This is a genomic window from Spirulina subsalsa FACHB-351, assembly GCF_026130165.1.
In the GTDB taxonomy this organism is placed as follows: domain Bacteria; phylum Cyanobacteriota; class Cyanobacteriia; order Cyanobacteriales; family Spirulinaceae; genus Spirulina_A; species Spirulina_A subsalsa_A.
The window spans coordinates 1-40,558 of the sequence record NZ_JAIHOM010000041.1; the positions used below are offsets into that span (position 1 = coordinate 1).

41 protein-coding genes and 1 pseudogene are annotated in these 40,558 nt (G+C 47.2%); 25 read left to right on the forward strand and 17 right to left on the reverse strand.

The features are described from left to right. Positions 1-157 (reverse strand): annotated as a pseudogene (locus K4A83_RS23145) (RNA-guided endonuclease TnpB family protein); the annotation flags it as partial. A 204-nt stretch (positions 158-361) separates the two neighbouring features. Between K4A83_RS23145 and pyrR the strand changes: the two are divergent. The 5 genes from pyrR to K4A83_RS10035 all read left to right on the forward strand — a co-directional run bounded on the left by pyrR (position 362) and on the right by K4A83_RS10035 (position 2,662). Continuing rightward, positions 362-922: a bifunctional pyr operon transcriptional regulator/uracil phosphoribosyltransferase PyrR gene (pyrR, locus tag K4A83_RS10015; RefSeq protein ID WP_265264367.1), complete on the forward strand. Its 561-nt coding sequence runs from the start codon at positions 362-364 to the stop codon at positions 920-922. A 110-nt stretch (positions 923-1,032) separates the two neighbouring features. Next, positions 1,033-1,566, forward strand: coding sequence for an RDD family protein (locus tag K4A83_RS10020; protein WP_407809989.1), 534 nt, complete (start codon positions 1,033-1,035; stop codon positions 1,564-1,566). Positions 1,567-1,607: 41 nt separating this feature from the next. Further along, positions 1,608-1,802, forward strand: a complete 195-nt coding sequence (gene rpmG, locus K4A83_RS10025) for a 50S ribosomal protein L33 (RefSeq protein ID WP_071525322.1) — start codon at positions 1,608-1,610, stop codon at positions 1,800-1,802. Positions 1,803-1,825: 23 nt separating this feature from the next. Beyond that, complete coding sequence (gene rpsR, locus K4A83_RS10030) at positions 1,826-2,041, forward strand: 30S ribosomal protein S18 (protein WP_017306917.1); 216 nt, start codon at positions 1,826-1,828, stop codon at positions 2,039-2,041. A 102-nt stretch (positions 2,042-2,143) separates the two neighbouring features. After that, a complete protein-coding gene (locus tag K4A83_RS10035; protein WP_265264369.1) occupies positions 2,144-2,662 on the forward strand; it encodes a hypothetical protein in 519 nt (172 codons plus the stop codon). 61 nt (positions 2,663-2,723) lie between these two features. Here the strand turns inward: K4A83_RS10035 and clpB are convergent, their stop codons facing one another. Together clpB and K4A83_RS10045 are read right to left on the reverse strand one after the other, a co-directional pair. Beyond that, the gene (clpB, locus tag K4A83_RS10040) at positions 2,724-5,324 is read right to left on the reverse strand and encodes an ATP-dependent chaperone ClpB (RefSeq protein WP_265264370.1); all 2,601 of its coding nucleotides are present in this window, start codon (positions 5,322-5,324) and stop codon (positions 2,724-2,726) included. Positions 5,325-5,480: 156 nt separating this feature from the next. Continuing rightward, the gene (locus tag K4A83_RS10045) at positions 5,481-6,287 is read right to left on the reverse strand and encodes an SAM-dependent methyltransferase (RefSeq protein WP_265264371.1); all 807 of its coding nucleotides are present in this window, start codon (positions 6,285-6,287) and stop codon (positions 5,481-5,483) included. A 516-nt stretch (positions 6,288-6,803) separates the two neighbouring features. Here K4A83_RS10045 and miaB point away from each other — a divergent pair. Beyond that, on the forward strand, positions 6,804-8,165 hold the full coding sequence (gene miaB / locus K4A83_RS10050; RefSeq protein ID WP_265264372.1) for a tRNA (N6-isopentenyl adenosine(37)-C2)-methylthiotransferase MiaB: 1,362 nt from the start codon (positions 6,804-6,806) through the stop codon (positions 8,163-8,165). Positions 8,166-8,287: 122 nt separating this feature from the next. On the opposite strand, the gene K4A83_RS10055 is transcribed toward miaB, so the two are convergent. The 3 genes from K4A83_RS10055 to K4A83_RS10065 all read right to left on the reverse strand — a co-directional run bounded on the left by K4A83_RS10055 (position 8,288) and on the right by K4A83_RS10065 (position 10,592). Further along, positions 8,288-8,416 (reverse strand): hypothetical protein, encoded by a 129-nt coding sequence (locus K4A83_RS10055; protein WP_265264373.1) that lies wholly within the window; start codon positions 8,414-8,416, stop codon positions 8,288-8,290. 113 nt (positions 8,417-8,529) lie between these two features. Further along, positions 8,530-9,447, reverse strand: coding sequence for an alpha/beta fold hydrolase (locus tag K4A83_RS10060; RefSeq protein ID WP_265264375.1), 918 nt, complete (start codon positions 9,445-9,447; stop codon positions 8,530-8,532). A gap of 191 nt (positions 9,448-9,638) precedes the next feature. Continuing rightward, positions 9,639-10,592: a LysR family transcriptional regulator gene (locus K4A83_RS10065; protein ID WP_265264376.1), complete on the reverse strand. Its 954-nt coding sequence runs from the start codon at positions 10,590-10,592 to the stop codon at positions 9,639-9,641. Positions 10,593-11,358: 766 nt separating this feature from the next. On the opposite strand from K4A83_RS10065, the gene K4A83_RS10070 reads away from it, so the two are divergent. Together K4A83_RS10070 and K4A83_RS10075 are read left to right on the forward strand one after the other, a co-directional pair. Continuing rightward, entirely contained in the window at positions 11,359-12,000 is a 642-nt protein-coding gene (locus K4A83_RS10070; RefSeq protein ID WP_265264377.1) for a TenA family protein, read from the forward strand. Continuing rightward, complete coding sequence (locus K4A83_RS10075) at positions 11,987-12,391, forward strand: ExbD/TolR family protein (protein WP_265264378.1); 405 nt, start codon at positions 11,987-11,989, stop codon at positions 12,389-12,391. Before K4A83_RS10070 ends, K4A83_RS10075 begins: the two co-directional genes overlap by 14 nt. 95 nt (positions 12,392-12,486) lie before the next feature. On the opposite strand, the gene K4A83_RS10080 is transcribed toward K4A83_RS10075, so the two are convergent. After that, positions 12,487-12,660, reverse strand: a complete 174-nt coding sequence (locus K4A83_RS10080) for a DUF4278 domain-containing protein (RefSeq protein WP_265264379.1) — start codon at positions 12,658-12,660, stop codon at positions 12,487-12,489. A 265-nt stretch (positions 12,661-12,925) separates the two neighbouring features. On the opposite strand from K4A83_RS10080, the gene K4A83_RS10085 reads away from it, so the two are divergent. Continuing rightward, the gene (locus tag K4A83_RS10085; RefSeq protein WP_265264380.1) at positions 12,926-14,167 is read left to right on the forward strand and encodes a hypothetical protein; all 1,242 of its coding nucleotides are present in this window, start codon (positions 12,926-12,928) and stop codon (positions 14,165-14,167) included. Between the two features lie 14 nt (positions 14,168-14,181). On the opposite strand, the gene K4A83_RS10090 is transcribed toward K4A83_RS10085, so the two are convergent. Then, the gene (locus tag K4A83_RS10090; RefSeq protein ID WP_265264381.1) at positions 14,182-19,200 is read right to left on the reverse strand and encodes a CHAT domain-containing protein; all 5,019 of its coding nucleotides are present in this window, start codon (positions 19,198-19,200) and stop codon (positions 14,182-14,184) included. Positions 19,201-19,599: 399 nt separating this feature from the next. On the opposite strand from K4A83_RS10090, the gene K4A83_RS10095 reads away from it, so the two are divergent. Together K4A83_RS10095 and ruvX are read left to right on the forward strand one after the other, a co-directional pair. After that, complete coding sequence (locus K4A83_RS10095; protein WP_265264382.1) at positions 19,600-19,968, forward strand: hypothetical protein; 369 nt, start codon at positions 19,600-19,602, stop codon at positions 19,966-19,968. A gap of 112 nt (positions 19,969-20,080) precedes the next feature. After that, positions 20,081-20,500 carry a Holliday junction resolvase RuvX gene (gene ruvX, locus K4A83_RS10100; RefSeq protein WP_265264383.1) on the forward strand — a complete coding sequence of 140 codons (420 nt, stop codon included), beginning with the start codon at positions 20,081-20,083 and terminating at the stop codon, positions 20,498-20,500. An 84-nt stretch (positions 20,501-20,584) separates the two neighbouring features. Here the strand turns inward: ruvX and menB are convergent, their stop codons facing one another. Further along, positions 20,585-21,418 carry a 1,4-dihydroxy-2-naphthoyl-CoA synthase gene (gene menB, locus K4A83_RS10105; protein ID WP_265264384.1) on the reverse strand — a complete coding sequence of 278 codons (834 nt, stop codon included), beginning with the start codon at positions 21,416-21,418 and terminating at the stop codon, positions 20,585-20,587. 472 nt (positions 21,419-21,890) lie between these two features. Between menB and K4A83_RS10110 the strand changes: the two genes are divergently transcribed. After that, on the forward strand, positions 21,891-22,088 hold the full coding sequence (locus tag K4A83_RS10110; protein ID WP_407809990.1) for a replication restart DNA helicase PriA: 198 nt from the start codon (positions 21,891-21,893) through the stop codon (positions 22,086-22,088). 451 nt (positions 22,089-22,539) lie between these two features. Further along, positions 22,540-23,196, forward strand: coding sequence for a transcriptional repressor LexA (gene lexA, locus K4A83_RS10115; protein ID WP_265264386.1), 657 nt, complete (start codon positions 22,540-22,542; stop codon positions 23,194-23,196). A gap of 28 nt (positions 23,197-23,224) precedes the next feature. Here lexA and K4A83_RS10120 read toward each other — a convergent pair whose 3' ends face one another. After that, positions 23,225-24,196 (reverse strand): DMT family transporter, encoded by a 972-nt coding sequence (locus tag K4A83_RS10120; protein WP_265264387.1) that lies wholly within the window; start codon positions 24,194-24,196, stop codon positions 23,225-23,227. A gap of 393 nt (positions 24,197-24,589) precedes the next feature. Further along, positions 24,590-24,859, reverse strand: coding sequence for a Uma2 family endonuclease (locus tag K4A83_RS10125; RefSeq protein WP_265264388.1), 270 nt, complete (start codon positions 24,857-24,859; stop codon positions 24,590-24,592). A gap of 108 nt (positions 24,860-24,967) precedes the next feature. Between K4A83_RS10125 and crn3 the strand changes: the two genes are divergently transcribed. The 6 genes from crn3 (at position 24,968) to K4A83_RS10155 (ending at position 29,909) form a co-directional block, all read left to right on the forward strand. Then, on the forward strand, positions 24,968-25,309 hold the full coding sequence (crn3, locus tag K4A83_RS10130) for a CRISPR-associated ring nuclease Crn3/Csx3 (protein ID WP_017306830.1): 342 nt from the start codon (positions 24,968-24,970) through the stop codon (positions 25,307-25,309). A 491-nt stretch (positions 25,310-25,800) separates the two neighbouring features. Next, positions 25,801-26,367: a Uma2 family endonuclease gene (locus K4A83_RS10135; protein ID WP_265264389.1), complete on the forward strand. Its 567-nt coding sequence runs from the start codon at positions 25,801-25,803 to the stop codon at positions 26,365-26,367. Between the two features lie 49 nt (positions 26,368-26,416). After that, positions 26,417-27,712 (forward strand): TIGR02221 family CRISPR-associated protein, encoded by a 1,296-nt coding sequence (gene csx2 / locus K4A83_RS10140; RefSeq protein WP_265264390.1) that lies wholly within the window; start codon positions 26,417-26,419, stop codon positions 27,710-27,712. Between the two features lie 455 nt (positions 27,713-28,167). Further along, complete coding sequence (gene efp / locus K4A83_RS10145; RefSeq protein WP_265264391.1) at positions 28,168-28,728, forward strand: elongation factor P; 561 nt, start codon at positions 28,168-28,170, stop codon at positions 28,726-28,728. A 257-nt stretch (positions 28,729-28,985) separates the two neighbouring features. Further along, the gene (accB, locus tag K4A83_RS10150; protein WP_265264392.1) at positions 28,986-29,471 is read left to right on the forward strand and encodes an acetyl-CoA carboxylase biotin carboxyl carrier protein; all 486 of its coding nucleotides are present in this window, start codon (positions 28,986-28,988) and stop codon (positions 29,469-29,471) included. Positions 29,472-29,543: 72 nt separating this feature from the next. Continuing rightward, complete coding sequence (locus K4A83_RS10155) at positions 29,544-29,909, forward strand: ArsR/SmtB family transcription factor (RefSeq protein WP_265264393.1); 366 nt, start codon at positions 29,544-29,546, stop codon at positions 29,907-29,909. Between the two features lie 45 nt (positions 29,910-29,954). Here K4A83_RS10155 and K4A83_RS10160 read toward each other — a convergent pair whose 3' ends face one another. The 5 genes from K4A83_RS10160 to K4A83_RS10180 all read right to left on the reverse strand — a co-directional run bounded on the left by K4A83_RS10160 (position 29,955) and on the right by K4A83_RS10180 (position 34,761). Further along, the gene (locus tag K4A83_RS10160) at positions 29,955-30,584 is read right to left on the reverse strand and encodes a GerMN domain-containing protein (protein WP_265264395.1); all 630 of its coding nucleotides are present in this window, start codon (positions 30,582-30,584) and stop codon (positions 29,955-29,957) included. Between the two features lie 118 nt (positions 30,585-30,702). Then, positions 30,703-32,430, reverse strand: coding sequence for an ABC transporter ATP-binding protein (locus K4A83_RS10165; protein WP_265264397.1), 1,728 nt, complete (start codon positions 32,428-32,430; stop codon positions 30,703-30,705). A 176-nt stretch (positions 32,431-32,606) separates the two neighbouring features. Further along, the gene (gene accD / locus K4A83_RS10170; protein WP_265264398.1) at positions 32,607-33,536 is read right to left on the reverse strand and encodes an acetyl-CoA carboxylase, carboxyltransferase subunit beta; all 930 of its coding nucleotides are present in this window, start codon (positions 33,534-33,536) and stop codon (positions 32,607-32,609) included. Positions 33,537-33,604: 68 nt separating this feature from the next. Beyond that, entirely contained in the window at positions 33,605-33,844 is a 240-nt protein-coding gene (locus tag K4A83_RS10175; RefSeq protein ID WP_265264400.1) for a hypothetical protein, read from the reverse strand. 95 nt (positions 33,845-33,939) lie between these two features. Then, the gene (locus tag K4A83_RS10180) at positions 33,940-34,761 is read right to left on the reverse strand and encodes a prepilin peptidase (RefSeq protein WP_265264402.1); all 822 of its coding nucleotides are present in this window, start codon (positions 34,759-34,761) and stop codon (positions 33,940-33,942) included. Between the two features lie 98 nt (positions 34,762-34,859). On the opposite strand from K4A83_RS10180, the gene K4A83_RS10185 reads away from it, so the two are divergent. The 5 genes from K4A83_RS10185 to K4A83_RS10205 all read left to right on the forward strand — a co-directional run bounded on the left by K4A83_RS10185 (position 34,860) and on the right by K4A83_RS10205 (position 38,090). Then, entirely contained in the window at positions 34,860-35,510 is a 651-nt protein-coding gene (locus tag K4A83_RS10185; protein WP_026079952.1) for a DUF3318 domain-containing protein, read from the forward strand. A 188-nt stretch (positions 35,511-35,698) separates the two neighbouring features. Then, positions 35,699-36,451: a 16S rRNA (uracil(1498)-N(3))-methyltransferase gene (locus K4A83_RS10190; protein ID WP_265264408.1), complete on the forward strand. Its 753-nt coding sequence runs from the start codon at positions 35,699-35,701 to the stop codon at positions 36,449-36,451. 214 nt (positions 36,452-36,665) lie between these two features. After that, complete coding sequence (locus K4A83_RS10195; RefSeq protein WP_407809991.1) at positions 36,666-36,911, forward strand: type II toxin-antitoxin system RelN family antitoxin; 246 nt, start codon at positions 36,666-36,668, stop codon at positions 36,909-36,911. After that, the gene (locus K4A83_RS10200; RefSeq protein WP_265264411.1) at positions 36,901-37,263 is read left to right on the forward strand and encodes a type II toxin-antitoxin system RelE/ParE family toxin; all 363 of its coding nucleotides are present in this window, start codon (positions 36,901-36,903) and stop codon (positions 37,261-37,263) included. The genes K4A83_RS10195 and K4A83_RS10200 overlap by 11 nt, the downstream gene beginning before the upstream one ends. A gap of 257 nt (positions 37,264-37,520) precedes the next feature. Beyond that, positions 37,521-38,090: an REP-associated tyrosine transposase gene (locus K4A83_RS10205; protein WP_265264414.1), complete on the forward strand. Its 570-nt coding sequence runs from the start codon at positions 37,521-37,523 to the stop codon at positions 38,088-38,090. A 24-nt stretch (positions 38,091-38,114) separates the two neighbouring features. Here the strand turns inward: K4A83_RS10205 and K4A83_RS10210 are convergent, their stop codons facing one another. Further along, complete coding sequence (locus K4A83_RS10210; RefSeq protein ID WP_265264415.1) at positions 38,115-38,453, reverse strand: hypothetical protein; 339 nt, start codon at positions 38,451-38,453, stop codon at positions 38,115-38,117. 441 nt (positions 38,454-38,894) lie between these two features. Between K4A83_RS10210 and K4A83_RS10215 the strand changes: the two genes are divergently transcribed. Continuing rightward, the coding region (locus tag K4A83_RS10215) for a tetratricopeptide repeat protein (RefSeq protein WP_265264416.1) at positions 38,895-40,558 on the forward strand (1,664 nt) is incomplete at its 3' end.

A 40,558-nucleotide genomic window follows, 5' to 3' on the forward strand; every position in this document is an offset into this window, starting at 1 on the left:
GTGTGTTGTACCGAAATAGCTCAGTCTTACCCACACCCCGATTGTCCATCCAGTAACGCAAGACTTTATTGCGGACGAACTGAGTTGTCCGAATGGCTTCGTCGATGGCTTCGACTTGATAAGGTTTAGGTTTGACCTTGTATTCGAGAACAAACATTGTTTGACACTGGCTTGCTTGGTATCATTGTAGCACTCCTAATGCCGCCCTGGAAGGGCGGGGCTTGAAACCCATTATTTTTGGTCATGGTCAGACAGGGAATCCCCACGACGTGATAGCTGGGGAGGATGTCAACTGGGCTACTCAGAATAAGAACTCATAGATCACCTAGAATACAATATACTCCAACTTTAAAGATGTTCTATGTCTGCTGCCATTGTTGAAATCCTTTCTGCCGAAGAAATCCGCCGGACGATTACCCGTTTATCCTCAGAAATTATTGAACGCATTGGGGATCTTTCTAAGCTGGTTTTAATAGGTATTTATACCAGAGGCGTTCCTCTGGCTGAACTGATGGCCGCCCAAATTGAGGTATTAGAACAGGAAAAAGTCCTGACTGGAGCGTTGGATATTACCTTCTATCGGGATGATCTTGATCAGATTGGGATGAGAACTCCGGCCAAGAGTCAGATTCCCTTTGATTTAACCGGGAAAATTGTGGTTTTGGTGGATGATGTAATCTATAAAGGTCGCACTATTCGTGCGGCCTTAAATGCGGTTATTGAATATGGTAGACCGGAGGTGATTTACCTGGCGGTTTTAGTGGATCGAGGTCATCGACAAGTGCCGATTCATCCTGATTTTATCGGGAAAAATTTGCCCACGTCGTCGGATGAAACGGTGAAGGTTTATTTACAGGCGATTGATGGCCGAGATGCCGTAGAATTGACTCGTGGCAAGGAGGATGTTCCCGTTAATCCCTGAGCTGGGGCAGAGAATCCCGATCTCTTTCTCTCTCCCAATTCGGTTAAACTGGCAATATAGCGCAACACCCCTAAACGGTAACAGGTATTGGTCTGATGCGAGATTTAGCCATGACTAGCGATCGCCCGGTTCCCAAACGATTCCCGAAAGTCCCCTTTGAACGCCGCTTTTACGGCTTTCTGATTGATTTTGTCTGTGTTTGGGTAATTAGTTCCTTAGCCGGCCCTCCTTTTTTGCAAATGGTGGTCTTTTTAGGGGCTTGGTTTACCCTGCGTGTGGTGGTGGTGGATCGCAATGGAGGACAGAGTTTAGGCTCTTGGTGTATGGATATTAAGGTGATGGATGTGCGGTTTCGCAAGGTTCCGGAATTATTTATCCTGCTCAAACGAGAGGCTTTACTGGGGGGATCAGCCCTGCTGGCCATGATTGGGCTGAATTTGTTTTTTGTCAACCCCTTCTCTACTCTATTGTTGGTGTCCCCTCTTGTAGCGGGTTGTGGGGTGGCCTACGCCGATGAGGACTATAACCAAGGATTTCACGATCGGCTGTGTAATACAGTGGTGATTCAAACCAAGCGCGGTTTCTCCTTAGATATTCGTCTGCGCCGATGGCTTGCCGAACTGCGCTTTCGTATGCGAAAATAATAAATTGTGTCTTAAATACCGAGAATGGTCAGACTGGAACTATGGCAAGTAAGAAGGGCGTTAGACTAATCATTACCTTAGAGTGTACAGAGTGCCGATCCAATCCCGAAAAGCGATCGCCCGGTGTCTCTCGTTACACTACCATGAAGAACCGTCGCAACACGACCGGACGCATGGAACTGAAGAAGTTTTGCACCCACTGCAATAAACACACGGTTCACAAAGAAATTAAATAGGAGCGATTCTCTAGGATTTTACTATGGCTTACTATCGTAAACGTCTTTCCCCCATTAAACCCGGTGATCCCATTGATTACAAAGATGTGGAACTGCTGCGGAGATTTGTCACGGAACGCGGCAAAATCCTGCCTCGTCGGATCACGAACTTAACCGCCAAACAACAACGGGATTTAACGGCCTCCATTAAACGGGCGCGCTATATGGCTTTAATGCCTTATATTAATACCGAAGGCTAATTTTTGCCATGACTGGAAGCCCAAAAATTCTCTAAAGCCCAAGGCTTAGAGAATTTTTCGTGCGTCTTCCCCCCGAAATTTGTTGTTTACGTTTAACTCACTATGACTCTGTTCAATACGATTCTCGGCGCCATTAATAATCCTCAAGCGATCGCCAGTGCGGCGCAATTGGGGAGCATTGCCAGCACCGTGCAACAACTGAGCGCGACGACAAAAACGAACCCTCAAGCCTTACAAGGTGCGATCGCCATTGTGGGGAAATATGTACGCTCTAGTTTACAGTCCGAGTGTAACAGCAAAGGGGAAGGCGCAGCCCAAGCGATTGTTAACCAGTACAGTGGCACAACGGCGAATAATCAAGTGGTGCAACTGCTCTTAAGTCAGCCCCAGATGCAGCAATTATTACAAGAAGTGGAACAAAAAACAGGCTTAAATGGTGCTACCGTGCAAGCCCTGTTACCCACCCTAATTCCCCTGATTTTACAATTTCTGCAAAGCGGCACTTCCAACGAAAATCCTCAAAGCAGTAACCCAGTGTTGAAAGATTTTCTGGACTCTAACGGAGACGGCACAGTGGATCTTCAGGATGCGTTACAGTTGGCCGCTCGATATTTACGATGAATGTTAATCAGTGGTTGGGTTGCGCTGGCACTCCACCCAACCACTGATTACTGTTCACTGATTACTGTTTACTGACAAAGGTGAGCCGTTCATCCACCACATCGACCAAAATGGTATCACCGGGGTTAAAGTGACCGCGTAGGATTTCCTTGGCAATAGCTGTCTCTAAATAACGCTGCACGGCGCGCTTCAGGGGACGTGCGCCATATACTGGGTCGTAGCCGATTTCTGCTAAGAAATCTAAAGCCACCTCAGTCATCTTTAAGGACAGTTTTTGCTCGGCCAGACGAGTCTCTAAATGGTCAACGTGGAGCTTGACAATCTCCCGCAATTGACTTTTAACCAGACTGCGGAAAATGATCATTTCATCAATGCGGTTGAGAAATTCTGGGCGGAAACTCTCTCGCATAGCATTCATCACCCGCGATCGCATTTCCTCGTATTGACTATCATCTCCCGCCAAATCGAGAATATATTGCGACCCAATATTACTGGTCATAATGATGATGGTATTGCGGAAGTCCACCGTATGACCTTGGGAGTCCGTCAAACGGCCATCATCTAATAACTGCAACATGATGTTAAATACATCAGCATGGGCTTTTTCAATCTCATCAAATAAAATCACCGAGTAAGGACGACGGCGAATCGCTTCGGTGAGTTGTCCCCCCTGTTCATACCCCACATAGCCCGGAGGCGCTCCCACTAAGCGGGAAACGGCGTGTTTTTCCATATATTCGGACATATCAATGCGTACCATTGCCTCCTCGCTATCAAAGAGACTTAAGGCCAAGGTTTTGGCGAGTTCCGTTTTCCCTACCCCCGTCGGACCGAGGAAAATAAAACTAGCAATAGGACGATGGGGATCCGCGAGTCCGGCACGGGAACGCTGGATGGCATCGGCAACGGCCGTTACGGCCTCATCTTGTCCCACCACTCTCTGATGAAGTTCTGCTTCAAGATGTAAGAGTTTCTCCTTCTCGGACTCAACTAATTTACTAATGGGAATGCCCGTCCATTTGGAAATAATTTCCGCGATGTCCGCTTCTACTACTTCCTCCCGTAAGAGAGACTTTCCAGTAGTTTGAAGATTAAGGAGTTTGGCCTCTGTTTCCTTGGCGTGACGTTGTAAATCGGTTAATTTGCCATAGCGTAATTCAGCCGCCCGGTTGAGGTCATAATCCCGTTCGGCTTGTTGAATTTCTAAATTAACCTGATCAATGGTTTCTTTAATGGTGCGGATTTCGTTGATGACTTCTTTTTCCGATTGCCACTGAGCATTTAAACGGGATTGTTCTTCCTTGAGGTTGGCTAATTCCCGTTCTAACACCTCTAAACGTTCCAAAGAAATGGGATCATTTTCTTTTTGTAAGGACAAACGTTCCATTTCAAACTGAAGAATTTTGCGGTCTACTTCGTCTAATTCTTCGGGTTTGGAGGTGATTTCCATTTTCAGTTTAGCGGCCGCTTCATCGACTAAATCAATGGCTTTGTCGGGGAGGAAGCGATCGCTAATATACCGATCCGATAACATGGCGGCCGCCACTAGAGCCGTATCAGCGATTTTAACCCCGTGATGCACCTCATAGCGTTCTTTTAACCCCCGCAAAATGGAGATGGTATCGGCCACATCCGGTTCATCCACTAGAACCTCTTGGAAACGCCGCTCTAGAGCCGCATCTTTTTCAATATACTTGCGGTATTCATCTAAGGTAGTCGCTCCAATACAGCGCAATTCACCCCGAGCTAACATGGGTTTGAGCAGGTTTCCGGCATCCATTGCCCCCTGAGTCGCTCCAGCACCTACGACGGTGTGGATTTCATCAATAAACATGATGATTTGTCCTTCCGACTCCGTAACTTCCTTGAGGACAGCCTTTAAACGTTCCTCAAATTCCCCGCGATATTTAGCCCCGGCGATTAAGGCCCCCATATCTAGGGCAATAACTTTGCGATCGCGCAAAGAGTCCGGCACATCTCGACTGACAATCCGTTGCGCTAATCCCTCGACAATGGCCGTTTTCCCTACCCCCGGTTCCCCAATTAATACCGGGTTATTTTTCGTCCGACGGGAGAGAATTTGAATCGTGCGGCGAATCTCCTCATCTCGACCAATTACCGGGTCTAATTTACCCGCCCGTGCCAAGGTTGTCAATTCCCGTCCATACTTTTCCAGCGCGTCATATTTGCCTTCAGGATTTTGATCAGTGACGGTTTGACTGCCTCGAATACTCATAATGATCTCTAGTAGTTTTTTGCGCGTTAATCCGAATTCTTTAAATAAAGCCGCCCCAAACCGTTCGTCTTGTTCGTAGGCGAGAATTAAATGTTCAATAGAAATAAAATCATCTTTAAACCCTTGACGGTTTTTTTCCGCCTGATCTAGTAGAACATCTAAACTCCGTCCTAAATAGATCGAGTCAGTGGTTTGGGTAATCTTGGGTTGACGACTAATGAATTCTTCTGTGCGATCGCGCAACCGTTGCACACTAATATCCGCCTTATTAAAAATACTCGTCGCCAGTCCTTCCTGTTCCAGCAGCGCCTTCAGCAAGTGTTCACTCTCAATCTGCTGGTTTTTATTCTGTTTCGCAATTTCCGGCGTTTTAACAATCGCTTCCCAAGCTTTCTCCGTGAATTGATTAGGGTTCGTGGGCTGCATAACCTTCTCTCATCCTCCTGCCAAGACCAATATAGTCATTGTAGGCGGTCGTCTGGGCAAGAAAAGCGGGGAAAACACAACCTTTAGGGGTTGGGTTTCCCTCTCAAGAGCAATCCGCAGGGGATGGGGTGTGGGGAAATTGAGAATTGACAACGACTAGGGAACGGCGGGAGTGTCAATGCGCTCACACTGAATCAAAAAAACTCGTTCCACATTCGGCTGATCTCGGGGCGGGAAAGTCCAAGGATAACGCTCTGGGTGAGTGTCCGGCTCTCCCGGTTGACTAACTTTCCCCTGCCATCCATACTCCGCCAGTAGCACCTCCGGTTCATCCCATCCCGACCGGAAATACCCCTGATAGGGCGCATAGTTAACACTCACCTGATTGATTAAATCTAGACCCAAATAGCTTTGACGAGTGGTTAAAGCGGCAATCTGTTTCAGAATAGCGCGCACTTGCTCCTCCTCTAGATACATCAATAGCCCTTCCACTAACCAAACACTGGGAATGGTGGGATTATAACCCTTGGCTTGTAGGGCTTCCCCCCAATGGCTTTGGGTTAAATCCATGCCCAATAAGTGAAGTTCACAAGCGGGAGTTTGGTCTTGCAATTGAGCCGTTTTATAGGCCAAAACCCCTTCGTGATCCAATTCAAAAAGAACCGTATTTTTAGGCCAAGGAAGTCTATAGGCTCGTGTATCTAAGCCCGAGGCTAAAATTACCACTTGAGGAGCGGGGTGTTGGGTAAGAAATTGATCAAAATAGTGGGTACGAATAGCGACATAAGCGAGGTCTTTGGAAGTTAAACGTTCTTGGATAGCCACTAAAGCCTCCTCTCCTGCCAGTTGTTCCGCCAAAAGATCCTGAAAGAGGGGATTCGTTTGTTGTTGTTCCAGAGCGCGAATAGCGGCCATCATACGAGCAGTAAAGGGAACAAAATTCTCAGAGCTTAGAGATGTCATGGTGTTTTTTTAATGGGGTTTGCTGAATAGACATCTCCATTGAAGAACCCCAACTTTGCTACGCAGAAGATGAGGATTCTAATAGCCAATTACTTGACCATTACTCCACTCAAACAAATTTAATTGTAGAGGGTTGCTAGGCTCAACAACTAACGCCGTTGATGTCTCCTGATTTCTCAAATCTGTTGATTCAGATTTAGCCGTAACTTCCCAAGAACAATCACGAATTAGGCTTTTTGAGAGCTATTCGGTTTTAGCTTGAATTAATATGCTTTGTTCATTTTTTGGTTAAACTAGCAATCTCCAACAATATATCATAGGACTCTTATTTGAGCTATGTTTTTTGGTTGGGTCGCAATTCATCCCCAACTCAAGGAAATTGGGGTATTCTTGCTCCCATTTTGATCATTATTCCTGACTCCACCTCGACGCTGATCACTTCAATCCCATATCTTCAAGACTTCTGTTAGGATAAGAAAATGTGTCAACTAACCACTTGTACGCGATAAAACCCCCATGACCGCATCCCGTAAGTATCACATCACTACCTTTGGTTGCCAGATGAATAAGGCCGATTCTGAACGGATGGCAGGTATTCTGGATGAAATGGGCTTGATTTGGGAAGAAGACCCCTATCAAGCCGATGTGATTCTCTATAATACCTGTACCATTCGGGATAATGCTGAACAAAAAGTTTATTCTTACCTCGGTAGACAGGCAAAACGGAAACAAACAGATCCCAACTTGACCCTAATTGTGGCGGGGTGTGTGGCCCAACAGGAGGGGGAACAACTCCTGCGTCGGGTGCCGGAGTTGGATCTGGTCATGGGGCCCCAACACGCCAATCGTTTGGGGGATTTATTGGAACAGGTGCTGGCCGGGAGTCAAGTGGTGGCCACGGAACCGATTCATATTGTGGAAGATATCACGAAACCCCGCCGCGATAGCACGGTGACGGCTTGGGTCAATGTGATTTATGGCTGTAATGAACGTTGTACTTACTGTGTGGTGCCAAATGTGCGGGGGGTGGAACAGTCTCGGACTCCCGAGGCCATTCGTGCAGAGATGGAGGAGTTGGCGGCCCAGGGATTTAAGGAGGTGACGTTACTGGGGCAAAATATTGACGCTTATGGGCGAGATTTGCCGGGAAGTCTGCCCGATGGACGGCATAAACACACCCTGACGGATTTACTCTATTTTGTCCATGATGTGCCGGGGATTGACCGGATTCGCTTTGCGACCAGTCACCCACGCTATTTTACGGAACGTTTGATCCAAGCTTGCCATGAGTTGCCGAAGGTGTGTGAACATTTCCATATCCCGTTCCAGTCGGGGGATAATGAGGTGTTGAAGGCGATGGCGCGGGGCTATACTCAGGAGAAGTATCGCCGCATTATTGATAAAATTCGGGAGTTGATGCCGGATGCTTCGATTAGTGCCGATGCGATTGTGGCGTTTCCGGGGGAGACGGAGGAGCAGTTTGAGAATACGCTCAAGTTGGTGGCAGATATTGGCTTTGATCAGTTGAATACGGCGGCCTATTCTCCCCGTCCGGGGACTCCGGCGGCACTGTGGGAGAATCAGTTAAGTGAGGAGGTGAAGCGCGATCGCCTACAACGTCTCAATCGTTTGGTGGAGGTGAAGGCCGCCGAACGTTCTCAACGCTATGCTGGCCGCCTTGAAGAGGTGTTGGTGGAGGATGTGAATCCCAAGGATCCGAGTCAAGTGATGGGACGGACTAGAGGTAATCGTTTAACGTTTTTTAAGGGGGATTTAGGGGAGTTAAAGGGGAAAACGGTGGCGGTGAAAATTACGGAAGTCCGGGCGTTTAGTTTGACGGGAGAACCTTTGTTAGATCGGGTTTTAGTGGCGAATTAGGGAATCGGGGGCATTAAAAATCGACAATTACTCCCAACTCCCGACCTTTTTCAGCAAGCCCTAGGGCTTGCTGTTGGCGTTAACCTAACTGAGGAAATAAGGGAACAGGAAAATACTGACTTTTATTTCCCTTTGGGTGGGGCATTCCCACGACCACCACCCGAGGGTTTTCCGGTGGTACTAGGCCAGTTTCCACCGGGAAAACCAGTCGAAGGACGGCCTTGACCGCCATTATTACCACTTTTGCTCATAGTTTTTATCCTTTTAACGTTCTACAGGATCTCTTTACTGGCCCCTAGACAGTCTATCGGGAAGATTTTCTCCAGAAAAAGGGCTGAAGTCTCGTATTACGTTAAAGCTATATTCAGCAAGCTCCACTTAACCAGTTCAAAATGGCTTGGGCCACTTTTTGAGGCTGTTCTAAGTGGGGAACATGACCACATTGATCAATCCAAATTAATTGATTATTGGGTAGTTTTTGGGCAAAAATGGGCGCGTCTTTTGTGCCTAAGATTTGGTCATTTTTTCCCCAAATAATTAGGGCTTGTTGTTGAATTTGGGGCAAAAACTTGACAAAAGAGCCATAACCCCCACTCTTGGTAAAGGAGATGAGGGCTTCACTCCAACGGGGACAGGCTAAATGTAAGGCGGCGCAGAGGTTGGCATCGGGGGTGACAAAACGGGGATCATAGTAGGCTTTACGGCTGATGCTTTCTCGGACTTTGGGGCTGCGCAAAAAGTCTGTCGCCCAACGCTCTAAGGGGGGGAAAAGAAATTTCCCCATGATGGGGCGTTTGGCGAGGCCTGCACTATCGAGGAGGATCAGTTTTTCTACGGCTTGGGGGTAGGTGAGGGCAAAGTCAAGGGCAGTGGCTCCCCCCATTGATGCTCCCCCTAGAATCATGGGGCGCTGAATGCAGGTTTTCCAGAAGTGGTAAAGGTGGATTTTTAAGGCTTCGGTGTCGATGGGGAGTTCTGGGGGGCGATCGCAAAATCCAAAGCCTAAAAGATCCACGGTCCAAGTTTCCTGCTGGGGGGCAAGGTAAGGCAGGAGGCGACGAAACTCTAACAGGGAACTATCAAACCCCTGTAGGAGGAGGAGGGGGGTGTTAGATTGACCTTGTTGGGTGTAACAGGTGCCAATGGGCGCGTCACACAAGGGGGTTTTTAGGGCGATGCGCTGGATTTGTTGCGCCATCTGGATGGAAGTCTCTTCCGTGAGTTGAATGACTTCTGGGGGCAAAAAACTAGGGAAGGAGGAAAGAGAAACAGGCGATCGCATTTGGATTTCAATTCACAAGGTTTAGCAAATTCCCGACAGTCCCACAATTCAAGCACAAATTAGAATCGTAATTGAATCACGGTAGGCAGAATTACCCTAAGAATACCATGAGGTGAGTTGTACCTTTGACAGGTTAAGCGGGTGTACATTTACAGTGAAAAGTAATCAGTAATCAGTTCCCCCCTTGGGGTTCATTCTGCGAGCAGGGGAACCGATTCCCTTGACTCGGGAGATACCGTTAACATCTGTTTGACTAAATTACAAAAATGTTGAATGGGGGGAATCTCAAGGCGATCGCGAGTTGTCACTAAAACCACTTGACGAGTCAGGGGAGGACAGGCCACTAAGACCGAAGAATTGCCAAGGGAACGCACCGCCAAGGAGGGATCTTGCTTAGATTCCTGTAAGGCCGACTGTGGCAATAAAGCAATCATTTTCCCCTGTCGTACTACCCCCCGAAAAGCATCGAGGGTATTTAATTCCATGGCTGCTTGTAGGGTCGCTCCTAATTTATTAAAGCGCTCTTGAACTAAACGCTGCATCCCATAGCCATCTTTAAACACCACTTGGGGATAATGAACTAATTCCGACCAAGGCACCTCACTATAGGCGGCGAGGGGGTGTCCGGCTGCCATTAACACTTCTACCGGTTCTTCGTAGAGGGGAGCTACCATGATTTCCGGGGATGTGGTTAACAGGGGATTGTTCATGACAATGGCTACATCCACCAAACTATCTCGCAGGACTTTGATAGCGCGATCGCTCCCCAATGCCGTTACCCGTAACTGCACTTGGGGATACTGCCGACAAAACTCCAATAAAACCGGAGGCAAATGATAGGCACAGACCGAATGAATCGCCGCCACACAAAGTTCCGGCTGTTTCCCCTCCCTTAACTCTGTTAACTCCCCCAGCGCATTTTCCCATTCCTGACAAATGCGTTTTGCTCGGGGAAATAACTGCTCCCCAGCTAACGTTAACTTAGTTTGACTCGTTCGGTGTAACAGCGCTAAACCTAACTCCGACTCTAACGCCTGAATTTGTCGGCTAATGGTGGACTGAGTAATCCCACACAGTCGGGCCGCTTGTCCAAAACTTCCCTGCTGTGCCACGGCTAAAAATGCCTGCAACTGCTCAATGCGCATAGTATAGGTGATTCGGCAACGTGAACCCGGCAAATCTTCTAAAATCTGCCCGATAATCCTAGAATACTCGATTCTGTTCCCGAGAATCGTTCTGTCTGAACACTTAATAAAATCTCAATTGAATCTTTAATAATGGGGTGAATGTTAATCGAAAGGTTAAAAAAATGGGTGTTTTTTGACTTTTATCCCACAGTAGATTACAATGGCGTTAAGCATCAATTGCCCTAAACAGGCTCATGTAAATTGAGACAACCTCAGCTTTCTCGTCATAACTTTTAGCCTGATATTTGTTAGCCTGATATTTTTTACCGTTATGGGTTTGGCGGTTGATTTAGCTGTTTATCCCTTGCCTAAGATTGCCTGTTCATGCAATGGTATCTAGGGCAGTTCAATCAAATGCAATCCTAAGCTGATTGAGTTGGGTTTAGTGTAGATTTAGCTGGCACTAGGTTCAATTGGCTTTGCGCTGAATTGACGAGTGATTGCCGCTCAAAAAACTTTGATGATCTCTGCTCACAGAGATGATTGCTTGCTGTTTTCTAAATCTAGTCTCCCGAACGAATTATGTTTGAACGAATGATCCTCGCCATAATGACAACCCTACTGCTGTATATCTTTGTCCAAGCCAACCCCGATTATACAAGCAACTCTCAATCCCATTCCCGAAACGAGTATTTCAGGAATAAAAAAGTGATGTTTTGGGACAGTTGAACCCTTAAAATAAAAACAAGCGAATTCTAACTGAATCTGATTAATCGTCATTCCTATGGGCTTAAGTCAACAACTCTGGCAATTAAACCATCATTATCAAGAAGCTTGTTTACATCATCCCTTTGTTCGGGGAATTTATGAGGGTACCCTACCCCCAGAAAAATTTGCCTTTTATGTAGGTCAAGATGCCTTTTTCTTAGAAGCTTTTGCCCGCGCTTATAGTATCGCAGCCGCCAAAGCCCCAGATCAAGAAGGTTTCACCCAACTTTATCATCTAGCCGGAGGGGTGTTAGAGGAGTTAAAACTCCATCAACAGTATGCTAGTCAGTGGGGGGTGAATTTAACAACGATTCGTCCTAGTCCAGCCACTCGCCAATATACGGACTTTTTATTAGCCACCGCTTGGGGAAACACCGTCGGCCTCACAACTGTGGCGATGACCCCTTGTATGCGTCTATATGCTTATATTGGGCAACAACTCGCCCGAGGGGGGATTCCCGAGCATCAGTATGGGGCATGGGTGCGCACCTATAGCAGTCCAGAATTTGAGGAGTTGGCCCAAACCTTGGAAGGTTTAGTCAACCGTTATGCTACGGACACCCCAGAAACCCAAGGGACTTATGAATATGCGTTAATTTGTGAAGAACGCTTTTTTCAAGCTGCTTTTGAGTGGAATTCTCCGAATGCGTCTCCCTGAAGAACCGGAACGTCCTTTTACGATTAATCTGATCCCGATGATTGATGTCATTTTCGGGATTTTAGCTTTTTTTGTCTTGGCCTCGCTGTATCTCACCCGATGGGAAAGTTTTCCGGTGAACTTACCGAGTGCTACGACGGGAAATCAGACCAGTGAGGAGGTGATCCTGTTAACGATTGGGGCTGATGGGAGAATGGCACTCAATGGTCAAGGGGTGACATTAGGGGAAATTCAGGCAAAGGTAGCCACCTTGGGGGGGGAAAGGGTGGTGTTAATTCAAGGGGATGAGTTAGTGCCTCATGGATTTGTGGTGCGGGTGATGGATGAGTTACGACAGGTGCCGGGGGTGCGTTTGGCGATCGCCGTTCAACCGGAGAATGGAAACCAATAAAAAAATCCCAGCCTTGAGACTGAGACTGAGAAGTGCCTTAATGAGTCAATGAGTCAATTTAGGTCAATTTAGGTAAATTTGAAAACGTTACGGGTTTAGTAAGTGACTCCACGATATTTGCGCAATCCCAAGTGGGAAGAGGGGGTCATCTGTACGGAGCGATGGAGATAATAGCGATTCCCTAAGAAACTGGCGACGGTATCGGTTTCGACGGTTTCAACGGTTTGACGTTGGGATTGATAACGAGTGCCTAGGAAGGATAAGTGCATCTTGGTGTCCTGTTTGTCTGAGTGAATATACTATGATGATCTCTGGTTTTTGGGGCTTCTGCATTGATCTTAATCAGAAGATCCGGGCGAATTTAACACATTTTCTAGGTGATAGGATGGGGTAGATAAGGGTGAGGAGAGAAGGAATTGGCGAGGATAGAGATCACCCTGTTTGACCCCATATCTGCTATCACGGGATTTTAGCCAAGGGGGATGAGGTAAGGGTCTAGATTAATAAGTAATTATACTTTAAATAATAGTTCTTATGTTTGATCAGTTACAGGAAGTTCTCAAGCAAGGGGAAAAATCGGCGCAATACTCCCCGCTTTTGGCACGTTTTATCGGGGGAGTAACAGCAACGGTTTTGTTGGATTATATATTGAGTCATCAGGAGGCTGGAATTGCCCCTAATTGGCTCAAATTAAGCCCCAAACAGCTAGAAGAAGTAACAGGACTCTCGGCCGAAGAACAGAAGGCGGCACGGGATTTATTGCGTCGTCGAGGTTTTTTAAGGGAACAGTGGGTGGGACAACCAGAAACACCCCTTGCAGTACAAGTGGATGGGGCTGAACTGTTAGGTAAGTTGGAAAAGATGAAACTTTTTTTTCCGCTTTCTGGGTCTGAACAATCTATTCCTTCTCTCTTGCCAGAGCAGAATCAGACTAAACCTGAAAATAATCCGGTTGAACAGACTCTAACTCAGAATATAAAATTAACACAAATTGAAGCAGTTTCTTCTGCTACCATTGACCCTTATTTTAACTCAAGGCGAAACTATAATATGATAGGAGTGAGTCCTCATTATCAATTTGCTGGGCCTTGGGAATCCCAAGAAGAATTTGAGGAATTTCAATGGGCTTTATTAGAGTATTTTATTCAAAAAGGGGCAGAAAATCCGTCTGGTTTTGTCTTTAAAATTATTGATAGCATTACGAAGGGATTGGTTTCCCCTTTTTGGGAAGAATTTAAACGGGGGGAACCATTAGGAGCGAGTCAAAAGATCCAACGGGATTGGGAAATTGCGCCCGGTGTACCTTATCCGGCCTTTGAGGAAGAACGGATTCAGTATTATTTGCAGAAAAAAGAACCTCTAGAAATGGCCGTCGCGAAAGCGCGGAAAGAATTGCGTGATCCTCGCTTGGCACAAGACTTGTGGGATGGTTTTTTGCGGAAATGCGATCGCCTGGCCGACGAAGGACTAAAAGCACAAAAGTTAGGCGTTAAAACCCCCTACCTGCCCTCTGCTTTTACCGAAAAAAAAGCCGTGACTAAAGAAAGTGTCATGGCAAAATTAGCCCAGTTACACAATCAAGTTAACCTCCCCCCTTCCCTAGAGCAAAATAAAGCCCCTAAAAATGATACCAGTCCTCCCCCCTCCCTAGAAAGTTTACAAAAAGCCTATGAAAATCCATTAGGTCGAAACATTGTAGAACAACAGTTACAAAAGCATCCCGAATGGGGGTATAAAATTCTAGAGGGGCAAATCGTGGATAGTTTACCGTTTTAATATTCCCTTCTCCCTTACCAAGGACTCCCCACCATCATAAACCCACTCCAATAGTAAGGATGGCGCAAATCCAAATTGTCTAACTGCGCCAACTCCGGAGGCAAATCAAAACGCTGTCCATTCATCACCAACTGCCCCCCGTCCAAACGTGCATCCCCCCGCACCATCGCCAACTGCGCCCGACGCAATGCCTCCGCCTTAGTCGTCACATCCTGTTCCCCTAAATGTTGGTAGAATCCATTCATCAAAGCTAAGGTTCCCACATCACTCACAGACCAAAGACTCGCCAGAGACGATTTAACCCCCGCTTGAATCGACAACCCCGCAAACCCTAGTTCAACATTAGCATCACCAACCGCCGTCTGGCAGGCACTCAATACTAACAATTCTACTTGGGGGGATTTATACCAACCCAATTGACGTAAATCATTGATTTGTAATAGACGATCCCACAGTTGAATGTAGGAGTTGCTGGAATCTCCAGGTTCAAAAGTTGCGTGAGTTGCCAAATGAACAATATCATAGACTTGTTTGTGGCTTAGTTCTTTCAAATGCTCAAAGGTGACAGATTCATTCAGAAACCCATCCCCCTGCCATATTGTATTAGCAATTGTTTGAACCTCAACAGAGACAGCTGGCAAAGGAGATTGATTTTTAAACTCCGACATCCCCATGGCTAAAACTTCACTTCCTTTTAGAGATTGGTAGCGAGTGTTAGTTAAACTAATACTAGGAACTTGACCCAAGCTATATTTCTCAATGATAAATTGTTCTCCGTCATGCAAAGCTGCGAAAGGAATAGTGCGTAGTCCTCGGTCTAAACTCAACACAAGAGTATCGATATTGAGTGCTTCCAATTCAGATTCGAGAGGTTCAATCAGCCAACTATACAATTTTTGAGCAGAAGGGAGATAGCCGAGGGTTTTACGACGACTACTGACAATTCTGGAAAAAGTTTGAATCGTTTTTTGGAGGTTTTCTGCACTAGCTTCAGGAAGGGTTTTGTGGATGAGGTTTTCTTCAGGTGTCACCATCACTAATTCCAATTGTTCAGGGAAAGACATCACATAGATCATCACTGGATTAGTTCCCGTTTGTTCACGAATATTTTTTAAAGTTAAACGGATATTTTCAACGGCTTCATCCTCATTCTGGCTGGCTGAAATTTCTGAAGATTCAGTATCAGGAATTTCGCCAAATTTTTGGGTATATTCTGCCGTAAATAAATTTTCAATTTGAGTGACAATGAGCGGTAGATTATCTTGGGTGAAAGTCTTTTGCAAGTCAGAACGAAGGTCTTCTAGGGAGGAAGTCATGGAGTTAGAAGCAACGGAGAGAACCGATGATTCGGAGACTTGGGAAAGAATTGGTATGTCAAAAGGTTCTATAATTAAAGGCTTGGGGTCGTCGGGAAATTGTAAGATTTGACTACCATCCAGGCGTGGTTTTGCGATCGCACCCACTTGATTAGCAGTAATCTGCACAAGAATATCCTTCAGATTAGGAATGTCAGGAATTGAGATAGCAACACCTGTTGCTGTTTGGAGGGGGACCTTCGGGGGATCCACAGAAATAATTTGCATTGCCCCTTGACTATAGGTATGAAGATATTCTTGCCAAGGTTGAATACTTTCATGGGGGGCAAGTCCCGTAATTAACGTGGAAGCTGTCCCATTCACACTCGCATCCCCGACAACGAAGGGAATCACCCCTTGGCCCCCATGGCGGATCGTAATCGTCCCTCCTGCGGTATTTCCCACGGTTGCGATACTCGCTTCAAGGCCTGCAACAGTAAAAGAATCTGTAATACGAATCAATCCGGGCGTAGTTAAGTTGACATTGCCTCCCTGCCGTTGCAGAGATAGGGTACTAATATTGGTGGCCGTGATTCCTTCTGCGGCAATGAGGGTGACTGCACCCCCATCTCCTGCACCCCCATTGGTATTCAGGGCTTGTGTTGTAATGGCACCTTGACGACTATGCAGGAAAATCTCTCCTCCCGTCCCTGTTCCATTGGCAGTCAAAATATTACGAGTGGTAATATCGCCATCAGCAATGAGGTTAACCTGACCGCCATTCGTGGCGTTGATTGTATTGTTAATAACAATGCCGCCGTGATCCGGTCCATTGTTTTCAACTTGGATTGTACCAGAGGAGGTGAGATTACTTAAGGTAATCTCACCACTGTTGTTATGAGTTAAACCCTCTCCCGTATTGAGGAGGATGTTTAAATTGCCTGTTCCGGTGTTGAGTGTCACTCCAGAAGTCATGGTAATCACAGCATTTCCGGGGTCACGGAAGGCACTGATGGCACCGTTGGCGGTGGTTTCGTTGGTTATGAGGTTGAGGGTGCCGTTATCGGTGGTGATATCAGCGTTGATGAGGATACTGCGTCCCGCTTGTAACGTGAGATTCCCACCGTTTCCAGTCGGGTTATTCGTCACAATGGCACTGTTGATGGTGATATCATTGTTGGCCTGTAGAATGACATGGGTTCCTGTGTTAGTGATCTGGGTAATAGTATTGGTTTGTAGGGTGATGGAGTCGGACGGGATATTGTTAAAGAGATTATCACTGAAATTGCCGAAGGTGGGCTGGAATACATAAGCTTGCCCCACATAATCGACTCCCCCAAAGGTGTTCCGAGGAACCCCAATCAGGAGGTCATCCCGTACTACTGCTACTGACGTGCCGAAACGGGTATCCAATGAAGGGTTGGGATTGTTGAAGGTCTGGAGTAACTGCCCACTGCTGTTGAATAAATAGGCTTGTCCCGCACGATTGATTCCTCCATAAGTATTGTAAGGAGCCCCAATCAGAATGTCACTCCCTACTGCTGCCACTGAATAGCCGAAAATGCCATCCCCTATAGGGTTGGGATTGTCGAAGGTCTGGAGTAACTGCCCACTGCTGTTGAATAAATAGACCTGTCCCGCTTTGTCGATTCCCCCAGAGGTGTTCCAAGGAGCCCCAATTAGGAGATCACTCCCTACTGCTGCTCCTGAAAAGCCGAAATAGCCCCCCTTGAAAGGGTTGGGATTGTCGAAGGTCTGGAGTAACTGCCCACTGCTGTTGAATAAATAGGCTTGTCCCGCTTTGTTGAATCCGCCAGAGGTGTTCCCAGAAGCCCCAATCAGGAGGTCATTCCCTACTGCTGTTACTGAATCGCCGAAAATGCCATCCCCTACAGGGTTGGGATTGTTGAGGGTCTGGAGTAACTCCCCACTGCTGTTAAATAAATAGGCTTGTCCCACACGATTGATTCCTCCATAAGTATTGTAAGGAGCCCCAATCAGGAGGTCATTCCCTACTACTTCCACTGAATCGCCGAAATCACCACCATCTACAGGGTTGGGATTGTCGAAGGTCTGGAGTAATTGCCCACTGCTGTTGAATAAATAGGCTTGTCCCGCTTTGTTGATTCCCCCAGAGGTGTTATAGGAAGCCCCAAAGAGGATTTCACTTCCTGCTACTGCTACTGACCCGAAATCACCACCATCTACAGGGTTGGGATTGTCGAAGGTCTGGAGTAACTCCCCACTGCTGTTGAATAAATAGGCTTGTCCCGCTTTGTTGATGCCCCCAGAGGTGTTCCGAGGAGCCCCAACGAGGAGATCACTCCCTAGGGCTGCTACTGACCAGCCAAAATAGCCCCCATTGACAGGGTTGGGATTGAATAAAGTCACTAAAGGAGCGGTTGCATCACTAATGGTTATGTTCTTAGGATCGAGCAACAAGGTTCCAGAATTCCCCAAGGTAGCCCCTGCGTCCACATCTCCCAAAAACAGGAGCAATTCCTTCCCAGAAACTTCCACAAATCCCCCGTCTCCTCCCCATTCCCCGCCTCTGGCCTTGATTTCTCCTGAAAAACGGGTCAATTCATCAGACCAGACAATCACTTGTCCCCCGTCTCCGGTTGCGGTAGCACTAGCATCTATACTGGAATTTTCTGTAATCAGGGTTTGGGAGGCATTGGGGATGGCTCCACCGCCTTGATAGTCTCCCCCGATGCGTACTGTTCCCCCTCCGTTTACTCCAGAGGCATCTAAACTGGCATCTAATAATCCCACTTGATTACCCACAATGGTGATGGCTCCTCCTTTTCCATCTTGCAGGGTGGGGGATGAATTGGAGACATCTAGGGAACCGGAGACTATGGCGGTCTGTGCATCATCGGGAATGACGATTCCTGTTGTTTGCTCTTGAATGATACCTTGAGCATCGACGATGAGTCCGGTTTCTGCTGCTGTTCCGGTGAGTAAGGCGGGTAAATCCTGGGCGGTAAAGGGGAGGATTTGCCCGTTGGTATCTCTGGGGGGTTCGATTTCGAGGTTTAAGAGGTGTCCTGTTTGTTCAATTCGGACTAAACTACTGCCTGGAACCGCAGAAACTGTGATATTTCCGGCGGGGGCTTCTAGGGTGCCTATATTGACAATGGTTCCTCCTATTAGGGTGAGGTTTTGTCCGGCAGTAACGGCTAAATGACCTGTGTTGACGATGGGGGCTGCTTGGGAGAGGTCAAAGGCAAATTCAGAGGGGTTGCCGAGGAGTTGGCTATAATCGTTGTTGCCTGAAGCGTTGAACCAATGACCGTTAAAGCCTATGGCTGTGGCGGTGGTGGCGAAGAAGTCTCCGGGGACGTTGAGTTGGGCATTTTGTCCAAAAATAATGCCTGCGGGGTTCATGAGGTAGAGGTTGGAGTTGCCGCCACTGACTTGAATGAGGCCGTTGATGAGGGAGGGATTATTGCCTGTGACTCGTCCTAGGATGTTCTGAATTTGAGGATTGCTGAGAAAGTTGGCAATTTGGTTGCTATGGAGTCCAAATTGTTCAAAGCTGTGGAAGAGATTCGTGCCGTCTCCTGAGAGGGTCCCGCCTGTGATGTTGATTTGCTGACCGTTGGGGGTGATGATTGTGCCTGTGCTGTCGTTGGCGGGGGTGATTTGACCTTGGGCAGGATTCAGGCTAAGGTAAGCAGTGATTAGGGGGAGAATGAAAAGAAAACAGAACAGAGGAACTGAGTAAGATGCCATCGTTGACTCCTCTCTGGGGTAAGTTCAGTGAATATACTGAAAGCAGCACTCAGAGGTTGAATGAGTGAAAAGCGGCAAATTCCCTGGATTTTTGGTGTCATGTCATGAAATATCATTGGGAATTATTTTCAATTTTAAGGGTTGCTGTTCAGTATAAATACTTATCTTTACTTAAATTAACAATTATTTAAGTTGATAGTAATCCTATATAGGGCTTGCGGAATAACTCTACTCGTGGGGCTAGGGAACAGGGAACAGGGGGAGTCAAAAAAAGGCAAGCCTTTTTGATTATTTATCCCTAAAACCTTACAATTTCTCGCTCTTAAAATAGCCCAAAGCCCTATTAACATTGCTTAGAGAGATATTCAGCAGACCCTACAGAAAAAAGAACCTCTAGAAATGGCCGTCGCGAAAGCGCGGAAAGAATTGCGTGATCCTCGCTTGGCACAAGACTTGTGGGATGGTTTTTTGCGGAAATGCGATCGCCTGGCCGACGAAGGACTAAAAGCACAAAAGTTAGGCGTTAAAACCCCCTACCTGCCCTCTGCTTTTACCGAAAAAAAAGCCGTGACTAAAGAAAGTGTCATGGCAAAATTAGCCCAGTTACACAATCAAGTTAACCTCCCCCCTTCCCTAGAGCAAAATAAAAGCCCTAAAAATGATACCAGTCCTCCTCCCTCCCTAGAAAGTTTACAAAAAGCCTATGAAAATCCATTAGGTCGAAACATTGTAGAACAACAGTTACAAAAGCATCCCGAATGGATTTGAACTTAGGACGCTGGCGAATGCCTTGGAAAAAGGAATTATACCCTCAGACTCCCCCGATTGGTTGTATATTAAGTTGGGCAAATTGCCCACTCGTTAGCTAACAGAAGAGATCATGAACAGAATTTCCGCGCTGGGTTTAGATGTTGGTAAACGGCGCATTGGTGTTGCTGGATGTGATGGACTGGGGTTAATTGCCACCGGACTGGAAACTATTGAACGGCGAAGTTTTGCGGAAGATGTGGCGCGCTTTCAAGCCATTGTACAAGAACGTCAAGTTCAGGTGTTAGTGGTGGGTTTGCCCTACAATAAAGAAGGCAATATTGGCTTTCAGGCCAAGCACATCCAAAAATATGCCCGGCGCTTAGGAGATGCTTTACAACTGCCCCTGGAGTTTGTGGATGAGCGTTTAACGTCCTATGAGGCAGAGGAAATGATGAAAGCCCAAAATCTCTCCCCCAGATATAATAAGGGCTTAGTAGACCGTAAAGCGGCGGCAATTATTCTCCAACAGTGGTTAGATTGTCGCCGCTAGTTGGAGACGGAAGAAACCCGGTTTCTAGGACAAGATGTTACGGTTTTGCTGATCATGCTCAGAAACCCGGTTTCCGGCACAAGTTTAAGGTCGCCAAGGATACTGGCGAAAGTCGGGGGAGCGTTTTTCTAAAAAGGCCTGTTTGCCTTCGCTACCTTCTTCGGTCATGTAATACAAAAGTGTGGCGTTACCTGCTAACTCTTGTAGTCCGGCCTGACCATCACAATCAGCATTAAAGGCAGCTTTTAGGCAACGAATGGCGATGGGGCTTTTCGTTAAGATTTCTTGGGCCCACTGGATTCCCTCGGCTTCGAGTTGCTCGACGGGGACAACGGTATTCACTAAGCCCATTTCTAGGGCTTGTTGGGCGTTGTACTGGCGACAGAGAAACCAAATTTCTCGGGCTTTTTTTTGCCCCACAATACGGGCTAGGTAGGATGCGCCAAATCCTCCGTCGAAACTGCCAACTTTGGGGCCGGTTTGCCCAAAAATGGCGTTGTCGGCGGCAATGGTTAAATCACAGAGTAGGTGCAAGACGTGACCCCCCCCAATGGCATAGCCTGCAACGAGGGCGATGACGACTTTGGGTAGGGAGCGAATTAAGCGTTGTAGGTCAAGGACGTTTAGGCGGGGGACTCCTTGATCATCTATATATCCGGCTTCTCCTCGGATGCTTTGATCTCCCCCGGAACAAAAGGCATATTTCCCATCGGTATGGGGGCCGGCTCCGGTTAATAACACAACACCAATTTCAGGATCTTCACGGACATCACAAAACGCATCATAAAGCTCAAAAACCGTCTTTGGTCGGAACGCATTGCGTTTGTGGGGACGATTAATTGTAATTTTGGCGATGCCGTCGGTTTTGTGATACAAGATGTCGCTGTAATTTTTGGCAACTTGCCAGTCTATTTGCATCGATCGATCACTCAAGTTTTTTCGGGACAATGTTACTATACCAGTCCGATTTGAGTTATGGCTCAATGGGTAAGGTTTCAGTCTGTTGGGCAGGGGTAAGGGGGACGGGATGTGGCTGGTATGTCTATTTTTTGCTTTGAAAATGTTAAGAAAAAATAAAGATTTGTCGAAAATAATTTCGGACTGGCTCAATTTTGGTTATAAGATTAGCCAAGTGCCTAGAATTATTGTTATAGTAAGACGGGATCAATTAAATCCGGCTGGTTTTGCAAACTCACACATTTTTAAAATAATCTTAATATTTTGCAAAAGTGGCGACCATCCTATTAAAAATCCGGCTAAAAACAGGGGGAATCCTGTTTTTAATCGGCGATAAACACAGCATTTTATAAACAAGTTTTGAGGTGATGTTATGACTGGTGGCGTTATGACTGGTGATGTTATGACTGATGGTGTTATGACTGATGGTGTTATGACTAAGGTAGAAACAATCCGGTGTCCGAACTGTGGGAAGCCCGCAGAACGGCATTATTTACTCAGGCAGGGTTTAGGGCCGACTCAATTAGTGCAGACTCAATGTGCGGCTTGTGATTATTTATTGATTAGTTGCTCGGAAACGGGGCGGGTGTTGGAAGCCTATGCGCCGGGGATTGCAGCGCATAATATCTAGAATTTGAGGTGTTCATCTACGGCACTAAACATAAAGAGTGAGAGTTAACCCTTGATTAAAGTTAAGGGTTGTCGAACGCGACGGGTTTTAACCCGTCGTTATTATATTTTCTCTTTTGATTCTCAATGGATTTTTTAACGGTTTCAGGGCTGGCCTTGCCGGGAGTGGCACAAAAATAGCTGGGAGTCTATCAAGTCGGAAGTTTTAACAACGATTCATCTCCATGCTCACTCAATCGGGAGAGTGCAGGTGTTCTCACGGGTTGAGGTAAGAGATGGGGATTGGAGGTGGTTGTGTGTGAGGGGAAAATGGGGAATCCTTGAGGGTTTTATAAAATTTTTGCTAAGGTATTTCTTTTTTAGTACTAGAGTTCTAAAATGGTATGGAGAGCAGTTGATCTAAAAAAGGCTCTCGGTATTTCTTTCAATGTACTATGATTTAACGAAAAATTATGGAACCTTTGACAAAACCGCAACGAGAACTGTATGAGTGGTTGGTGGAGTATATTCACAATGCCCAACACGCGCCTTCGATTCGTCAGATGATGCGGGCGATGAATTTGCGATCGCCTGCTCCGGTGCAAAGTCGTTTAGAACGGCTGCGTTCTAAGGGGTATATTGATTGGACGGAGGGGAAGGCGCGCACGATTCGCATTCTGTATCCACCCCAAAATCAGGGTTTATCGATTTTAGGGGCGATCGCGGCTGGGGGATTGGTGGAACCGTTTACGGATATGGAAGAACAGTTAGATTTGGCGTTTCTTTTCCGTCAATCTAATTGTTTTGCGCTACGGGTAACGGGAGACAGCATGATTGAAGACATGATTCAAGAGGGGGATCTCGTGGTCATGAAAAAACCCCTAGCTGATGAATTGCCGAAAAATGGGACGATTGTGGCCGCTCGGGTGGATGGCTACGGCACGACACTGAAACGCTTCTATCTAGATGGGGAAAAAGTTACCCTCCAGCCTGCTAATCCGAAGTATCCTCCTATTACGTTGAATCTCTCGAATATCCAAATTCAGGGGGTGTTAGTGGGGGTATGGCGGGATTGTAATTCTGGGTTACAGGTGAAGATGCAGGCTAGAACTGAGGCGGCGACGCTTTAAGGGTTGGCTTGGATAAAATTATCAATTATCAATTGTTCGGTTTAGCAAGGCAAGGTTTTTGAAAAATGCGATCGCTATACTGACTAGATTGAGCGAGATACATTCCCAGTAGTACAGTCCCAAAGGCAATGGCGTTGATTAAGTTTAAACCCTCAGCAAACAACATCCAAGCAATCAATCCGGCAAATACGGGGTCTAACAGCAGGAAAATTCCCACTAAGCTAGAGGGTAGATGTTTGAGGCTGTAAGCTTGCAAACCTTGACCAATGACTTGGCAGACTAAGGCTAAAGCCGCGACAGACAGCCATCCCGATAGGGTAATCGGAAAGAGGCGTTGTTCCGTCATTAAGACTACAGGCCAGGATAGAATCGCCCCCACCCCACAACACCAAAGGAGGATAATCAGGGCGGGAAATTTGGCGCGTAGTTTCTCAATCAGCATCAAGTTAGCGGCCGAAAGGATAGCGGATAAGAAGGCCGCGAGATCCCCGTTGAAGTGTCCAGCACCAATTTCAAAGTCTCCAATTCCCAAGGCGATTGCCCCAATCATAGCCACCCCTAAACCCACCAGAAACCGCCGATCAAAGGATTCACGCCAAATTAGCCAAGCGCCTAGGGTGGTGAAGAGGGGGGTGAGGTTGTGTAGTACAGTTGAATTAGCTACCCCTGTGAGGGTGAGGGACCAGGCCCAAAAGCCGAGACAAGCCCAAAATAGAACGGCGGCACTGATTAATAAAAGGCGATCGCGTCCGGTGATCATTTGAGGCTGACGTGGTTTCACCCCCTGCACCGCGTAAATGATGGCTAAGATGACAAAAGCGATCCAAAACCGATTAAAAATAGTGGAGAACGGGCCTAATTCTCGTTCACTCAGTCGAATCAAAATCGAAGCGAAAGATAAAGTCGCGATCGCCAAAAACACTGCCACCAGTGCCGACACCATCGGACTCACCCTCGGCCATTGAAGGGAAGGGGAAGAAAGGGTTAAAGTTTGAGCCATATTTAGAGCAGCGAAGTAAACACAAGCCTGACCATTCAAGGCGAACCAGCATGAGACACCCCCGACTGACAAAATTCCGCCCCACCCCTCGGAAGCAGAAAGATCCGTGTTTCTTCTGATATTAAGACCACCTCAAACCAAACATTATTGTTCGCTTCCTCGTGATCTTGATACCCCATCCGGCTAATCCTTAGTGTTTTTGTTCACAGCGCCGAAACACTCCAACAAAACCACTCCTACGGTTTCCCGTGATGAGAGATTCCACCCCCATCACCACTGTTGCGAAGAACCTTGTCTCTAGGTATTTGAGCATATATACTCATGCTTTCTTGATCTTAAGGGGTGTACCCCAGCTTTGGACAGACCTTTACAATTTGTTACCCTTTGCCCTACTCAAATTCCAGAGGCCACAATTCTGCAAAACGAGACATCAGGCGATCGCATATCCCCATTAGGCAACAAAAAACCCGCCCCCGAAGCCGTCACCCGTCCCAATCCTCGCCCCCTCACCCAATTTCCCAACTGTCGCACAAACTCCGCCGCCACCTCATCCGACTCAAACCCCGAAGGACTCATGACAACAACTTCCCCCCCAATCAACCCCATCCGATAATCCGGACAAAACGATTGCATCCTTTGCAACTGTTCCAAAGTCAGTGACATAGCCCCCAACTCACTTTCTTTCCCAACTTACCCCCCCTCATTTTACCACTGGAAAACCCATCTTCCACCCCCTGTTATAATAAATTGACCGTCGAAATACAAACCTAAATGAGCGCCATTCAACTCCAACTAATCCCCCACAAAACCCAGTGTGGTCACCCCTACCAACACCTCCATATTCACATCACAAACCCCAACGGAATCATCATCCCCAGCGACATCCAAGGTCTAGAACTCCCCCGTAAAATCGACTACTCCCAAGGCATAGTAATCGAAGGAAAAGGCCCCATTTGGCTCTATGGCTACCTCGTCCATGAGTGCCATCCCGCCGCTTGGGTCGGTTGTTACGACACCCGTCTAGGCGCCATCGTCGTCGCCACCCACACCCCAGACATCAACATCAGCCAAATCTTCAAAATCGACCTACCCGATGCAACTTTCCAAAAATAGAGAGAAACCCCTTCATGGTTAACCTCCCAACCCCCAACCCACCCCCATTGAACTCCAATTCACCACCCTCCAAGGAGCCACCCACTAAACCCATCAAACCCCACTCATCAAAATTCTAGAATACCCCCTCCAATACCACCACCTAAACACCCTCACCCTCCTCCCCCAACTCGACCAGTCGTGACCCAGAACAGATTCAAAACTGGCTAAACTTGTGTCACAACCTAACCCCTATTGCCATCATTCACAGTGTCTTAGAAGACAAAATAGAAATATTAAAAACCGACCCCCATTTAGAAATAATTGCAGGCGCTTGGGATCGGGATAAAAGGAGAACCCTACCGGATATTTTAATCAAAGCAATTCTGAAAAGATTGCCAGAAACTCTAGACTAAATTCAAGTAATCATTTCCAAAAAAATTAATCATTAGTTTCCGTGTTTCCGAAAAACCCATGTTACAACTAAACTAACAAGCATTACAACACAGCCTATGATTACGACTCCCGCCCAATCTCAACTCTCCCTAGAAGCCTTTCTAGAGCTACCAGAAACTAAACCTGCTCAAGAATATGTTGACGGTCAAATTTACACCAAACCCATGCCAAGAGGAAAACACAGTCGCCTACAAAGCCGATTAGTTGCTGAAATTAATCACGTTGCAGAACCCAAACACCTAGCTTGTGCTTTTACCGAACTCCGTTGTACCTTTGGAGGTCGTTCCATTGTTCCAGATATTGCCGTGTTTACTTGGGATAGAATACCCTTAAATGAACAAGGAGAAATTGAAGATATATTTTCCCTTCCCCCCGACTGGACAATTGAAATTCTTTCGCCTGAACAAAGCCCAATTCGAGTCATCAACAAGATTCTATTGTGTCTCGATCATGACACCGCTTTAGGATGGTTAATTGATCCCCAAGAACGCTTAATCCTGAGCTTTCTTCCTCAGCAACAACCCAAAAGTCACCAAGGAGAAGAAGTATTACCCATCTTACCTATTCTCACAGATTTTGATCTTTTACCTGAAACCATTTTCAGCTATCTCAGCTTGAATTAATATTTCCCGGTCAATTTTTTTAACTGTTGTTTACTTGTTTAGAAAAAAAATGAAAATCATTTCTTTTCTTGGATTAGGTTCTTATCAGGTTACAAGATATGAGAATCCTCAAAAAGATAAAATTTATGAAACGAAGTATTATCAAGAGGCTCTGGCTGAGTTTTATAAACCAGAATCATTATATGTTTTTCTGACACAAAAAGTTGAAAATATCTGCCCAACAAAATTTGAGGAACTTCCAGAAGAAGGTGGTAAGTTCGTAAGAATCAAAGAAGATAAGTCTAATTGGGTGCAACTTCAGGAAAGCTTTAAAGCCAAATTTCCTAAAATTAAGCTTATACCCGTTCAAAATATTCCAGAGCGCAATACACCAGAGGACATCTGGACAATCTTCAATAAAGTCAACGAGTGCTTAGAAGATGATGATGAGGTAATTTTTGACATAACTCACTCATTTCGTTCTGTCCCTATTGTTGCACTGTTAGCCGTAAGTTACTTTCGTGTAGTCCGAAAGATCACAATCAAAGGTTTACTCTATGGTGCATTTGAAGCGCGAGAAAATGACATTACGCCCACTTTTAATCTCCTCCCAGTCGTGCGTTTATTCGATTGGTTAACCGCAACCGATCAGTTTCTAAAAACTGGCAATGGTAATGATTTAGCGGAATTGCTTAAAGAAGCAGGAGGACATACAGAAGCATTAGGAAATCGTATTTTAGAAATCTCTCAAGGTTTGCAGTTATTACGTCCAATGGATGTGATGATAGCGGCTGAAGCTTTACCCCATGATATTGAACAATCAAAACCTTATTTAGCAATAGTTGTTCCACCTTTTGAGATGCTATTAAAGCGTGTTATTGATGAATATGGACAGTTCGCTTTAGCAGAGCCGACAAATTATCAAGAAAATGGTAAAGCCGCATTACAAAAGCAGCTTTTTGAAATTGAATGGTATGCAAAAAAAGGATTAGATGTACAGGCTCTTTCCTTAGCTCGCGAATGGTTGCCATCACTCCTTTGTTATCATTTTGAGCTTGATCCAATGGACAAGCAAGCACGGGAAGATATGGAATTTTTGCTCTCTGGTGGAGTTTGGAAAGATAAAGAAACTAAAGAAATTTTGAAAGAATCAGAATATTTGCAACAATGGAAAGGCATAGAAGATCAGAAAAGAAAGCCAGTTGCTCAAGTTTGGGGTGGAGGATTTCATCTAGCCAACCTAAGAAATGATGTTTTGCATTCAGGATTTCGTAAAAGCCCAAAAACTGTAAAGCAAATCGAAGAAACCTTGCAACAAATTATTGACAAGCTGAATGAAATTGCTATCGCTTGGGGGATTATATAGCTAGTCCTAATGAGACGTGAACTCTGGGCTATTGTCCTATGTCGATTCCAGGCGAGCCTTTTTTGCACGACTCAGATAGGTTCGCTATAGAGTAAAATTAAATACATTGAGAAAATACAAATGATGAACAAAAAAACTGTCTCAGCACTTATGAATTTCATTGAGTAAAACAAGAATCATGAATCAAACCCTTCCTATGAAATATAGCGTTTCCAAATCATTGATCAACTCTCAGAGAAGTTTCTCATAATACTTCAAGCTCCTTGTAACCCTTGTATACTGTTCCCTTTGCTTTCCCTTGTGGCTTACAAAACTCAAATGGAAACGCTATAGGTAGGTTCTGCTGAATAACAGGTCTACACTGGAGGTAACAAGGGAATGGGGAATTGATAATTCCCGCGCCATCCTTCTGGTAGAATGGATTGCGGACTATTCTTGGGTTGCCGATAAACCTCATGATTTCGAGTAATGATTTCCGAACTGGTGTGACTATTGAGCTAGATGGCTCTGTGTGGCGTGTTGTTGAGTTTCTCCATGTGAAGCCGGGGAAAGGCTCTGCTTTTGTGCGCACTAAGTTGAAAAATGCCCAGACGGGTAGTGTTGTAGAACGGACGTTCCGAGCCGGGGAAACGGTTCCTCAAGCTACACTGGAAAAACGCACTATGCAACATACCTACAAGGATGGGGAGCAGTTGGTGTTTATGGATATGGAAACCTTTGAGGAAGCGCGTTTAAGTCCTGAGCAAGTGGGCGATCGCGTAAAATACCTCAAGGAAGGCATGGAGGTTAATGTAGTGAGTTGGAATACTCAGGTGATTGATGTGGAACTCCCCAATTCTGTGGTTTTGGAAGTAACGGATACGGATCCTGGTGTCAAAGGGGATACGGCTACAGGAGGCACAAAACCTGCCATTGTGGAAACGGGTGCCCAGGTGATGGTACCGTTGTTTATTTCCATTGGGGAAAAAATTAAAATTGATACCCGCAATGATAGTTATCTGGGACGAGATAACTAGGGAAAAATGTTAGAATCTAATTCTCCCATCCTCAAGCTGGGCGTTTGTCTGGCTTAAAAGCAGGTTTGTCCCGTTGCCGGGTGAATTCTGAGTTATGGGAATGGGGAAAGGCTTCCCGTTTAACATTTGAGTTTAAATGAACGTTATTTCATTTAAGCAATGACGGTGAGGCAACAATCCAATCCCGTTGATTCATGATGAGTGAATGGGCTGGGCTGTTTGGACGCATTGATAACGCTAGAGTAGGAAAAAGACTTGTGCCTATTGATTTTCAGCAAGTCCGCGAATTGCTGGCTGCGATCGCGAATACTGACATTGTTGAGTTACAACTAAAAGATAACGACTTTGAATTAACCGTGCGCAAGGGTGGGGCGGCCATGCCCACTGTTGCCTCAGATGGGGTATCAGTTGCCATGATCCCCTCTCCCCCGGCTGTTGTTCCGCCCCCCTCTCCTAGCCCACCCCCGGTAGAGAGTCCAGCCCCCCCAACGGTTGACCCGAAATGGGTTGAGATTACTTCGCCCATGGTGGGAACGTTCTACCGTGCGCCTGCACCAGATGAACCTCCTTTTGTGGATGTGGGGGAAGCGGTGCGAGTCGGTCAAACGGTTTGTATTATTGAAGCCATGAAACTGATGAACGAAATTGAATCTGAAGTGGCGGGTCAGATTGTTGAGGTTTTGGTGGCCAATGGGGAATCGGTTGAGTATGGTCAAGTTTTGATGCGTGTTAACCCAAATTAACTTCCTAACCCTATTGTTATTTAGGCACAAAGACTGCTATGATTTTGGGATCACCTAATGTAGCCTACTTGTATGCAATCAGTTAAGCCGATCCCTCAAGAGGTTGTTCAGCAGTTGTCAGAATACTTCGGTATTTTGAGCGAGCCGATGCGTCTGCGGATATTAAGTCTTCTGCGGGAAGAAGAAAAATGTGTACAGGAACTGGTTGAAGCGACTCAAACCAGTCAAGCCAATGTGTCGAAACATCTCAAAGTAATGTTACAAGCGGGGATCTTAACACGGCGGACAGAAGGGACTTCTGCCTACTACCGTGTTGAAGATCCCTTAACTTTTGAGTTGTGTAACTTGGTTTGTAACCGACTTGCTGCCCGCATTGAACAGCAAGCGCGCCATTTTCGGGATTTCACTCTAGCCAATGCTGAAGAAAAATCCAAGTAAGTGGTCTAGAGCAGCGACAACAGGGATTTTTTTGCCTTGTTCGAGTCAAAGGGGAAAATCTTGAGCATAACTGGCACGAGTTAGGGGTTGGTCTAAGATCAGGCCTTCTCCTCCGAGTACCTCTAAGGGTTGCCCTTCAATTTCCAGCCACACTTTGCCGTCAGGATTGAGACTGGTCGCAGTATAGAGAATTTGGGCAACTCGCCCACTCATGGAGGCTGTCCCCCCTCCAAAGGTAAAGTCTTCTGATAGATTAACATGGATGCCATCGGCTTCTAGGCGCACTCCTCGGAGTTCTGTGCCTTCGGGGATGGTTGTGCCGTAGGTGGCATCCGGCGGACCGTCTAGAAGTTGCTGGATGGCACTTTCTAAGGAGTCTTCGATTGTGCCTGTTTTTTCTAGTAAGGTGGCTGGGGTGGCGACTAATTCGATGTTCTCATCGAGCCAGTAGAGTTGGATGGCGGTTTCTTGGAGATTATCGGGGGAGAGGGGTTGTTGTGCTGTTCCTGTGGGAGCTTCGCTGGGGGTTTCAACGGTGGGTTGAGGGGTGCTTAATTGATTCCAAACCCAAAAGCTTGTCCCGCCTCCTAGGAGAATCGCAAGGGCAGAAGCTCCAGCGACGAGGGGATTAACTAGGGATTTTTTAGGGGTTTGGGGCGTGTTCGGGTCGTCCATAATCTCTCTCAATTTGTTCTACTAATAGAATAATGACTGTGGAGTGAAAGATGCTTGTTCCACTCTACAAGTATTTGAGTTGAGATTCCGCCTTGATTTAAGCCATATTAAGCCAGCCTTAACTAGAAAACTGCTGGGCGTAAAATTGGGCATAACGTCCATTTTGTTGTAACAGTTCCTGATGGGTGCCGGATTCGATCATTTGCCCTGCTTCGAGGACAAACAGGCGGTTGGCTTGACGGACAGTGGCGAGACGGTGGGCAATGACGAAAACGGTGCGATCGCGCAATAACCGCTCTAGGGCTTCCTGTACTAGAGCCTCGGATTCTGAATCCAGTGCGGAGGTGGCCTCATCTAAAATCAAAATGCGGGGATTGAGCAGCACAGCCCGAGCAATCGCAATCCGTTGTCGTTGTCCCCCGGAGAGGTTCACCCCCCGCTCTCCTACATAGGTATAATAACCTTGGGAGAATTGAGCGATAAATTGATGAGCATTGGCAATTCTAGCGGCTTTTTCAATAGCGGCTAGGTCAAGATCCTGTTGACCAAAGGCAATATTTTCCGCAATGGTGCCGGAAAATAACATGGTGTCTTGGGGGACAATGCCAATTTGTTGGCGGAGACTTTTGAGTTCTACATCCCGGATATTAAGGCCATCAATCAAGATTTCGCCCTGATCGGGGTCATAAAAGCGGGGGAGTAAATTCACTAAGGTGGTTTTCCCGGCCCCAGAATGCCCTACTAGGGCAATCATTTCCCCCGGTTGGACTTCAAAGCTCAGATTTTTGAGTACAGGTTGCTGGGGATTGTAGCCAAAACTGACATTCTGGTAGGTGACGCGCCCGGTAATGGGGGGAAGTGCGATCGCCTTTTGGGCTTCCTGAATATTAGGAGTCAGTTGCACCAGTTCAAAGACCCGATCCACTGAGGCCTGAGCTTGTTTAAAAGTATTGTAGTTGGTGGTGGTGATATTAATGGGGTCTACCAACATTAAGGCCGCCGCTAAAAACCCCACAAATTGACTCGCTGTTAAGTTAGCTTGGGAAATTTGCCATCCCCCTAAAAAAAACACTAATAGAATACTGGTCGCATACAAAAAACCCACCAAGACCATTTGAAAAACCTTGATCTTCTCCACCCCTAAACGGGCTTTGCGGTTTTCCTCCGCTTCTTGGGTAAAACGACCTAGGGCGTAATTTTCGGCGGCAAAAGCTTGAATCAGACGAATGCCGGACAGGAATTCAATTAACAGGGCTGAAAGGTCAGAAATGCGGTTTTGACTGCGCCGAGAGAAGTCTAGGAGACGTTCCCCAAACATGGTCACTAATAGGGCCATGAGGGGGGCAATAATAAAGGCCGCTAGGGTGAGTTGCCAGTTCATGTAAATCATGTAGGCCAACACTACAATCAGTTGTAAGACACAAGGCACAAACTGATGGAAGAGTTGGTTAATTGCTTCCCCGATGCGGTCTGTATCTTCCGTGAGACGATAGGACAAATCCCCGGTTTTCGTGGTTTCAAAATAGTTTAAGCCCAGACGTTGTAAGTGGGCGTAAACATCACAGCGGAGTTGATGGGCGATTTGTAAGGAGGCTTCGGCAATCCAGACATCTTGGCCATAGAGGGAGAGACTGCGGATAAAAAAGACCAGAATCCCTAGCCCGGCAATTTGCCCGGTAATTTCTAACTGACCACGACCTACGGAGTCGGCAATCAATTCAGCCAGTTTAATTAAAATCGGCCAACTGGCCGTAAATACAAGGGTACAGACCAAGGCTAACCCGATAACGGGGGTTTGGGGTCGGAGGTAGGGCAGGAGTAGCCAATAATTGGATGGTTTTTTCAAGTTGCTTGCGATCGCCAATAAAGTGCAAAACTAGGAAGGGTTTGCTGAATAAGTCCGGGAGTTGGGAGTCGGGAGAGGGGGAGCAGGGGAGAGGGGGAGCGGGGAATTGATAATTGATAATTGATAATTGATAATTATTTCCGATTCCCTATTCCCTATTCCCTATTCCCTATTCCCTAATTCTGAGGGACCAGGGTTTGCCTTGGCATGGTGTGATGGGCATTGGGTCCCGCATCTAAGGGGAAAAAGGGCTGGTGGATACTAATTAACTGGGCGAGGGTCTTTTTCAACTGAGTCCTTGGCACAATAGCATCTACAAAGCCATGTTGTAGCAAATATTCTGAGGTTTGGAAATCGTCCGGCAGTTTTTCTCGCAGGGTTTGTTCAATCACCCGCCGCCCGGCAAAGCCTATCGTGGCCTTGGGTTCAGCTAAAATCAAGTCCCCCAACATGGCAAAACTGGCCGTTACTCCCCCCGTCGTGGGATGGGTTAACACGGGAATATAGAGTAAATGGGCTTGGCGGTGGTGTTCCAATGCTCCCGAAATCTTCGCCATCTGCATTAAACTGAGCATTCCTTCCTGCATCCGCGCCCCACCTGATGCACAAATGATGATAACTGTCAAGCCCTCTTGGGTACCATATTCAATTAACCGACAGAGTTTTTCTCCCACCACGGAGCCCATACTACCGCCCATAAAGCGGAAGTCCATCACTCCCAAAGCTACGGGTAAACCATCAAGGAGGCCGGTTCCGGTTTGTACTGCGTCTTTGAGTCCGGTTTTCGCTTGGGTTTCTTGAATACGGTCTTTGTAGGCCTTGCGATCGCGGAAATTCAAAGCATCAATCGGTTCTAACTCCTCATTGAGGGGTTTCCAAGTTTTGGGGTCAATGAGTTGCCGAATCCGTTCATTACTATCTACCCGCATATGATGGCCACAATCGGCACAGACCATCATATTGGCTTGTAAGTCCTTGGTGTAGGCTAAAACCCCGCATTCCGGGCATTTTGTCCACAGACCATCGGCGATTTCTCGTTCCGCTTGACCTTGTTGGGTGGTTTGTTCTGATTTTTGCCGATTGGCAAACCAATCAAATAACGACATATAGTTTTTTTAAGGGTTTAGGGTTTTGTGTAATAAGAGCATTAAACAACGAAACTCGTAGAGGACGATCAGGAGTCTTCGGGGAAGTCATCGAGATCCTCCTCTTCTTGGGGACTTAAGAGCAATAGGGCTGTCCATCGATCTTGGGGAAACACCTGTAAAGCGGCCTCTCCCGACAAAAAACAGGCGCTCGCTCCCAAGCTGACCACCCGACAGGGAATCTCATGACTGGTCAGGATTTGCTGCATTAAATCAGCCTCCCAGCGTGTGCTGGTTGTGCGTACCGTAATCCAAGAGCCAGATTTCATCTTATCAAGGGAAGTTCACACTAAACAAAGGGTGTGTCAGAAGAACAACTTGGGGAATACAGAAACTCCTATAATCGTGACGCACCATCTTGATCTTAGCTTAGGGGAAAAAACCAACGGAGATAGGTTGATAAGAACATCTCACCCCAGAATAGGGTGAGTAAGGCGGCCAACGCTAAAAAGGGACCAAAGGGGATAGGTTGACTCCGTTGTAACCAACCGAGGGCGATCGCACCTCCCCCGACCATCGATCCTAACCCACAGGCTAAAAACCCCGCCACCAGTAAATATTGCCACCCTAACCATACCCCCATCATCGCCGCCAATTTCCCATCCCCCGCCCCCATTGCCGTTTTCCCTAACGCCACTGACCCCACAATGCGAATCACATCTAACAACCAAATCCCCAAGACTCCCCCCACAATAGCCTCCATCAAGGGCAAAATCACCCCCTCCACCGTCTGGGTTTCTTGCCACCCCACCCATGCTGTAAACCCCAAACCCAGTAATAGACCCGGTTGGGTTAAACAGTTGGGGAGCGTGAATGTATCGAGATCAATAAAAGCGAGGGCGAGTAACCAACTCACAAACACCCAATAGCCCAAAGTTTGCACCGTCAGCCCGAATTGCCAATAAACCCCCACAAATAATAAGGCTGTAATGGCTTCAATGAGAGGATAACGAATGGCAATGGGCGCGTGACAATGTTTACAGCGTCCTTTTAACAACAACCAGCCCAAAACCGGAATATTCTCCCTTATCCCCAAAGGGTGTAAACAGTGGGGACACCGGGAAGGAGGGGACAAAATCGACAGTCCGGCCGGGATGCGGTAGATCACCACATTTAAAAAACTGCCAATGGCCGCCCCAAACACAAGGACAAATAGGGTAATGATGAGTTCAACCCAGAAGATCATGATGGTGGGTTTTAGGGGTAGAGGATAGGAGGACGGGAAACACTCGCCCAAGCTGTTAAATTAGAATACTATATAGAGTTTTTTAAAGACGCGAATCTATGACATCCTATGCTGCCGCTTCTGCAAGAGCAGAAATGAGTGAACTCCGTCGTCTGAAAAGTCTTCTCCCCCCCGAATTACAAAGTTGGGTGATGGTAGAAGCTGCCACAGATGTAAATCCTCCCCTGATTCGCTGTGAAGAAATTGGGCGAGACGAAATTGAAATTCAGGTAGACCTTGCCAAGTGGGATAATTTAGCCATCGACCAGCGAAACCTGATGTTTTGGCACGAAGTCGGACGCATTCAAAACGATACCATCCCCCGTGAAGGCTGGGAAATGGCGGCCTTGGCCATTGGTTTAGGGGGTGCTGTGGGTGAGTTGTGGGTGCAAGATGGTTTGTTGTTATTGTTGGCCTTGGCCTTGTGTGGGGTTTCAGGATTTCGTCTCTGGCAGAAAAACAACGGGGAAAAACGGTTAGCGGAAAGTTTGGAAGCGGATGAAAAGGCGATCGCACTCGCTACCCGTTTCGGATATACCCTACCCAATGCCTACAAGAGTCTAGGCAGTGCGTTAAAGACCTTAATTGAACAAACCCCCAATCGTCGCGCCCGTAAGCAGTATGAAACCCGTTTACAAGCCCTACGACGCAGTGCTTCTAAGGCGAAAGCGAAGATGGAGCAAGACAAAGAAAACCGCCCTGTGATCTAGGGGTTTCCTCTGTTAATTAGAGTCTGCGGAATAACTCTACTCGTGGGGCTAGGGAATTGATAATTGATAATTGATAATTGATAATTGTCAATTGTCAATTGTCAATTGATAATTTCTCCCCTGCTCCCCGACTTATTCAGCAAGCCCTAATTATCAATTATCAGTCCCCACCTCCACCCCCGAATCCCTTGGCCAATCGTTCTCAATTACAACGACTCACGATTACCCCCTCACAATGCCAAGGGGTTCAAATTCGCTTAACCTCAGACCAAGAACATTATTTATTACGGGTGCTGCGCTTAGGGAAAGGCGATCGCTTTATTGCCCTATTAGCCGAAGTGGGAGAAGCTTGGATTGCCCAAATTACAGACGAGGGAGCGATGCTCAGTCAACCCCTAGAAGGGAATCGGGAATTACCCGTAGCCCTGAGTTTGATGGTAGCCCTACCCAAAGGGAACGGTTTTGAAGAGATTGTGCGCTGTTGTACCGAGTTAGGTGTAGTGGAATTTATTCCGGTTATAAGCGATCGCACCCTCCTCAAACCCAGCCCCCAAAAAGTCACACGCTGGCGCAAAATTGCCCAAGAAGCCGCCGAACAATCCGAACGGATAGTCATTCCCACCCTCTGGGATCCCCTGCCCTTAAAAGCAGCCCTCACCCCCTTAGATTTAAATTCCAAGCTAGGCTACTGGGCCCTCGCACGGGGAGCCGATCAGCATCTAATGCACCATTTAATCCACAACACCCCAAGCGAATCCATCCCCGAAATTATCCTAGCAACCGGACCCGAAGGCGGCTGGACAGCCTCAGAAGTCGCCCAAGCCAGAGAAAAGGGGTTTCAAGTCATTTCCCTCGGAGAACGCATTCTCCGCGCCGTTACAGCCCCCATCGTAGCCGCTTCCCTCCTCGCCGCTTGGTATGAACAGGGAAAGCAACCTTGAAAGCTGAGGGGTTAGAAACCGGGTTTTTGGGAGGGTTTAGAAGGCCAACGAGAGGATGAGCGCAACCCGGTTTCTAGGCTAGTGGGAGGAAAGAAACCGGGTTTCAGGGTTGGGGGGTTAAAATGGGGGGATGTCTTTGCTGATGGTGTGGCAATGGATGCGGTGAGATGGTGAGTTTATTGATTTTTGATCTTAAATAGTTTGAGGGAAGATGATGAGAGCATTTGAGGTTTTGGGAAGGGTGAATAATCAGGGTCATATTTTGTTGGATGAACCTTTAGACATTAAATCTGAGATGCGGGTTAAGGTGATTGTTTTGATTGCTGATGACGATCAGTTAGATGCTGATGATCCTACGGTTGAGGAGATTCAGGCTAGTTTGATGCGAGCGTTGCAGGATGCTCAGGCAGGGAGAAGAATTCCTTTGGAACAGATGTGGGAGGGGGTTGATGTCGAATAATCCCCAATTTGTGAATATTGATTTAACGCCTGAATATCGCAATAATCTCAAGAAGTTAGCTAAAAAATATCGAAATATTCGGTCTGATACTCAGGGGTTAATTGAGAAACTCCAAAAAGGTTTGGTGTTGGGCGATCGCCTTTCTGGTTTTGGCGATAATTGTTATGTTTACAAGGTGAGGGCTAAAAATAGCAATATCCAAAAGGGAAAAAGTGGGGGCTACCGGATTATTTATTTACTGGAGTCGAAAACCAGTATTTTGTTATTGACGATTTATAGTAAATCGGAGCAGGAAGATATTACTGCGGAGCAAGTTAAACGTATTTTGGATAATTTTGAGGAAGTCGAGTGAATGGGATGAGAGGCCGGGGGGCTGTAGTGGGCAATGGGTCGGTGCAAGAAACCCGGTTTCGGGCTTGAGGGGGGAAACCGGGTTTTTGGGAGGGTTTGGGGGGGAAATGAGGGGATGAGCGCAACCCGGTTTCTTGGCTAGTGGGAAAGAAACCGGGTTTCAGGGATGCTGTAGTGGGAAAGGAGTCGGTGCAAGAAACCTGGTTTCAGGTTTACAGCTAAAATTGTCCTCATCCAAGCTTTCGGGGATTAATCCAAATGCCCTATCGTCAGATTGCTTTAAATCCAGGTCATTATTATCATGTATACAATCGCGGTCATAATCGCGAGCTTATTTTCTTTGAGCGTGAAAACTATCTCTACTTTTTGCGACAACTTAGAAAATATTTAATCGAGCGGCAAGCTGCTGATATTATAGCTTATTGTTTAATGCCCAATCATTACCATCTCCTGCTATATGTTAAGGTGGATTATCTATCACGGGTGATGCAACAGTTGGGGTTATCCTATGCGAAGGCAATCAACCAGCGACATCGACGAGTGGGCAGTTTATTTCAGGGTCGTTTTCAGGCGATCGCCGTTGATTCAGATGAGTATTTATATCAGTTAACCCGATACATTCATTTAAACCCAGTAAAGGCGAAGATTGTCAATCGACCCGAAGATTGGGAGTTTTCAAGCTATCCAGAATATTTAGGTTTACGACGGGGAAGCTTACCCAAATTCGATGCAATTCAGGGTCATTTTAAATCCGCCGCTGATTATCGTTTATTTGTAGAAAGTTCGATCCAAACTACTACAATTCAGCATTTAATGTTCGACGAATAGCGCGTGAGGTCAGAAACCGGGTTTTTAGTAGGGTTTAGGGGGTAAACGAGAAGATGAACGCAACCCGGTTTCTTGGCTAGTGGGGGGAAAGAAACCGGGTTTCAGGGATGCTGTGGCGGGAAAGGGGTCGGTGCAAGAAACCCGGTTTCGGGCTTGAGGGCAGAAACCGGGTTTTTGGGAGGGTTTGGGGGAGAAATGAGGGGATGGGGGCAACCCGGTTTCTTGGCTAGTGGGGGGAAAGAAACCCGGTTTCAGGGATGTTGTAGTGGGAAAGGGGTCGGTGCAAGAAACCCGGTTTCGGGTTTGAGGGCGGAAACCGGGTTTTTGGGAGGGTCTGGGGGGTAAACGAGAAGATGAGCGCAACCCGGTTTCTTGGCTAGTGGGGGGAAAGAAACCGGGTTTCAGGGATGCTGTAGTGGGAAAGGGGTCGGTGCAAGAAACCCGGTTTCGGGCTTGAGAGCGGAAACCGGGTTTTTGGTAGGGGTTTGGGGGGGAAATGAGGGGATGAGCGCAACCCGGTTTCTTGGCTAGTGGGGGGAAAGAAACCCGGTTTCAGGGGTGCTGTGGTGGGAAATGGGTCGGTGCAAGAAACCCGGTTTCGGGTTTGAGGGCGGAAACCGGGTTTTTGGTAGGGGTTTGGGGGGGAAATGAGGGGATGAGCGCAACCCGGTTTCTTGGCTAGGGGGGGGAAAGAAACCGGGTTTCAGGGATGTTGTGGTGGGAAAGGAGTCGGTGCAAGAAACCCGGTTTCGGGGTTGGGGGGTAAAATGGGGGGGATGTGCGAGCAGGGGGAGGGTTAAGGTGATGAAGTTTTTCAGCAAGGTAGGAAGACGGTTAGGGGCGTTTTTAGGTCAGGGGACAGCGCAGCCATCCCTAAGCAAGATCATCCCCGCAGAATACGAAGCCTTTTTGCAAGAAGCCCTGCGCTTGACCAAGGAAAGTGGTGTTAATTCCTCGGTGGTTTATCCCTTCCTGACCCGTCAGCAAGACAAGCTCAACGAGGATCTGATTGATCTCATTCCCACCTTTGCCACCAGCAATAACATTGTTGATTTGTTTAATTTTGCCAATTTAGTGCAGCAATTTCCCCTCGGTCAACGGGCGGTTAATCTAGAAATTGCAATTGCCATCTACACCAAAGCTCTCGATTTTTTTGACCGCCAGAATGATGCATCTGCCTGGGCAATGACGCAAATGAACTTGGGGAATGCCTACAGGAGTCGCATCAGGGGAGAGCGAGGGGAGAACCTAGAGCAGGCGATTCGCTGCTACGAAGCCGCTTTAACCGTCTATACCCCCACCGCCTTTCCCGAAGATTGGGCAAGGACGCAAAATAACTTGGGGATTGCCTACAGTAACCGCATCAGGGGAGAGCGAGGGGAGAACCTAGAGCAGGCGATTCGCTGCCACGAAGCCGCTTTAACCGTCTATACCCCCACCGCCTATCCCGAACAATGGGCAGGGACGCAAATTTGCTTGGGGAATGCCTACAGCGATCGCATCAGGGGAGAGCGAGGGGAAAACCTAGAGCAGGCAATTCGCTGCTACGAAGCCGCTTTAACCGTTAGAACCCCCACCGCCTTTCCCGAAGATTGGGCAAGGACGCAAATGAACTTGGGGAATGCCTACGGTAAACGTATCAGGGGAGAGCGAGGGGAGAACCTAGAGCAGGCGATTCGCTGCTACGAAGCCGCTTTAACCGTCTATACCCCCACCGCCTTTCCCGAACAATGGGCAATGACGCAAATGAACTTGGGGAATGCCTACAAAACCCGCATCAGGGGAGAGCGAGGAGAGAACCTAGAGCAGGCGATTCGCTGCTACGAAGCCGCTTTAACCCTCTATACCCCCACCGCCTTTCCCGAACAATGGGCAACGACGCAAAATAACTTGGGGAATGCCTACGAGGAACAAGGCCAAGTTGCCGCCGCCATTCGCTGCTACCGAGCCGCCTTAGAAATCCGCACCCCCTCCTCCTTCCCCCTCGACTGCCTCCAAACCGGACGCAACCTCGGCAACTTCGCCTACAACCGCCAAGACTGGGAAAATGCCATCCACGGTTACGACAACGCCATCCGCGCCATCGAACAAAGCCGCAACTGGGCCACCAACCCCCAAACCAAACAACAACTCCTCGAAGAAGCCCTCCCCCTCTATGGCAACATGATCGAAGCCTGCCTCCACCTGGAACGCTACGAACAAGCCCTCCTCACCGTCGAACGCAGCAAAGCCCGCACCTTCATCGAACTCCTCCACAACGCCAACCGCCTCCCCCAAAACGCCACCCCCGCCCAAATCCAACAATACGAACAACTCAACCGCGAAATCGCCGCCCTCCAATACGCCCTCGACGACCAACCCCCCACCGAACCCCCCAACCCCCAACCCGGCCAACGCAGCCTCAACCTCCCCCCAACCTCCCCCCAAACCAACCCCCTCCTCACCCTCATCCAACAACGCCAAGCCCT

What these genes read in the sequence shown, in the direction of transcription:
- pyrR (WP_265264367.1), top strand. Translation starts at nt 362, where the DNA reads ATGTCTGCTGCCATTGTTGAAATCCTTTCTGCCGAAGAAATCCGCCGG.
- K4A83_RS10020 (WP_407809989.1), top strand. Translation starts at nt 1,033, where the DNA reads ATGACTAGCGATCGCCCGGTTCCCAAACGATTCCCGAAAGTCCCCTTT.
- rpmG (WP_071525322.1), top strand. Translation starts at nt 1,608, where the DNA reads ATGGCAAGTAAGAAGGGCGTTAGACTAATCATTACCTTAGAGTGTACA.
- rpsR (WP_017306917.1), top strand. Translation starts at nt 1,826, where the DNA reads ATGGCTTACTATCGTAAACGTCTTTCCCCCATTAAACCCGGTGATCCC.
- K4A83_RS10035 (WP_265264369.1), top strand. Translation starts at nt 2,144, where the DNA reads ATGACTCTGTTCAATACGATTCTCGGCGCCATTAATAATCCTCAAGCG.
- clpB (WP_265264370.1), bottom strand. Translation starts at nt 5,324, where the DNA reads ATGCAGCCCACGAACCCTAATCAATTCACGGAGAAAGCTTGGGAAGCG.
- K4A83_RS10045 (WP_265264371.1), bottom strand. Translation starts at nt 6,287, where the DNA reads ATGACATCTCTAAGCTCTGAGAATTTTGTTCCCTTTACTGCTCGTATG.
- miaB (WP_265264372.1), top strand. Translation starts at nt 6,804, where the DNA reads ATGACCGCATCCCGTAAGTATCACATCACTACCTTTGGTTGCCAGATG.
- K4A83_RS10055 (WP_265264373.1), bottom strand. Translation starts at nt 8,416, where the DNA reads ATGAGCAAAAGTGGTAATAATGGCGGTCAAGGCCGTCCTTCGACTGGT.
- K4A83_RS10060 (WP_265264375.1), bottom strand. Translation starts at nt 9,447, where the DNA reads ATGCGATCGCCTGTTTCTCTTTCCTCCTTCCCTAGTTTTTTGCCCCCA.
- K4A83_RS10065 (WP_265264376.1), bottom strand. Translation starts at nt 10,592, where the DNA reads ATGCGCATTGAGCAGTTGCAGGCATTTTTAGCCGTGGCACAGCAGGGA.
- K4A83_RS10070 (WP_265264377.1), top strand. Translation starts at nt 11,359, where the DNA reads ATGGGCTTAAGTCAACAACTCTGGCAATTAAACCATCATTATCAAGAA.
- K4A83_RS10075 (WP_265264378.1), top strand. Translation starts at nt 11,987, where the DNA reads ATGCGTCTCCCTGAAGAACCGGAACGTCCTTTTACGATTAATCTGATC.
- K4A83_RS10080 (WP_265264379.1), bottom strand. Translation starts at nt 12,660, where the DNA reads ATGCACTTATCCTTCCTAGGCACTCGTTATCAATCCCAACGTCAAACC.
- K4A83_RS10085 (WP_265264380.1), top strand. Translation starts at nt 12,926, where the DNA reads ATGTTTGATCAGTTACAGGAAGTTCTCAAGCAAGGGGAAAAATCGGCG.
- K4A83_RS10090 (WP_265264381.1), bottom strand. Translation starts at nt 19,200, where the DNA reads ATGGCATCTTACTCAGTTCCTCTGTTCTGTTTTCTTTTCATTCTCCCC.
- K4A83_RS10095 (WP_265264382.1), top strand. Translation starts at nt 19,600, where the DNA reads ATGGCCGTCGCGAAAGCGCGGAAAGAATTGCGTGATCCTCGCTTGGCA.
- ruvX (WP_265264383.1), top strand. Translation starts at nt 20,081, where the DNA reads ATGAACAGAATTTCCGCGCTGGGTTTAGATGTTGGTAAACGGCGCATT.
- menB (WP_265264384.1), bottom strand. Translation starts at nt 21,418, where the DNA reads ATGCAAATAGACTGGCAAGTTGCCAAAAATTACAGCGACATCTTGTAT.
- K4A83_RS10110 (WP_407809990.1), top strand. Translation starts at nt 21,891, where the DNA reads ATGACTAAGGTAGAAACAATCCGGTGTCCGAACTGTGGGAAGCCCGCA.
- lexA (WP_265264386.1), top strand. Translation starts at nt 22,540, where the DNA reads ATGGAACCTTTGACAAAACCGCAACGAGAACTGTATGAGTGGTTGGTG.
- K4A83_RS10120 (WP_265264387.1), bottom strand. Translation starts at nt 24,196, where the DNA reads ATGGCTCAAACTTTAACCCTTTCTTCCCCTTCCCTTCAATGGCCGAGG.
- K4A83_RS10125 (WP_265264388.1), bottom strand. Translation starts at nt 24,859, where the DNA reads ATGTCACTGACTTTGGAACAGTTGCAAAGGATGCAATCGTTTTGTCCG.
- crn3 (WP_017306830.1), top strand. Translation starts at nt 24,968, where the DNA reads ATGAGCGCCATTCAACTCCAACTAATCCCCCACAAAACCCAGTGTGGT.
- K4A83_RS10135 (WP_265264389.1), top strand. Translation starts at nt 25,801, where the DNA reads ATGATTACGACTCCCGCCCAATCTCAACTCTCCCTAGAAGCCTTTCTA.
- csx2 (WP_265264390.1), top strand. Translation starts at nt 26,417, where the DNA reads ATGAAAATCATTTCTTTTCTTGGATTAGGTTCTTATCAGGTTACAAGA.
- efp (WP_265264391.1), top strand. Translation starts at nt 28,168, where the DNA reads ATGATTTCGAGTAATGATTTCCGAACTGGTGTGACTATTGAGCTAGAT.
- K4A83_RS10155 (WP_265264393.1), top strand. Translation starts at nt 29,544, where the DNA reads ATGCAATCAGTTAAGCCGATCCCTCAAGAGGTTGTTCAGCAGTTGTCA.
- K4A83_RS10160 (WP_265264395.1), bottom strand. Translation starts at nt 30,584, where the DNA reads ATGGACGACCCGAACACGCCCCAAACCCCTAAAAAATCCCTAGTTAAT.
- accD (WP_265264398.1), bottom strand. Translation starts at nt 33,536, where the DNA reads ATGTCGTTATTTGATTGGTTTGCCAATCGGCAAAAATCAGAACAAACC.
- K4A83_RS10175 (WP_265264400.1), bottom strand. Translation starts at nt 33,844, where the DNA reads ATGAAATCTGGCTCTTGGATTACGGTACGCACAACCAGCACACGCTGG.
- K4A83_RS10180 (WP_265264402.1), bottom strand. Translation starts at nt 34,761, where the DNA reads ATGATCTTCTGGGTTGAACTCATCATTACCCTATTTGTCCTTGTGTTT.
- K4A83_RS10185 (WP_026079952.1), top strand. Translation starts at nt 34,860, where the DNA reads ATGACATCCTATGCTGCCGCTTCTGCAAGAGCAGAAATGAGTGAACTC.
- K4A83_RS10195 (WP_407809991.1), top strand. Translation starts at nt 36,666, where the DNA reads ATGAGAGCATTTGAGGTTTTGGGAAGGGTGAATAATCAGGGTCATATT.
- K4A83_RS10200 (WP_265264411.1), top strand. Translation starts at nt 36,901, where the DNA reads ATGTCGAATAATCCCCAATTTGTGAATATTGATTTAACGCCTGAATAT.
- K4A83_RS10205 (WP_265264414.1), top strand. Translation starts at nt 37,521, where the DNA reads ATGCCCTATCGTCAGATTGCTTTAAATCCAGGTCATTATTATCATGTA.